Origin of the sequence: Bradyrhizobium sp. BR 1432 (assembly GCF_051547705.1) — a bacterium.
Lineage (GTDB): Bacteria > Pseudomonadota > Alphaproteobacteria > Rhizobiales > Xanthobacteraceae > Bradyrhizobium > Bradyrhizobium zhanjiangense.
Window position 1 is genome coordinate 461,373 of sequence record NZ_JBPUGF010000003.1, and the last position, 57,671, is coordinate 519,043.

The following is a 57,671-nucleotide window of genomic DNA, read 5'->3' on the forward strand; positions in this document are numbered from 1 at the left end:
GTACAGGCACAATCGGAATCTTGCGCTTCAGACCCTCAGCAAACCACTCCTGCGCTGTCTGCGTCTTCAACCTTTGAACGAACTGTCGTTCGATCAGCTCAATGTGCCGCAGACGATCGACTCCCAAGAGCAGAGCAGGGTCATTGCCCAATTTCGACAGATCGAGCATGTGGCAGAACGCCCGCCATTGTGCTGGAGTGATTGTCGAAACACCGAGCCATCCATTCTTTGTTTCGTAAATGCCGACCGGGAAGTTCGGCCAAAACCGATTGATGCCACTCCGGTGCATCAGGCCGCCCCGCTCAAACGCTTCGAACATCTGATACTCGCTCAGAGCGAGGCTCGATTCGAAGATACTGAGCGACCAGGACCGCCCTGCCCCGCCCTGCATTCGCGTAAACGCTGAAGAAGCCGCGGCGATGAAGCCCCATAAGCCAGCAAGGACGCCCGTCTGGAAATCCGGTGCGAGCAATGGAGGTCCCTCAACCGGTCCAACCAGCTTCACGAGGCCAGCGAGCGCGCGGACGGTCGAATTGGTCGCGACGAATCCCGCATAGGGCCCTTCGTGGCCGAACCAGCTTGCTTCGAGATAGATCAACCCCGGGCGCCGCTCCCGAATTGCGGCGATATCAATGGCGGGACAATCCGCAGGCTCAACATCGCGCCCATCGATCAGAATGTTGCAATTTTCGATGACTTCAGTTAGCCTTGTGATCGCGTCGAGTTCGGCGCTATCTATGACTGTGCTTGACTTGTTGTAGTTGAGAAACGCGAACCACGCGCTCTGGCCACCCGTCGTGAGTGGCGCAGCGCGACGAAGTGGATCACCGACTGGCGGCTCGACCTTTTGGACATCGGCGCCGAAATCTGCAAACAGCCGGGCGCAATAACTGGTTGCAGCTGAGCTACCAATCTCGACGACGCGCAGATGAGACAACATTCCCATTAATGGCTCCATTCTTCCAGCCATGCTGACGTTCAAAACACTTCATCTGCCAGGTCATGCCCGCCTGCCCCACCGCGTACAGCGCCGCCACGCGGGGTTTCGATTGCAGCGAAGTGGGAACCAGTAGGACCGAAGGCATAGCAGTCCGGATCCAACGCTGGGTCTTCCCGATCGAGGCGGGCATCGAGCTCAAAGACCCAGGCTTGGACTGCCCTGCGATACGCGGCGAGAGGACGTCGTTGTACGATCCGTTCCGGTCGCGCCCACCGTGATAGAGCCAACAATTATGCGCGCCTTGCAGCATTTTTCTATAAGCCAACTCCTCGCCAGCTCCGATCAATGCAACTTTCCCATCAAAGCCAAAGGTATCAGCTTAAGCAGCGAATTCGCCGCCCGTGATGTCGATGGTTGCACCGGTGATAAAGCCCATCATCGGCGAAGCCAGGAAAGCTGTGACGTGCGCTACCTCTTCAGCTGTTCCAAAACGGCCGACCGGAATGCGGTTAAGAGCGGAGCGGTTGACCGCAGCATCGGCTGGCCCAGTGAGATCACTGAGAACCCGCCCTGGAGCGATACAATCGACAGTGATGCCGTATGGAGCGAGATCTCGCGCAGCAGCGCGCGTCAATCCGACCAGTCCTGCTTTCGAAGCCGCATAATGAGGCCCTGCGATCATTGGGATGGCACGGCCCGCAAGTGAGCCTACGTTGATGATGCGCCCATAGCCTTTTGCAATCATCGATGGCGCTAAGAGGCGTATGAACGTGAAGGGACCGGTGAGATTGACATCGATGACGCGCGCCCATTCCGCGGGGGACATCTGCGAAAGCCAAGGCGCATTCTGATCGATGCGTTTCGGAGAGATGCCTGCGTTGTTCACCAGAATCGATATCTCACCCCAGCGTGCGCGGACCCGATCAACAAACCTCTCCGCCTCGTCTTGTCGCGTTACGTCGACCCTCTCAGCATAGAGTCGATCTTCCGGACGTCCGAGAAGATCAAGCGCTCGCTCCACATGTTCTCCCTTTGTCGCGACAAAGGCGACTAGATAGCCATCGCCCAAGAACCGGCGCACGATCTCCAATCCAATCCCGCGTGCCCCGCCCGTCACGAGAGCAACGTGCCTGCCGCTTTCGATTATGAGCCTTCCTGGTTTCACCATGTTCGTCGAACGCATCGAGTTATGAGCAAGCTAAACCGGCCGGAGAGTTGAGACGAAGAGCCCAGGAGAACATCGTCAGCGTTGCTGCCTGTTTTTACGATCGGCATGGCTTTCTGCTCGTTTCGATTCAGCAACGATGCCTCGAACACTCTATATCCGACACACATGGTACATGGCGCCAAGGTCTTAAACGGATTATTCTCCGGACCACGCGGCGAAGGTGTGTGTGTGTTCATATTGATCTCACTAGGAGCAGGCACGACTGTCCCGGCATTCATTCTCACGCACTGGCACGCCGAGGATAGCGATCCGAAGCTTCGCTCGAACGATGCATCGAGCCTGACGGACATCCTCCGAGACAACATGATGGAAACATCTTCGTACCTTGTCGATGATCTGCGCCAGCGCTATCCCATGTTATTCTCGAGGATGCAATTGCACAGTCGCTCTATATCGCGATCTTCATGATCGGCCGTAATGCACACTCGAATTCCTGCCTCCCCCTGTGCAACCGTCGGGAAGAATGTCACGGAGGTGTAGAAGCCGCTGTTCAGAAGCTCTTTTGCAATTGCAATCGCCCTGGCTTCCGATCCGATAGGGATCATTCTGATAGGCAGTGAATTGCCTTGCTCGGCAGTTACGACCCGGCGGTCGAAGACTTCGATCCGTTGTGCCAACCGCCATTGACGTTCACCAAGTTCTGCTGAGCGATGAATCTTGCACGAGCCAAGCGCCGCGCCAACCGCCGCCAGATTGGGGGCGACAGAAAAGGCATAAGGAATTGAGTACCGCCGAAAGAGCGCTTCCTGTTCGGTAGTTCCTAACATCAACATGCCGCCAGATGCACCGAATCCCTTGGCCAGCGAGGCGACTATGATCGTGCGTTCACCCAACACGCGCGGAAATTGAGAGCGGGCAAACCCTTCGCCCCGTGTTCCGAACAACGATATGCCGTGAGCATCATCAATATAGAGAAAGAGACCGTAGCGTTCCTGAAGCTGTCGTAGTTCTTCAATGGGCGCATTGCCTCCCATCGAGTACACACCATCACATACGTATGCGAGCACTGAATGTTCGTGACACAAGCGTTCAAGCGCGCCAATGTCGTTGTGCGCAATCGTTTCCACCTGCGTCTCATCGGCGATGATCGGTTTGTGATAGGCGAGGGATATGTGCGCGCTTCGATCGAATACAACGAGCGGCTTTTTCCCACCAGTCAATTGACCCGAAGCCAGGAGTGGCATCGCTCCAAGGTTGGCGAGCATCACGGTGGAAAAGGCGAGCACACGTGCGTCAAACATCTGCGACAGATTGGATTCAAGCTCTGCCAGAAGGTCAAAATTGAGCCGCGTGCGCGCACATGACCAATGCAATGACTGATGCGCCTCAATCGCATCAATTGCGCCGGCAACGACTACAGGATGATTGTCCAAGCCCAGGTAGGAGCAGCGCACGAAGTCGATTATTTCCGGTCGACTGTCGAGTGGACCGGTGCCCAAGACAAAGCGGCGTCCAGTGGTGGAACGCCCCTGGACCGCCATGAGACCAGCCGTGTGGGCTGCATCAAAGTATGGCCGGCTCTTATTGATCATGTAGGCCGTATTCCGGAAATGCCCGATCGGCCGGCCACCATTGGAAGGGGAGCTCCCGTGTTGCATCTCATTCTCCCATCTGCCAAGCATGCGCAATCGACCGGGCAGATCAATGGGGCACGACAAGTGCCTTCACGACGTCGGCCAGGTCCGGAAGTTCTGTATGTACCATCCTGAGGGCAACTGAGATTGCGCCCCCACATTCAGAGACTTAACCACCGGCGATGTCGCTTGGCCAACTACCAAGTCGGATAGGCTACGGCACCAAAGAGTTGAGTGACACGCTTCCATGTCGGACCGGCCCACTGTCACTATAAGCGCGAGCGAAATGCCTCCCGATTGGTGGCCTGAGCGGTGAAGTCATTCCGCCGCGGCGCTGCAGCTTGCACTTGTCCTTGAGACCATGATCCTTTTGAGGATTGCCTACCAGGGCTTGAGTGATGCAAGTTTAGGGGAGAGATTGCTGTCAAGAGGGAGCGACTGCAGCAGTTGTCGCGCTCTGGAAAAACTCCACCGCGCTCGTCGCCAACATTGCGCTGCTTGCGGAAGAAGCCATGGCACAGATAGATCTGCGCCGTACCGGACCTGCAGCGCGCCAAACATAAGTTGAAGCTGTCACGAGCGGTCAGTTTCATCGCTAGTTGTTCGGATGCTTTCGGCTCCTACCTCAACCCGCCTCATACGTCCCGTTCGCTCGTTCCCAAGAGGTCTCAGATGTAGGTGCTTGATCGCTCCCAGTTAGGCCTGCCGACGAACGGACGCGCAGGCACAGCAGCGACATTGACCAACGAGAATACCCGAAGCCGTGCGACGCCTATAAAGATGAGCGACATCAAACTTCTTTCTTGCAGCCTCACCATCGACCTTCTTGTTGGCAGGATCCTGATTCCCACCTAGTTGCCGCCGGTTGCACCCTGTGAAAGCCGCAACCTGAGCCGCCCGAACACTCTAGCCCGCGTGCGTCCACGACCCAACGCTTGAGGTTCTCCTGCGCATGTTGAGGCTATCTCCCCACAATCGTTGCTCTCGTCTGAAAGGCACCTGAACAATCACAGCTCCATCCAAATGACACATACTTCACTCGTCATCCGGAGAACTCCCGAGCGCCCACGTCGACTCCAGCATGTCTTGGTAGCTATCGAGAAAGCCTGCGAACACATCAACGATGCTCTCGGCGTCAGCACGACACATCGGTGTCGAGATCGAAGCGGCGGCGCCGTACGGGAGAATGATTTCGTTCTCCAAGAAGAAGCGCGTGAGCCGCTTCATTAGAGCGGCGCCGGCCGGCGCCGGATAGGCCGCTCGATATTCGCTCGGGGTCTGTGCCAACGGGTGAATACGGAACAGCGAGGCGGCTCCGGTTACACACAATGGTGCCCCGCGGCTTGCTATCGCCTGACCAATTCCCTCCCGAACAACGTTTCCAAGCATCTCGAGATTTGCAAAAGCCGCACGATCAAGATGCCGCATTGCGGCAAGACCTGCTGTCATGGATAGAGGGTTGGCGGAAAATGTTCCGCCCTGCGGAAGCACCGGCCGGCCCGCTGACGCATCGAATACTTTCATCACGTCCTCGCGGCCACCGATTGCCCCAATCGGCAAACCGCCGCCAATGATCTTGCCCATCGTGACGAGGTCCGGAACGAGGCCATAGCGGGCGGAGGCCCCCCGAAAACCCTGTCTCAGATTCAGGACTTCGTCAGCAATTACCAGAATGCTGTTACTACGAGCGGTTTCCTGAACCGCAGCAATGAATTCCGGCTTTGGCGCAATTAGACCGCCGCGGCTTGGCATAGGGTCTAAAAGGACGGCGGCAAGGTCGCGTGCATGCTGTGACAGCGACCGGCGCACACCTTCTACATCGTTGAACCGGAGCACAACCACTTCATCGAGAACGCTGGCTGGCGTTCCGCGATATAGAGGCGTGGGTTTGGGCGCAGCGGAGTCACCCCAGTTATCCGGCGTTGCTGCCATACTCACTTCGGCCCAGTCATAGGCGCCATGATAAGCGCCCTCAAGCTTGGCGATCTTTGAACGTCCGGAAAACGCCCGCGCGGCCTTGATCGCAAACAGCACGGCTTCGGTTCCGGTATTGACGAAGCGAACACGATCTAGTTGCGGAATTCGGCCGCAGAGTAGTTCCGCGAGTTCGATCTCGCTTTCAGTCGGATTTCCGAAGCAACTGCCGCATTGAAGCTGACGGGTTAGCGCTTCCACTACGGGCGCGAAGGAATGACCGTGGATTAGAGTCGTGAAGTTTCCATTGAGATCTAGAAACCGCCGGCCGTCGGCATCGACAACATAACTGCCCTCCCCGCGCTGAATATAGAGCGGACCTGGATCTCGCTCAATGGTCGCTCGCGACGTACCGTCAGGAAAAACCAATTGCGCACGGGAAAAGCTATCCCGAGATCTCCGCCCAGCACGCCCGAGTTCGGCCCTAGCTACACACTCCACGCTATTCTCCTCGATGTCTTTGTCATCTCCATTGAGCGTGCAGTCGCACCTTCTCGCAGGTGCCGCTTTCGAAGACCTAATACTCCACGGCTTACGTTCTCAGCGTCGGTGCTTGTCTACAGGACCATCGAACGAGTATGAGCCATCGCAGCGGTTACCCGAACCGCAAACGTAATTAAACAGTACCCAGCTGCCTCTTGCCGCACTCTGAGATTGGTCTTAACTGGGCGGCTCCCAAAATCGCGCTCCGCACGCTCATCCCATCCCAGATGCGTTCGCGTGAGTTGGACGCAAAGTCACGGGAGTTGATCTAGGTCAGTGTCGCGACGATAAACAAGGCTTCTCAATTCATCTCCGGTCATCCAAACGATCAGATCCTCTTCCACAATGTTCTCTTCTACCAGATGCAATAAAGCCCCACCGGGCTCATGATGCGTATGTCCGTATTGGGCAAGAACGCCCTTGTCGAGCATCCAACGCTCTGCAAGTCCACATACGAAGTCGGGCGCCCACATGGAAAACGACACACCGCGCAACACGGCAGCCATCATCTTGGGGACGCCCTGCCGTCGAAAATCTTTGCGCAGCCAAAAATCACCATGGTAGGCTACCCTTCCGGAAATCTTCCTCGCGCTTGGTGACGTGCAAGTACACCGATCCTGCGGGTGTGCATGCTTGGCGGGATCCGTGTAGAACGCGTTCAGCGATTCAAGATGTTCTGCAAAGTTGCTGTGCGAGAGATCATACAGCCGAGCAGCTTCCACGAGCGCGACCTCATTGCTCCTGTCGAGGCCTAGCATCCAGTATCCCTCGCCTGATTTAATTATCGAGCGATCTGGTCTGAAACATGGTTCGGTACGCTTCTTTGTTGGAAGGGCGCCGGTAATCGAGACATACTCATTAAAATCGAATCCTATCGAAAGCTTTATGCCTTTTTGAGTGGCGGCGGCGTCATACGATTGAAGGAACCGCGAGACTTGCAATGGATCGACTACAACTGTCATTGCCGCACCTTGCTCCCAGCATAATAAGCCGCTTCTTAGACTACCGGCTACTCAACTTGAGTGATGATAGCGTATCACTAATGGATCGAGATATTACCAACTCTGGAGGGAGTGGGCGTTCGAGTACGAGCGTTGGCGCAGTGCTCGGTGATACTGCGCTTCAAGAGTGACTCGCTCACGCCGGGTAGGCCTGCGCGTTTGATTTCCTTGGCTCTACGAGTATCACTCGGACCGCCGGTCCGAAACGTGCATCGAACTTTATCTATGTCGCTGCGGTGACCGGTCTTGCTCTTAGATGGCTCGTTTGGACTCTGCCTCATCGAACCATAACGATCGGTCATTATCCCGGGTAGCTCGTTCCCCTGCGCCCCGCCTCCACAGCGCACTCGCTTGATGCAGGCTTCGGCTGCATGTGCGTGACTCACATAGAGCGGACTCCTACCACCAAACAACTCACGCACACGCGACTTCTGGTTTTGCCTTGGCGAACGAGGAATAATCATTTGTACTTTCGTTCCGTCCACCACGGGAAATAATCCGGCATGTCGGTGGATACTTTATCCTTGAAGAGCGGGGGCCGCTTCTCCAGGAATGCTATTACGCCCTCCTTAGCGTCGGCGGAACGACCGCGCGTATACATACCGCGGCTGTCGATCTTGTGAGCTTCTATCGGATCGTCGGCGCCCAGCATGCGCCACATCATTTGCCGGATCAACGCGATCGATACCGGCGCGGTTTTTTCGATGATTTTGCGCGCCAGCGCGCGAGCTGTTGGCAGCAGTTGATCGGGCGGCACCACTTTGCTGACTAACCTCCCGGCAAGCGCCTCCGACGCTGGAAAGATGCGGCCCGTGTAGCACCACTCGAGCGCCTGCTCAATGCCGACGATGCGGGGCAAGAACCAACAGGAAGCTTCCTCCGGCACGATACCACGTTGGGAGAATACAAAGGCGAAGCGCGCGGCTTCAGACGCAATACGGATGTCCATCGCTAACTGCATAGTCACGCCCATGCCGATGGCCGGACCGTTCACCGCCGCGATCACCGGCTTGAGGCACTTGAAGATTTGCAGCGTGAGATGGCCTCCGCTGTCGCTGATGTTCGGATCGCTGTAATCCACCGAGCCATTGGACAGCCGTTTTACTGGCCCACGCCGTGCGTCGATGTCAAATGTGTCGGCACCACGAGAAAGATCGGCCCCGGCGCAAAACGCGCGGCCAGCACCGGTGACAATTATAGCACCGACATCGTCATCTTTGTCGGCGCGGTCAAAAGCGTCAATTAACTCGCGCTCCATGGCCGCAGTACAGGCATTGAGCTTCTCGGGCCGGCTCAAAGTGATCATGAGAATCTTCTCGGCGACTTCATACTTGATGGTCTCATATGCCACGGCGATATTCCCCCTAGGATCCGGTCACTGCCAGCCTAGTCTGCTTCACTGTATCGGCTAACGATATTTCGAATATCTCGAGGCCTCGGTTTAGTGTATCGCAATCAATAGTGAGTGCCGGCAAGAATTTCACGACTTGATCTAAGGGGCCGCATCGTTCAACCATCAATCCCTTCTCAAATGCTTTTCGTGCCGTCGTTTCTGCGATATCGGCAACTTGGCAATCGAACCCAATCGCCATCCCTCGACCTCGAACAGCAAAGGCGTTACCATACTGGGATGCAATCACTTCAAGCCTACGCCGCATTAGGTCTCCCATGCGCCGAACTCCCTCCGAGAAAGTTCGGTCGCCCCAATAGAGATCAATTGCTGCGGTTCCAGATATAAGTGCAAGGTTGTTTCCTCGAAATGTACCTGTGTGTTCTCCTGGTCGCCAAGCGTCGATCTCCTCCTTGATCAACAGCATCGACAATGGCAGACCGTACCCACTTAGCGATTTCGACAGTACGACGATATCCGGAGACAATGCTGCGAACTCAAAGCTAAAGAACTCGCCTGTACGACCACAGCCCATCTGGATATCGTCAACGATAAGCAGGGCGCCAACATTCTTTGCTAGAGCCTCGATTGATCGCAACCATCGCTTACTAGCTACATTTATGCCACCTTCTCCTTGCACGGTCTCGACGAGGATGGCAGCTGGACGGTCAACACCACTGCTCTCGTCCATCAGCATCTTTCGCAGATAATCAGCTGTGTCGACGGTCTCCCCAAGATAACCATCGTAGGGCATGAAAGTTGTGCCTGGCAAAGAAGCGCCGCTGCCAGCGCGATAAAATCGATTACCGCTCGCGGCAATCGCTCCTAGGCTCATGCCGTGGTAGCCATGGGTGAATGAAATTATATTTTGACGTCCTGTTACTTTGCGTGAGAGCTTTAAAGCAGCCTCAACAGCACTAGCCCCGGTTGGCCCAGTGAATTGAAATCGATACTGCAGATCCCGTTCCCGAAGTATGACAGAGCTGAACGTTTCCATGAACTGGAGCTTGGCAGGGGTCGCCATATCAAGCCCGTGGACCACGGCATCTGATGATAGATACTGCGTGATAGCGGCTTTAATCTGGTGATTGTTATGGCCGTAGTTTAGCGTTCCTGCACCCGAGAGGAAGTCAATAATTTGTCGACCATCCTCTGTTAACATGATAGAGCCACGCGCTCGGCTAAAGATAGCCGGAAACGAACGTGAGTATGAGCGAACATTTGATTCTAACGCTTCGACAGTCCGCATATTGCGTGACTCGCGTAGTTACTCCCTCCATGACCGTCTACTCCGCAAGTAAGTCGTTCGAGGCTCACGCCCGGCTCTAAGGTACGCCGAGTCCCGACATTGCGACCGGGATAGCGCGCGCTGCTGCCTGACAGCGTCGACCACGCGTAGCTCCCGGACCGGCGCCACTCACTTACCCAAGAATTGGGAGCAGCGAACCTACCGAAGTTGATAGTATTGTGAGTCAAAGGCTCGCACGCCCAAGCCAATGTTTCGATATGCGGCTTCCGCGGTTGAAAAGTCGATAGCAACTATCTGTGTGGAGGCGCTCCGGCTATCTTCGTAGATACGGGCGTAACGTTTCGCGATGGCGCGGTGAAAACGCTTGTAAGAGGCAGCATATGCCGATCACCGCCCCGCGGTTAATCAAAGAAACGACAGGAAGTCTGAAGGCATTTCCTGAGAGGATCAGGTCGGATCACGCCACCTACCACAAGAGCAAACACCCGCCCATTAATGCGTTCGTCCCGAGCGCTCGTGGTATGCGGCATTTGCTGCCGACGACCCACGATGCAAATCCGCACCTGAGATCGCTCTCGCTGGCGCTTTGGTGCGCATCGCGATAGGGCGCCGAGTGGCACAACATCTATCGGCTCTCCTGATCACCATCAGCACTGTTCGATTTACGAGCTAAGCCGTTGTGCGGCAATATGCGTTCGATCGTCGGCCGCTGCTCCGGCGGCATTGGCGCATGGCTCGGAAATGCACGTCTCGCTGTCCTCACTACAGGTCCTCTAAATCCGCGATTGCTCCCAACGACCAGAAACTGCGACGCTAACGAAGTCTCAATAAGATCGCGACTAGTCGCTTGGGTGCTTCAGAGCGGATCATCAGACATCTTTCCAATTGGTGGGTGGATTGTGTGAGTTCTGTGCGTCAAGTTCAGCAAAATCGATCATGGGTCCGGCCGAGTCATCCCCTCGGAGCCGCCGTCGCTCGCCTCACCCAGAAGCGCAGCGGGCGAGCGACGGCGGCGGAGAGGGGTGGCCCCATTTGCGCTAGGTTTAACTCTAGACACAAAGAATCTCGATGTGATTCAAGCTTGGGATGAGGATTTGTCCGGAGATTTTGGATCATTGGCCGGAGGTGAGTGAGCAGCTTCCGGCAGGCTTTAGCTTGGAAGCGACCGCGCAGTCGCGCGGGGCGCTCACGCGGGTGCGGGAGATCAAGAGCGCCGCGACGCTGTTGCGGCTAGCACTTGCCTATGGCGGTCTCGGCATGTCGCTGCGCGAGACCTGTGCGTGGGCCGAGGCTGGCGGGATCGCAAGCTTGTCCGATCCATCCCTGCTTGAGCGGCTGTGCAAAGCCGCGCCCTGGCTCGGCGATATCGTGGCAGTGCTGATTGCGGAGCAAGCCAAAGTGCCGGCAGACCGCTGGGACGGGTATCGCCTGCGCGCCCTCGACGGGACATCGATCTGCGAGCCGGGAGCTGACCGCACGACTTGGCGGCTGCATGTCGGCTATGACCTGGCGAGTGGTCAGGTCGATCAGCTCGAGTTGACCGACGGGCGTGGTGCCGAGCATATCCAGCGCCTGATTTACGCGCCTGGCGATGTCGTACTGGCGGATCGCTATTATGCAAGGCCGCGCGATCTGCGACCGGTGATCGATGCCGGTGCGGACTTCATCGTGCGAACCGGCTGGAACTCGTTGCGCCTGTTGCAGGCCAACGGCGAGCCCCTTGATCTGTTTGCTGCGCTCGCCGCTCAGGCTGAACAGGAAGGCGAGCTGCAAGTCCGTATCCATGAAGGTACGACAGAGAGCCCGTCGCAACAGCCGCTGATCTTGCGCCTCATTGTCCGACGCAAGGATCCGGAACAGGCGGAAGCCGAGCGCAAGCGCCTGCTCAAGGACGCCAAGAAGCGCGGCAAGCAGCCTGATCCGCGCAGTCTGGAGGCTGCGAAGTACATTCCTCGCTGCCAGCCGGCACCTTCCCGCCGGCCGATATCCTCGCCCTCTATCGCTTCCGCTGGCAGATGGAGCTGGCATTTAAGCGGTTCAAGAGCCTGGCTGGCCTCGACATGCTGCCGGCCAAAAAGCCTGAACTTGCACGGGCATGGATCTATGCCAGGCTGATCGTTGCCATCATCGCCGAACAGATCGCCGGGCAAGTCCCGGACTCTTCCCCTCTGGACGCGACGACCCCCCCCGGCAAGCCCATCGCGCTGGCGCCTCATGAAGATCGCCTTGACGACCATTTGCGCCGCCATTCGCCGACCACTGCTTTGGCAGGCTGTCCGTAATCTCTTCAGCCGAACACGCCGCCACTTCTGCGAGCCTCCGCGTCGGCGTCGAAAACAACACGACAATCTCCGCGCACGACTAACCTAGCGCAAATGAGGGATGGCCCATCCCCTTGGTGGGTCCTGAGCATCGTCAGGCCGCCCGGCGTAGTGCCTCCTTCTTGTGTTCCTTGAGCAGATCCATATTGCGATAGCGATGATCCTCGAGCCAGGCCTCGTGACGCTCGACGGTGAGCGCACGGACAAGCCGCAGGCTCGGCATTGGGGAAGATTCGCACCACATAGGTGCGCCGCCTGATCTCCTCGTTGAGGCGCTCCAGCATGTTGGTCGACTTCATATGCTTGCGGTGCGCCAGCGGCAGGCGGAAGTAGGTCAGCGTCTCTTCGATGTTCTCCTCGACCCAGCCGGTGAGCTTGGGGTACTTGCCGCCCCATTTGCCGAGCCAGGCGGCGAGATCACGCCGGACCTCAGCGAGATCGCGCCGGTCGTACATCCAGCGCAGCTCCAGCAGGCAATCGTCGTCGACCTTGCGCGGCACATAGTCGAGCGCGTTCCTGAGGAAGTGACATAGCAGCGCTGCCAGAACCCGCCCGTAAGCACTTCGGGAATGGCCTTCTTCAGCCCCGGGTTGTCGTCGGAGACGACGAACTCGACGCCATGCAGGCCACGCGCCTTCAAGGTCTCCAAGAAGTCCTTCCAGCTCGACCGGCTCTCCCGGTTGGCGAGTTCGACCGCGAGCACCTGGCGCCGGCCTTCCCAGTCGACCCCGATCGCGATCAGCACCGCCTGGCTCGAGATGATGCCATCGTCTCGGATGCGCTCGTAGCGCGCGTCCAGGATCAGATAGGGAAAGGGCTCCTTCAGCTTGCGTTCGCAGAACGCTTTCAGTGACGCATCCAGCCGCTTGTTGATGGCACTGATCGCCGAGGCCGAGAAGGCATGGCCCACCAATTCCTCGGTGACCTGTTTCACCTTCCGTGTCGAGACCCCTTGCACGTACATCTCGGCCAGCGCCGCAACCAACGCCTTCTCCGAGCGCTGGTAGCGCTCGAACAGCTCGGTCGAGAACCGTCCCTGCCGGTCCTGCCGCACCTTGAGCTCGATCTTACCGACCCGGGTGATCAGCGAGCGCGTGTAGTAGCCGGAGCGATAGCCAAGCCGCGCTTCGGAGCGCTCGCCTTTCTCCGCGCCCAGCGTCTCCGTCATCTCGGCTTCCAGCGTCTCCTGCACGGCAGCCTGGATCAGCGGTTTGAGGAACTCTTTGTCCGACGCCAAAAGCCGTTTAACGGAGAGACATCCGTCCCAATCTTCGTCACGGTCATGGTGGTCCATGCTCCTCTACGAGCGGTGATCTTCGCAACCACCGGACTTACCATGACCGCTTCAGCCGCTCGGCTTTTGCAGAACATCCCGCACACTACCGAATTGTGATCGGAGACCCACGGCTCCAAATAGCGGCTAGCGAGACGCTCGAGGTCGGGGATTAGCCGCAACACGCCGGATAATCCGCCTAGGACTAAGCTGGTCGTCATAATGAAAGGGCAGACCCGTCATCTAAAGAGCAACTTGTCAAAGCTAAACGCTGCACAAGCCGTACGATCTTCCTTGATATTCGTCGTTCCTGTTCGATTGAATACCTCGATGTCGTAAAGCGGACCAACGTGGAATGGCGCGTTCGATTGGGCCCTCCGACAGGCCCTTGTCAAGCGAAGCGCGCGCCAGATTCCGAGAGTGGCACGCCCGTTGCTATGAGGCACAAAGAGCCACCTCCAACGTGCGGTAGTTCGTTTCGGCAGTTGCTGATGACGCTTACCCGAATGATGCGACTGTATGCACTGATAGCCTCTCTGTTTCGCAGCGCCCTAGCAGCATTCATCAACACTGTTGTCGCGAGCCTCACTAAGGCCACCAAGGAGTGCTGCAGTTTTACAAACGACTGCGGTTTCGACCTTGGGCGAAAGCGGACCTTCGTACTGCCAGATTACATCCGGCGAGCCGTGTCGAATGCTTCTTCTCAGCCAACGGCTCCAGCCCCAATACACTTAGTCGCGCATGGCGTCGCGTATCCGGAAAGAGCTCTACGTACGCGATCGACACGCACCCGGATTAAGACACCACAGCGCGGAGACGCTGCTCTCGCCTTCATGCTCACTAAGCAGATTTTCGGGTGTGGGAAGTATAGGCTCGTTCAGGTTTACATCTTTATCACTTTCGCAAGTCGGGGATCACCATAACATGAAGCTCTCCGAACGTCAGTTCAGTCCCGAGGCGTCGATCGTTTTCGTTGGCAAGGATCATTGTGGCCACTGGGGTGCTCGCGACCAGAATGGCATGTTCGGCGGCCTTTTCGTTAATGGGGCCCAAGCGTTGAAGTATGCTCTGCTCGAGAGCGGAAATCATCCAAGGATGATCGTCGAGGTATCATGCCCACTCGAACTAGAACCTCCTGTCGATCGTGAATTGTCGGCAGACGCGTCTCCCGATGCGGAATTGATGCGCTCGAGTGCTGCGTTTTGCTATGCTTCCACGAAGAGCGGATAGCAGTGATGATTGCACTGGCGCAATTATCTATCCAGCTTGAATGTGATCGCTCTGGCGAGCGAACTTCGACATCTAAGGATATTGATTTGCACGAGATGCCACGTTCGCGACCTCCACGCACCAGACGGGCGTCCTCGATTTCCCCGAGACGAAGGAGAAGAGCATGACAATACAGAAGCCGGGTTCTAAAGTCCGCGTTCCCGAACATGTCGTCGAATGGATATTCGTCGAGCGATGGTCGCCGCGTGCATTCGCGGAGGATCAGATCTCGGAAGCTGTTCTGAACAGCTTGTTTGAGGCCGCTCGGTGGGCGCCGTCAGCTTTTAATTCACAGCCGTGGCGTTTTATCTATGCTTTGCGCGATCAGTCGGAATTTGACATATTTCTTACGCCCTTAATCGAGTTCAATCAAGGTTGGGCGCGACATGCATCGGCGTTGATCTATCTGCTGTCGAAGAAGGACTTTACTCCGCCGGGAAAGACAGAGCCACAACTCTCCCGCACTCATTCCTTCGACAGCGGTGCCGCGTGGGCTAATTTAGCCAATCAGGCAATGGCCGCCGGTTGGGCGACACATGGGATGAGTGGATTGGACGACGAGAAGGCACGCGCGGTGCTCAGGGTGCCGGACAGCTTCTCTGTGGAGATCGCGATCGCGGTCGGGCGCAGGGGTGATGGCGCACGCTTGCCGTTCGGCCTGTTCCAGCGCGAACACCCGAGCGGGCGATCGCCAATCGGCGAATTTGTCGCTCGAGGCTTGTTTCCCGAACGATTTAGTCGGTGAAGGCTGGCTATTTGCGAAACCACCCCCGATTATCATAGTAGCAGAGTTCATCGACAGTGACTCTGATGTCGACTCGGGACGAGGTGGTATCTGCATGTCACGCTTGATCTTCGGGGGCACCCGCCGCTTGGCCTTAGATGAACACCCAGAACCTTGGCGCATGTGACCGCGATAGCCTTTGTTGAGAACGAGGCTCTCGATGTGTTTTGCCGATCAGCGCTTCCATTTCCTGACGACGGTCTTGAGCGCATGGCCGTCATAGAGGTTGTTGGAAATGGCCTTCACATAGGTGACGAACTGGCCGCCTGCGTGCGATAGCGTGGCAAGGCAGACCGTGACTCCGAACTCGTAAGGCCGGTGCGCCTTGCCTTCTCGATGAACTGCACTTCCGGGGCGGCAGCGGATAGACCTTCGGACCCTCGCTGGCGCTGCTTTCGATCAGGCACGCGCCCCGCCAGCGCCAACGAGGGGTCGAGCGCGATCTCAGGGAGCAAGCCGACATCGCGTCAAGCTTGCGGGCGATGTCGCTGCGGACGTACCCGAGATAGGTTCTGACCTCCCTCTAAGACTTTCCTCCAGAACGAGTTAGAGTCCGACCTGAGAAGGACGAAGGAACAAGGCGAGCACGTTGCGGAACAGCAGATCATTGCGGTGCTGAAAGAGCACGAGGCCGCGGTCAAAACGGCCGATCTCGGCGGAAACACGGGATATCAGAGACAACGTTTTACAACTGGAAAGCCAAATACAGCGGCATGGACCTCTTCGAGGCCGAGCGGCTGAAGGCGCTTGAGATTAGAATGCCAGGCTGAAGAAGCTGCTGGCCGAGCAGATGCTCGATGCGGCGGCGTCGCGGGAGCTGCTCTCAAAATGTTATGGCCCGCCACCAAGCGCCGCGGTGGCCCATCTGCAGCCCGATGGGACTCTGGAGCGGCTGGCCCGCTCGATGATAAGCGGCGGACCCGAGGATGATGCACTAGCGATCCCGCCGGCCTCCTGACGCCTAGCTCCGGGCCAGGCTGCGCGAACTGCTGATAGCGATAGCGCAATGCTTGGTACTTGATCAGGGCGAACCTACCGAGCGGCGCATAGGACTGACGCAGCTGGATAACGGCTTCCTTGTCGAATAGGCTCGCGCGCCCGGTTCAGGAGCCTTGCGTTGGTCGGGAACATCACGTCCTGGGCTACACCGTAGCATCGATGATAAGGGCTGTTGCGGTTGAGATCAGACGGTTTGATCGCCTCGATCTTGTTGCGACCGCAAGACTCTCCTGCAGCAACGCTTGCAGCTTCTCGATGCGCTGCGCCAGCGCGTCAAGCCGCAGAAGAACTGGTAACAGGAGTTCTCCCAGCGCTCGCGCAAAGCCTCGTCGCAGAGATTGTAGGTGATTGAGAATGGCCAGTCCGGCCATCAGCCACGTCGGGCTGCCGGACCTATCCTCGTAGGCTGCCTCGAACTGCTCGACGAAATATCAGTCGATCATCCGCACCAGCTTCACCAGCGGATGCTCCGTGTCGATGATCGATCCGACCCGAGAAGATCGGCTTGTTCGCTGTCGCATTGTTCCTGTGGCTTCATCGTTACCTCCAGTCCAACCGAAGCAACGTGCGATTCGACCGAATCCTCAAAATCAAAATTGCAAGCTTTTGTCCCATCAACGTCCGAAAGCCTGCAATCTCCCTCTCGCCAGAAAGCTCAAGACGGGAATTTTTCACGGATGACGACTTAAATCCGTCATCGACGCAGATCTCAGTTTGTCAACCCGCCATATGCTTGGTGCGAATCTGACGCAAGCGCGAGCTTCGCGAGGTCTATCCGTAGGGAGTGGTGCCGCCCCATTCTCTCTTGCGAAAGCTTGAGAACAACCCTTGTGCCATGATAGATATCTGATCGGCAAGCCGCAATCTGGCAAGCTGAAGCGTACATCAATGTCGTAGCGCTCATCTTGTCAGCCTAACGACGGCTGCCTTGTTCTTGCGAGCTCCTCCTCCGAGAGCATCGCTGTACCGATGATGCCTTCCCTTTGTAATTGTACAACCTCGTCGTCAGAGAGCCCGAGAAGCCCGGAGAGGATCTCTGCGTTATGTTGCCCCAACGTCGGTGCCGCTGCGCGGATCGCATAGGGCTCTTTGCCTTCGCGAATTGGCATCGAGGGCTGCGGATGCAAACCAATGAAATCTCGCTCGACCGCCTGCAGAAACCCGCGCGAGCTGAGATGCCGATCCTCGAGCAGGTCAATCGGAAGACGCGCCACACCGGCCGCAACCCTGGCGTCCTGCAACTCGAACATGGCTTGATCTGCATCACGCGTGAGCGTCCAGGCTTCGATGCCCCTCTCGATCACATTCTCAATGATCCGGCGTCCCTCCGCAGATTTCAGCGATGGATCCGCAGCCCAGTCTGGCCGGCCGATAAGTGTAGCAAGCCTCTGCCACATATCCACGTCCGTCGCGGCTATTACGATCCAATTGTCCTCACCCGCACATCGGAAGCAGCCATGCGGTACAAACTGCGGATGTCGATTGCCATACCTTCTTGGGGGCATATCGTTGATTGAATGGACAGTAATCCATGGCGCCACAAACGGCATCATGCATTCGATCTGCGCAAGATCGATGAACTGTCCTTGCCCGGTAATGCGGGCGTGAGTTAGCGCAACCAGCACCGCAGCGCAGCCGTTCAACCCGCCGACGGCATCCCCGAACGCGATGTGGCTCATCACAGGTGGCTCGCCGGGGTTTCCGATCACTGTCGGCAACCCCGAGCCCTGCTCGAGCGTTGAGCCGTAGGCCCGGCAATTACGATAGACGCTGTTTGTGCCAAACGCTGACATCGACATCACAACGAGGCGAGGATTGAGAGTTTTGAGCGCGTCGTAGCCAAGCCCGAGCTTTGGCAGTACATCGACCGAATAATTGTTGACGGCAATATCAGCTCCTGCCAATAGCCGTTTCGCAAGGGCAAGGCCTTGCGGCCGCGTCAGATCGAGTGTGATGCCGCGCTTATTGCGGTTCATGACACAGAATTCGGGCTTCATTTCGTACATCTGCCCTTCGACGTAAGCAGGCCGCCGATCAACGCCGCGCCACCAATCCGGATATTGGATGGCCTCGATTTTGATGACATCGGCACCGAGGTCAGCCAATGTACGGGTACACAACGGACCCGCCCAGCCCATTGAGAAGTCGATGACGCGAATTCCCTGCAATGGCGGTGCTGCGACACCGATGCGGCCCGACGATGCGGACGCAGTTCCGGTCACATATCTTCGGATATTTGCGACAGGCTGCTGCCCGCCGAGAGCCGGAACCCTTCCGCCGCGGCGCGGCGGCGTGAACGTTAGTCGCTGCATTGAGCCAACCGTCAGACCTTCTTCTTCGCCAAACACGACGGGCACAATCGCGCCGCGCTCCTTCTTCTCCGTATCCCGACGCAGATCGGATATTTCGGGCACTGGCACAATCGGGATCTTGCGCTTCAGTCCCTCCGCAAACCACTCCTGCGCTGTCCTCCTCTTCAGCTTCGGAACGAACTGTCGTTCGATCAGCTCCACGTGTTCAAGACGATCGACGCCCAAGAACAGGGCCGGGTCATTGCCCAATTTCGACAGATCGAGCATGTGGCAGAACGCCCGCCATTGTGCCGGAGTCCCTGTGGTGACGCCGAGCCACCCCTTCTTTGTTTCATAAATGCCAGCCGGAAAAGTCGGCCAGAAGCGGTTAATGCCAATCCGGTGCATCACGTTCCCGCGCGCAAACGCTTCGAACATTAAGATACTCACTGAGAGTGAGGCTCGATTCAAAGATACTGAGCGACCACGACCGCCCTGCCCCGCCCTGCATTCGCGCAAACGCTGAAGAAGCCGCGGCGATGAAGCCCCATAGCCCAGCAAGGATACCCGTCTGGAAATCCGGTGCGAGCAACGGTGGCCCCTCAACCGATCCAACTAGCTTGATGAGGCCCGCGAGCGCGCGGACAATCGAATCCGTTGCAGAGATCCCGCATAGGGCCCTTCGTGGCTGAACCAGCTTGCTTCGAGATAGATCAACCCGGGGCACCGCTGCCGAATTGCGGCGACATCAATCGTCGGACAATCCGCAGGATCAACATCGCGCCCGTCGAGCAGAATATCGCAATGCTCGATGATTGCAGTCAGCCGAGCGATCGCGTCGGGGCCGGCGCTATCTATGACTGTGCTTGACTTGTTGTAGTTGAGGAACGCGAACCATGCGCTCTGGCCACCCGGCGTGAGTGGCGCGCTGCGGCGAATGGGATCACCTGCCGGTGGTTCGACCTTATGAACGTTGGCGCCGAAGTCCGCAAACAGCCGCGCGCAATAGCTGGTTGCGGCCGAGCTACCAATCTCGACGACCCGCAGATGCGACAACACTCCCATCGAGGGCCCCTCTTTCCAGCCATGCCGATTCCCGTGCCGCCATTCTTCACGCGATGACGTTCCCGTCGACATCATGCACGGGAGCTACTAAACACCTACACAGGGGTGCTTGCGACGATCCGCCGCGAGAGCACTGAGATCGAGAGCCGCTCAACCAGCGCTGCATCTCCATGCGGCTCGATACTGTTGTCGATGTCAAACATCGAGACCGTTGCGTTGTCATAGGGCGCCGCACCCCTTATGTGTTACTGACCGTCCCGCAATCCCAAAGGCCGAACTCTCAATGGGTTTGGCTTTTTTCACTGGAGATTGCCTACATTTCCCTATGCCGCACTATTGATTGGCCGCCGCAGACCAAGGTTCTCTCTTAGGGTCTGTCCGGAGTATTCGGACCTGAATTTACCTCGGCGGCGCAATTCGGGAACGACGAGGTCAACAAAATCCTTGAGTTCGCCCGGAGCCATTGCCGGTATTACATTGAATCCGTCGGACGCATATTCATCAAACATCTCAATCATTGTGTTGGCAACCTCGTCCGGCGTTCCGACGGGCATGAGATGGCCACGGCTGTCCGATATGAACCGGATGAGTTGTCTCCAGGTAAATTTCTCGCGTGCGGCCAGGTGCAGGAGTAGCTTTTGCCGACTTTGAATAAAATTAGTCTGCGGCAAGGTTTCGGGGACGCATGAGTCGAGATCCACTGAACGAAGATCAGTGACAAATCCTAACCAACGATCGGCCGCTCCAATTAGAACGTCGATGTGTGTATAGGATTGTAGTCTCTTAAGCTTCTCAGACGCTTCCTGCTTGGTTCTCCCAACGATTGGAACAATGCCCGGCATGACTAGCACCTGATCGTCCTCTCGCCCAAGTGCGCGCGCTTTCCCTTTTAGAGCTGCATAATATCGCCTATCGTTTTCTAGGGACCCGGCGGCAGTGAACACGACCTCGCCAACCTCTGCAGCGAACTGCATTCCGGCATCGGAGGCGCCGGCCTGAACCAGCACCGGATATCCTTGCGGAGGCCGTGCGATGTTGAGAGGGCCTCTGACTGCGAAGTACTGCCCTCTGTGATCAAGCAAATGCAGCTTCTTAGTGTCAACGAAGATACCACTGGCTTTATCGCGAACGAAAGCGTCGTCCGTCCACGTGTCCCATAGACCTTTTACAACGTCTACCGCCTCTCGCGCTCGAGCATAGCGGGCGTCATGATCTGGAAGTTCGCTGTCACCGAAATTCGGTGCTTCGAACTTATTTCCCGACGTGACAATGTTCCAGGCCGCACGTCCTTGCGACAGGTAGTCGAGTGAGGCGAACATTCGCGCAAGATGATAAGGGTGGTGGTACGTTGTCGTCGCTGTCGCGACAAGGCCAATGTTTTGTGTTTTTGATGAAAGTGCAGACACTAGCGTGATGGGCTCGAATCCATCGTTTCGGCTTACACGAGCTATGTGCGCATTATCTCGTTCTAATACACTTGGGCTGTCTGCGAGAAATACGAAGTGAAATGCCGCCCCTTCGGCAATTGCCGCCATATCAGCGTAATAGTTGATATCAACTCCGCAATTCGCCGGTACAGTTGGATCGCGCCATGCACCTTCATTGTATCCCGCTTGAACAAGGAATAATCCGAGTGCCATTTCACCATTGCGTGCCATTTCATTCCTCCATTGAATAGCAGCCCCACGCGCCGCGTTCAGCTTTTGGCCGGTCCACGTGGGAAACGCGCGCCTCAGCGCTTGAAATTTCTGCCCAGAGCTCGTTTTGACACGTTTCGTGCGAGGACAGTGTCGGTGCTCAGCCGAAAGCACAATATCCCTCGCCTTCTAACCGGCCTGTGCGCCCCAATTGACATGTTTCTGTTGGCTAGATCAATTACCAGGATTGGTAGTCTGCCCGGCGAAAGTTACTTGTTACCGTCCCATACGATGGCGCTCGGGGCGCCGCTAAATCCGTAGAACAAGAAGATAACCGATAAGTAGCAGCAGTTGAACTACCCATGCTCCACCATCGCATCGATGTGGGCGTGTCGGGTGTTCTTAAGAGTCCGCCACGTAAAACTCGTCATCTGGGACGGAAGTTCGTCACATCATATGACGCCTTGAATCTCTGTCGAGGAGAGCACTTGTGGCGAATGCAGCTGTTGGAGGTCGGCCAATTAAGCCGTGGTGCTGAGTGCCCAAGAGCGCGCATACGAGTCAAGTTGTAGCCCGGTAGTTTGAGCCGGTCCCGGTTGTCTGAACAGAATCTCCGCATCGATAAGTGGAGCCTCTGCCGGGGTTAGGCTGCCGTGCGGAGCGGCAGCGAGGTGAAGTAGGCGTGATCCGGCGTGCTGCCGTCAAGGCTCGAATGTGGACGGCGGCCATTGTACAACAAGGCTTGAGAACGCCCACGGGACCGTATGCCGTGAGGTTCTGTACCGGCATCACCCTTGGGCAGGCCGCGAGGTTTTCGTCCATGGTGTGATCGACAAGGCGGACGGCGTTGTTTTCCGCTGCACGCTGGATGGATCGGAGACGCAGCGTTTTCTGGAGATCCCATCCTGGATGTTCGACCGCGCGGCATGTGCTCGCGGTGGCAGCCTAACGGCAGAGCCCTTTGTCAGCCTGGAAGCGCTCAACGCGTTGTCGTCGCTTGTCGATTCAGCGGTCAAGAGCGCGACATCATCATTGAATGAACCGCTTTCCGGTTCATGCGGAGTCTCTCACGATCAGAATCGGGGAGAGGCTCATGGCAAGCAGGACGGCGATATCGGCGAACCCGGTTCGGCGCAACCGGCGGTTCGGCGTGCATCAGATGGACCTGTTCACGGGTGGCATAGCGCACGGCGCCGTCGGGGTACCGGAATGGCGGGAGCTGCCGAAGGAGGCGCAGGATGCGCTGGTGAACTTGATGACGCAGCTGGTGCTGGACCATGCACGGGTAAGCGCAACGCTCGCGAAGAGGCAAGACGGTCATGATCAGTGACAAGGTCCGCCCTCACCATCTCGAGCGCAAGGCGATCCTCTATGTGCGCCAGTCCTCCGCCCATCAGGTTCTGCACAATCGTGAGAGCAGCGCGTTGCAATACGCGATGCGCGACCGATTGACGGCGCTGGGGTGGTCCAAGATCGAGGTGATCGACGATGATCTTGGGCGTTCCGCTGCCGGCGGCGTCCAGCGCGCGGGCTTCGAGCGGATGGTGGCCGAGGTCTGCCTCGGCAAGGTCGGCGCAGTCTGTGCGCGGGAGGTCTCGCGCTTTGCCCGCAATAGCCGGGATTGGCAACAGCTGATCGAGATGTGTCGCGTCGTCGACACGGTGCTGGTTGACCAGGAAGCTGTCTATGCTCCGCGGCATGGCACCGACCGACTGCTTCTCGGGCTGAAGGGGAGCCTCAACGAGTATGAGCTGGACCTTTTGCGACAACGCTCGCTCTCGGCACGCTACGAGAAGGCCAGCCGTGGCGAACTGATTGCGGCTACGCCAGTCGGTTTTGTGAAGGTCGGTGATCGCTACGAGAAGGATCCGGACCGGCGTGTGCAGGACGCCATTACGCTCGTCTTCGACAAGATCGAGGAACTCGGGACCGCGCGGCAGGCGCTGCTGTGGTTCCATGAGCACGGCCTCGACCTACCGGTGAAGCAGCCGAACGGCGACACAGCCTGGCGACGGCCCAGCTACGCGACTCTCCACAGGATGGTCGAGAACCCGGTCTACGGCGGAGCCTACGCCTATGGTAGAACAGCCGTAGCGACGGGGTACGGCGTCCATGGCGCAGGCGCGAAGATCCGGCGGAAGGCGCGCGCCGAGTGGCTCGTCCTCAAGCCGGACGCCCACGAAGGGTATGTGAACTGGGAGAGGTTCGAAGCGATCCGTACAATGGTCTCCAGTAACGTGCCCACGAGCCGGCATCATGGCGCGCCCAAGCATGCGAGGCGCTGCTCACCGGGCTCATCCGCTGCCGGCGTTGTGGCCGCAAGCTGACGCTGCGCTACAGCGGTATGAAGCATCACATCCCCCGTTACAGCTGCTCGCGCGGCTGGATGGACAACGGCGAACCGCGCTGCATCGCGTTCGGTGGCTTGCGCGTCGATGATGCGATCGAAGGGGCACTGCTCGGCGTTGTCGGACCCGGCGCCGTTGCGGCGGCTACGGCCGCGGCAGCCCAAGCCACACATCAGAGGGATCAAGTTCGCGAAGCGCTCGGCCGTGATCTCGAAGCGGCCCGTTACGCCGCCGATCGCGCCTTCCGGCAATATGACACGGCGGATCCGGCAAATCGCCTGGTTGCCGCGGAGCTTGAGACGCGCTGGAATCGCTCGCTTGCCCGCGTCGCCGAGGTAGAGAGCAAGATTGCCGCGCATGATGCGACGACCGCACCGACAGCGATCGATCCAAAGATGCTCAGCGTGCTGGCCTCAGACCTCAAGTCAATCTGGTCAGGGCCGACCATCGATGCGCGGCTGAAGAAGCGCATCGTCCGTACGCTGATCCACGAGGTCGTTGCCGATATCGATGACGAAGCGTCCGAGATCGTTCTTGTCGTGCATTGGGCGGGCGGCGCTCACAGCGAGATGCGGCTGCCGAAGCGTCGACGGGGGCAGCGTAACAGCACCTCCGGTGACATCATCGCAGCCATCCGGCAACTGGTGCTGATCGCCAGCGACGACCTGATTGCGGGCCTGCTCAACCGCAACGGCCTCAAGACGGGCAACGGCAACCGTTGGACCCGTGAGCGCGTCACAACCACGCGATCTTATCATCGGATACCCGTCTTCCGGCGGGCCGAGGATAGCGTCGAGCCATGGCTCAATCTCTCCGACGCCGCCAGGCTTCTCAAGGTCGCATCCAAGACGCTGCGCTTGGCCGCAGAAGCTGGTCAGATCGAAGCCGTCCACCCTCTGCCGGATGGGCCATGGATCTTCGCGCGCGCGGCCTTGACCACGGATGCCGCCACATCCATCACCGAACGAGCGCGGCAGAACCCAAGATACCCCGCAGGATCGCATCCCGATCAACAAAGTCTCTTCTCTTCAACAACATAGACAAATGGGTGTTCTGATGCGCGGTTGTAGAAGTCGAGGTATCGGCCGATCGAGGCACGCGCTTCGCTGACGTTCTCGTAGGCCCGCAGATAAACCTCCTCGTATTTGACGCTGCGCCACAGCCGCTCGACGAACACGTTGTCCCGCCAGGCGCCCCGGCCGTCCATACTGATGGCGATGCCGTTGTCGGTGAGCACGCCGGTGAACGCCGCGCCGGTGAACTGCGAGCCTTGGTCGGTGTTGAAGATCTCCGGTTTGCCGTGACGGGCCAAGGCATCCTCCAGTGTCGCGACGCAGAATGCCGCCTCCATGGTGATCGACAGCCGCCACGACAGAACCCGGCGGGTCGCCCAGTCCAGCACCACGGCCAGATAGACGAAGCCTCGCGCCATCGGGATGTAGGTGATGTCCATCGCCCAGATCTGGTTCGGACGCGTGATCTTCATACCGCGCAGCAGATACGGATAGATCTTGTGGCCGGGCTCGGGTTGGGTGGTGCGCGGACGGCGGTAGAGCGCCTCTATCCCCATCCGCCGCATTAGCGTTTTGACATGCCGGCGGCCGATCTTGCACCCCTCGGCAGCCAGCAGGCCTCGCAGCATTCGCGAACCGGCGAAGGGAAACTTCAGATGCAGCCGGTCGAGCCGTTGCATCAGCGCGAGGTCTTTGGGCGGCACTGGACGCGGCAAATAGTAGATCTGCCTTCGAGCTGGGCCTTCCACGATGTGATCTGATTGGGGTGAACGTCGAACTGCTCCGCTAGTTGCGCCAGCGTGCGGTCACCCTTGACGGCGGCAAGCGCCACCTTCGCCTTGAAAGCCGGAGTGTGGTTCCGCCGTGCTCGTCTGCTCATCGTCTCTCCCGCCGTCAGGCAGAAACTCCACTTATCGCACTGTTCAGATTTGCGGGACCAGCTCAGTTATCCGGACGTGGCGCGCGATCCTGAGCGTGCAGATGGCTTGTCGAGTATGTCTGTGGCAAGAACACAACCGTGGCAAGTGGTAGGGTGCGAAGCCCGCCCTGGCCGTCGTCGAACCATCAATGATCAGGTCGCTGCGGTAATCGAGCGGACAGAGCGGGCTCCGCAGCTCAGGTTGCCGAGCAGTTCGACGTCTACCCCGATCAGATTAGGGCGTGGAAGGCGCGGCTGGAGAGTGGCGCTTCCGGAGTTTTTTGGCTTGGCAGCGCTGCTGCCGGCCACGCTTGGCGGCCTGCACCGGCGCGCTCGCCAGCAACGGCATCGCCATCAGCATGAACGCCAGGCGGCAAGGGCGCCTGATGGGACAACGTGTTCGTCGAGCGGCTGTGGCGCAGCGTCAAATACAAGGAAATGTACCTGCGGGCCTATGACAGCGTCAGCGAGGCGCGCAGCTCGATCGGTCGCTATCTCGACTTCTCTAACAGCAGGCGTCCCCATTCGAGTCTTGACGGCAGCACGCCGGATCAAGCCTACTTCATCCCGCCGCCACTCCTCATGGCAGCCTAGGCGCTTCAACGATGATCCGCCGTCAGCCCTTCCGGCTATTGCCCGGCTGACCTGCCGGCGCGCCTGCCAGCGCAGTCTCGCCCGCCAGCCACACCATGCAACGGCACATGATCTCACAGTCTGAAACATCCTGATGCATCTCGTCTTCAATACTAGCAAGCGTCACGATACGCGCCCTTTCCCGAGAGCGCTGTCCAAAACGAGGCGACTCTTGCCGATCCCCATCGTGCGGATTGGGGGGCACGTCACGACGTTGCGGTCCTCAGCTTTCGGTAGCGACGTGCCGCATCGGGCTACGCTGCTCCACTAATTAACATTACGCCGACGCAAATCAACAGGACGCCAACAAGTCTTGCAGGTGGTATTGCTTCGCCGAGTAGAATGAAACTGAATGCGATTGCAATTACATACCCGATTTATAGCATTGGATACGCAACACTCGCCTCATTAGTTGAGAGCACAGCCAGCCAAAATAGCATGCCGATTGCATAACAAGCCACCCCGCCCCACAGATAGACATTGCTCAAAAACGCCCAAAGAAGCGCTGTTGGCTCGCCGATCGACGGGAAGGCAGCAGGCGTCAGCATGGCCTTACGCCAAGCAATTTGGGCTAATGCATTCAAGCTTACTCTAAAAAAAGACTAATCCGAACGATGAAGCAGTCAAGTTGCGGTCATTAACGTGTCTGCAGATAGTTCCGATCTTCTAACAGAAGGTTGTTGCAGCGTCTCGGAAATAGCTCAAGAAGAGACGGGCGTCAGCGGGTAGCGCGACACACCATTTCATCAGCACCTACTTGATGTAACAGACTGCGGCGACGCAAGTCCGGCAAAAGAATGGCTGGAGGTTGGAGCGCGCGCAACTGAGTACAAGTCTTAAATCTTTTCTCCGATATCGACGAGCATGACCCTCCAAGTTCGGCATGGTGCGGGTGCAGCTCCATCTGGTTAGGATTGTCGGCTGGGCGATGGCGGATCATTTGCGCGGTCTCAGGGCGTCGATGAGCCGCAAGGGCGACTGCTATGACAATGCTCCCATGGAGAGCTTCTTTCACACGCTCAAGACGGAGCTTGCTGATTCCGCTCGATGTCGCCCACCATTCCAGAATGATCTCGCCCACCGTTCCGATTTGATGTCGCCCACCATTCCAAGATGATCTCGCCCACCATTCCGGGATGATGTCGCCCGGGGTGACGAGGCCTCTTCTGGCTCCGCTACGGTCCCGCCTTTCGGCTTTGCGAGGGGGACCTGGATGCCGACGGAGAGGTTTGCGATGCGCCATGTGCGCGATGTGATCAGATTGAAGTCGGCCGGGATGCCGACCTGCGAGATTGCGCGGCGGGTGGGGACAGCCCTTCGACGGTGCGATTGACGATTCGCCGATTCGGAGCGGCGGGGCTGACCTGGCCATTGCCCGACGACATCACCGACGCTGTGCTGGAAGCCCGGTTGTTCGCCAGCGCGGGAGCCGGTCTCGGCACCCGGCGGGGCCATCGCCGGCAGGCCGAGCCGGACTGGGCGGCGGTGCACCGCGAGCTCCGGCGCAAGCACGTGACGCTGTCGATCCTGTGGGAGGAATACATCGCGGGCGAACCCGGCGGGTATCGCAATTCGCGGTTCTGCGAGCTCTACCGCGCCTGGGAAGGCCGGCTGTCGGTGACGATGCGCCAGTCGCATGCAGCCGGCGACAAGCTATTCGTCGATTATGCGGGCGACGGCGTGCCGGTGGTGATCGACCGGTTCACCGGCGAGAGGCGCACCCGCAGATCTTCGTCGCGGTGCTCGGCGCATCGAGCTTCACCTACGCGCAGGCGACCTGGACGCAGGGGCTCGCCGACTGGATCGATGGCCACGTCGGCGCCTTCGAGGCGATCGGCGGCGTGCCGGCACTGTTGGTGCCGGACAACACCAAGGTCGCCGTGATCAAGGCCTGCCTGTACGATCCGCAGATCAACCGCAGCTACGCCGACATGGCGGCACATTACGGCACCGCCATTCTGCCGGCCAGGCCACGGCGGCCACGGCGGCCACGGGACAAGGCGAAGGTCGAGCAGGCGGTCCTCATGGTCGAGCGCTGGCTGCTCGGACGGCTACGCCATCGGACCTTCCACAGCCTCGTCGAGGTCAACGCGGCGATCGCCGAGTTAATGACCCGGCTCAACGAGCGACCGATCCGGCGGCTCGGCGTGACCCGCCGCAAGCTGCTGGAGGAGATCGACCGGCCGGCACTCAGGGTCTTGCCGGAGAGCCCGTACGTGTTCGCCGAGTGGCGGATCTGCCGAGTCAGTATCGACTACCACGTCGAGGTCGAGGCGCATTACTACAGCGTCCCGCATCGCTTCGCCCGCGCCGAGGTCGAGGTCCGCTTCACCGCCCGCACCGTCGAGATATTCCACAAAGGTGAGCGGATCGCCGCGCATCAGCGCATGAGCGGCAACCACAAACATACGACCGTGCCGGAACACATGGCGTCCAGTCATCGGCGCTACGCCGGCTGGACCATCGAGCGCATCCGCAAGGGCGCGGCCATGATCGGGCCGGCCACTGCGGCGCTGTGCGAGCTGATCCTCGATGAGCGTACACACCCGGAACAGGGCTTCCGCGCCTGTCTCGGCATCATCCGGCTCGCCAGATCCTACGGGCAAGAGCGGCTCGATGCCGCCGCCATGCGGGCGATCGACATCGGCGCGCGCACCTACGGCTCGGTCAAATCGATCCTCGCCAACAATCTCGATCGGTGGCATTCACTCGAGCGTCCCGCGGACGATGCGCCGATCCTCCATCCCAACATCCGCGGGCCACGCTACTACAATTAGGAGATCATGCCTTGCTCACGCATCCGACCCTCGATCAACTTCACGCGCTCGGCCTTCACGGCATGGCCAAGGCCTTCGCCGACATCGAAGCCGGCGGCGAGGCGAGCCAGCCTCGGCCACGCCGAATGGCTCGCGCTCCTGCTCGAACGCGAAGCGTTGCTGCGACGCGACAAGCGGCTCTCGAAGCGGCTGCAATACGCCAAGCTGCGTCAGCAGGCCTCCGTCGAGGACATCGACTATCGCACCCCGCGTGGCCTCGACCGCAGCCTGCTGACGATGCTGGTCGAAGGGCAATGGATCGACGACCACGCCAACCTTTTGATCTGCGGACCCTCCGGCGTTGGCAAGAGCTGGCTCGCCTCGGCGCTCGGCAACAAGGCCTGCCGCGACAATCGCTCCGTGCTTTATCAGCGCGTCCCGCGACTGTTCAGCGATCTGGCATTGGCGCGCGGCGACGGCCGCCACCCGCGCCTGCTGCGCGCGCTCGGCCGTGTCGATCTCCTCATCCTCGGCGACTGGGGCCTCGAGCCGCTCGACGCCCGCGGCCCGCCACGACCTCCTCGAGATCCTCGAGGACCGCTACGGCCGCCGCTCCACCATCGTCACCAGCCAGCTTCCCGTCGATCAGTGGCACGCGCTAATCGGCCTACGCCGACGCCGTCCTCAACTGTCTGGTCCACAATGCCCACCGGATCGATCTCAACGGCGAGAGCCTCCGACGAACCCGCAAGCCCGGCCGAAAGGCCTGAGCCAGTGGCGCTGTGGACATGCCGCTGCGCTTGGACAACGCGAAGGGCGTTGCCCACATGCCCACAGCAGGAGCAGCAAAAAAACAAGTCCTTCGAGTCGCGATTCAAGATTGACCACGCGGCTTCGCCGATGCCAGAAACCAGACAGCCAGAACGCCTCGCGCCCCGGGCGACATCAAATCGGAATGGTGGGCGAGATCATCTCGGAATACTGGAGGGTTCAAATAGGTCCCGCGTCGCAAGATCTCGCCGCAAGTCCAGCGCGGGACCTATTTGAAGCTGGATTGAACGAAGCCGCGTCTTGTGAGCGAGGACCTATGGGAGGCTCGATCTAGGCGCCGGTAGGCGCGATTGACCCGATGTCGGGCCCGCGAGCGAGTGTGGCCGCAGATTGCCGCTGATGTTGGCGGCAGAGGATGCCGCCGTCGATAACGTCGAACGGCGCGTCAAAGCCCAAGCGGCTGACTATCGCCCGTTCGCCGCGCGTTCTGAGCGTGCTTGATCGTTCCGACGGAGAACGTCGGCATGGCGATGCCTGCAGTGGGAGCGAACAAGTCGAGGTAGTCGGTCATGATGTATCGCAGCGAGGTGCTGCGCGTCGCGGCGTTTGCGCACGCGGCACAGGCCCAATCTCGACCATGCGGCCTCCGCAGATGGGGCACAAGTCGAGGCGGTGACCAATGAGGATGGCGCAGCGCTCACGATAGTCGACAGCTTCGGCAGGCGGAGGTGGTTGCGGCGCCTTTAGCGCCGCTCGGATGCGCGCGAGTTTGGCGACGCGGCAGGCGTTCGCCAGGAAGCCAAAATGACGGATGCGGCGAAACCCCTTCGGCAATACGTGGAGCAGAAAGCGACGGATGAACTCGTCAGTCTCGAGCGTCATCACTTTGGATTTGTTGCCGGCGCGATAATCCTTCCACCGGAAGCGGACGTGGCCCTGCTCACAGGTGATGAGCCGGCCGTTGGCGATCGCAACGCGATGGGTGTAGCGGCCGAGATACGCCAGAACCTGTTCTGGTCCGCCGAAGGGACGCTTGGCGTAGACGACCCACTCGACCTTGCGGAGGGCGTTTAGATGGCGGGCGAATGCAGCCGCTTCGCTCAGGTGGTCGAGGTGGCTGAAGAACTGGAGCTTGGTGCTATCGAACGCCGCCTGGAGGCGCTCCAGGAATAGCCGACGATACAATCGTGACAGGACGCGAACGGGAAGGAAGAAGCCGGGGCGGCAGCCAACCCAGCTTCCATCAGGGGCAATCCCGCCGCCCGGCACGAGGCAATGGGCATGCGGATGATGCGTCAGGGTCTGCCCCCAGGTGTGGAGAATGGCGATCATCCCAGTCTCGGCACCGAGATGCTTCGGGTCGGCGCTGATGAGACGGATCGTCTCGGCCGCCGTCTTGAGCAGGATGTCGTAGACCACCGCCTTGTTCTGCAGCGCGATAGCGGCTACTGGCGCCGGCGACGGTGAAGACAACATGGAAATAGGGGACCGGCAGCAGATCGGCTTGGCGCTCGGCGAGCCATTGGGCGCGCGCGAGGCCTTGGCACTTTGGACAGTGCCGATCGCGACAGCTGTTGTACGCGGCGCGAACCAGGCCGCAGTCGTCGCACCGCTCGACATGGCCGCCGAGCGTCGCTGTGCGGCACGCCTCGATGGCTGCCATCACACGGCGCTGGTCGGATGTGAGCCGAGAGCCCTGCGCGGTACGGAACGCAGCGCCGTGGCGGCGGAAGATGTCCGCCACCTCGAGCACGGGGCGCATATGCGCGACTTAGTGGGGTGGGATCACCGTGATGGAGAGCCCATCGAATGGGCTGGTCGTGCGAGCGAGCAGATTGGTCGCAACCTGCGCGTAGCGGGCGGTCGACCGAGGTCGGCATGTCCGAGCAAGACCTGAATGATGCGGATGTCGATCCCGCTTTCCAGGAGATGGGTCGCAAAGGAGTGCCGGAGCGTGTGGACAGTGATCGGCTTGGCAATCCGAGCGCGTCGGCGGGCGGCGCGGCAGGCCGCCTGGACGCAGCGGACGCTGACATGTTCGCTTGGGTCTTGGCCTGGAAATAGCCACAGCCCCGGCCGTGTTCGCGTCCAGTACGCACGCAGAATATCCAGCAGCCGAGGAGAAAGCATCGCGTAACGATCTCTGCCGCCCTTGCCGTTCTCGATGTGGATCAACATTCGCTTGCTGTCGATCGAGCTCACCTTCAGGCGTACGACCTCGCTAACCCGTAAGCCAGCCGCATAACCCGTCGCCAGCACGACGCGGTTGCGCACCCCTGTTACCGCGTCCAGAAAGCGCTCGATCTCTTCGGCACTAAGCACGAGGGGGAGCTTGTCGGGCTTCTGGCCACCGATGATCCGCTCGAATGCCTCCGTCTGCCCGAGTGTGACGCCGTAGAAGAACCGCAGCGCGCAGGCCACCTGATTGATGTGGGACCACGAACGCTTTTGGCCGATGAGGTGCAGTTGGTAGGCCCGGACCTGCTCGAAACTCAACCGGTCCGGGACGTAGCCGAAATGGCGGCTAAACTTTGCGATCGCATAGATATAGGATTGCTGAGTGGACGGCGACAGATTGCGGACCGTCATGTCCTCGATCATACGCTGCCGAAGAGGGCTCATCGTAGCCATCTGGGTCTCCTGTCTTGAGAGGGGTGGTGCGAAGACCAACATCCTCTCAGACAGGTCACCTCAGTACAGCAGGCTTGCCCCCACTCCCGCGTAGCGGGTTCGTTCAATCCTGGGCGAGATCAAATCGGTACACCCGGGCGAGATCATCGGAATCCGCACGGAGCTCGTCCACCACAGGCACTATGCAACACGAGCAGAAGCCACACGGGATCTCTTTGCCTATATCGAGGCCTTCTACAATCGAACTCGTCGTCACTCCGCCATCGGCTTTATCAGCCCGATCGAGATGGAGCTAAAAGCAGCTTAACCCTGTCCATTTTTTCGGGGGAAGATCACTTGATGGCTACAGCGGCTGATCGACTCTCTAGTGGCATAATGCGAGTAGATTTGGGAATCTGTCACGGACCGGTTGGCCGCCGATCCGATCCTGGACTTAGGCCGAATTGGGACTTCCTCCGAGCCAAGGCACCGCAGGGACACCAGGGATTCATAATTGGCGACTCCATCTCTGGTGCCACTGTCGCCTTGCTTCGGGCAGGCTTCCTCCGCCAGGGCGTGCGGGCTTTAGCAAAAACTGCCTGTAAGCACTCGGAAACTCTCCGTCGTTGACCGGGGTTTCAAAGGTAGCGGCGGTGACATAGTCCGCCTGTCCAGCTCCAAGGCAGGCCAATACACCACTTTCGTCAAGATGACGTGGGCCGTCCGGTTCGACGAGTACCCACGCTTGGCCAGATCGGCGCAGTTCTCAAGGCCGAGTGCTTGCACCGCGACGGCACTACTACCGGGATTTAATCCCCCGACCATACCTGTTTCCACGGCCTTGCCATGGGGATATACCCCGACTAGCCATGGTAAACCGAGCGCTCGCGAGCACATACAGCGGACCCGGCGAGCGGCCCGTGAGATCGACCATCGGGGTACCGACTTCAAGCCCGGCCGCACCAGCTTGGGTTCTGGCTGTGGCCAGATCGTCGTGGAACGGTTGCGAAAGAACCACCACCGGGCAGGCGCGTGACAGCAGATAGGCGCGCAGATCTTTTATCTGACGGTAGGGCTTGAGAAGGCCAGCATCGATTATTGATGCAGTGAGCAACTGGGCCGACACCGCCAGCGCCAGTAGGGTGGCGCGGCCAAGTTCTTTTTGCGCAACCGGACTTTAGAAAAGCCATGACCGCGAGCATCCAAAACAAAGCGGCTCTCGAACCGCCGGTCCAGTAATTGTAAGCGGAGCCGAGTGCAAGCAGGTGCGGCAGAACCAAAAAGGTTAGCCCTAGAGCGATGCTGGTAAGAGCTTGGGTGCGCAGAATCAATCAGGCACGATAGAATATCGCGCCAAGGCATGTGAAGGCGGGAACCAGGAACAGAGTCGAAGGCTCGATGCTGATTGGCTCGGTCCCCACGAGCACAATCGCTATTGTCGCGATCAAGCTTGCAGCAAGGACTAGCGACGAGATCAATTTGGGCGTTGACGCCATGGGCATACTGAGCAGAAGGGCTGTTGCCGCTAACACAGAGATCGCGAGTTGCGATTGACTGGTCGCGAACCAGTCGATCCGAAAAATGTGGGACAATTCGTGCCCACTACCCAGCAGCGTTTCTACCTCAGCGCTGTTGAGCATACGGGTGACAAGCCCGGTGATGCCGCCGTCAATCAAGTAGGCGGTAACCACCAATAGAGCGAGAGCGACTATCGCCGCGCCAAGCATGGGCAGCCAGCGACTTTTGGCGAAAGACGACGACATCGAGCATAACGAGGAGGGCAATGGCGGCCGCGGTGGTCGGCTTGGCCATGAAGCAGCACCAGCCGCCGACCCCGAGCAGGATCCATCCCAGCACTTGGCGGATGCGTCCCGGCCGATCGGCTAACAACAAGCCGATCATCACGATAAAGAGTGATTGAACGTTCAGTGTGTTGTAGCTCGGAGTGAGCCGCCACTGAAGGGCTGCTAATGCCAGGCTGGCGATTCCTGCCGATCGCACGGTCGCCGACCAGAGAATCACAAGTCGCGGGCATGTCCGAACCGGGCGATCAGCCTGCCGCCTGCGGTCGCCAGGTATGTTGCGGCATCCGCCTATCGATGCCCTCCAGCGAGGGCATCGGGAGATGCCCATAAGAGTGACGATGACGTAGCCACCTTCGAAGAGGTGGAAGTCGTCGATCCGCGTCATCCGCTTTATGGCCGGCGCTATCGATTGATCTCGATCGGTAAGGAGACGACCACGCGTGGAGCGTGCAAGGAGCTCTTTGCGCGTGTACATTACCGATTCGGTCTCACGCTTCTTCTGCCGCTCGGGGTGACGAATCTTGAGCGGAACGGCTTGCCGTGCGCCGCGCCGACCAAGCTGAGCCTCGACGCGCTGCAGGACTTAATTGCGTTGGCCGAGAGAGCGGGGGCGCATGCCCATCGAACCTCGAGAGGTCTGGCGCGGTTTGCCGGAAACGCTCCGGCAAGCGATCGCAGAAGATCTCGGCCAAGTCCTGCGGGAGATGAGCGATGGGCTCGGAACTCGTCAAGCCGGATCACCTGGACCGCAAAGCAGTGGTGTATGTGCGGCAATCGACGCCACACCAAGTGATCAACAATCAAGAAAGCCTCAAGCTTCAGTACGCCCTCTCACAGCGCGCTCGCGAGCTCGGATGGCGCGAGATCGACATCGATGTGATTGATAGCGATCTTGGGCAAAGCGGCGCTGCGGCAGCCCACCGGAAAGGATTTAAGGATCTGGTCGCACGCGTCACTCTTGGCGAGGTCGGTCTTATTCTATCGATGGACGTGACGCGCCTGGCGCGCAATTGTTCGGATTGGTACCCGCTGCTTGATGTCTGCGGGCACCGCCGTTGTTTGATCGCCGACCGTGACGGCATCTACGATCCCGGAACACCCAATGGCCGCCTGCTGCTCGGCCTGAAGGCAGAAGCCATCCCAAATACCGGGAGAGCGTCCCCAAAAAGCTCCGCGTCGTGGAACGGACTGGAGGATCGTGGTGAGGGAAAAGTACCCGGCCTACATCGATTGGGAGACCTTCGAGAAGATCCAGGCAATGCTGCGCGACAATCGAGCGGAGTATCAAGAGCCGTGGCATCCCGCGGGATGGGGCAGCCCTGCTTCACGGTATCACCTATTGTGGCGAATGCGGACACAAGATGGCCGTGCGTTACAAGGGCGGCAGTCAATATGTCTGCAATTATTTGAAAATCCAGCGCGGTGCGCCGGAGTGTCAGAACCTGCGTGCTGCACCGATCGACGCACAGGTTGCGGCGGCATTCTTGGAAGCGGTGGCGCCGGCGGAAATCGATGCGTTGTCCAAAGCGCGCAAAACCCATCTGCAATCCGAAAGAGCCCTGCGTTACGCTGAGGAGCAGCAGGTCGAGAGGCTTCGCTATCAAGCAGCCCTCGCCGAGCGCCAGTTCAATCGCGCCGATCCCGACAACCGGCTGGTGACCGGCGAGCTCGAGCGGCGGTGGGAAGCCGCTCTGTCGGAGCTGCGCCGAGCTGAGGAAGCGTTGACCCAGCGAAAGATGCCCAAGGCCAATGAACCCTTGGGCGTTCCTCACGATGTGCGTGCCAAGGTGGTCGCGCTCGGAAATCGTCTTCCGGCGCTGTGGGAGAATCCGGCGACCCGCAGGGATCATCGTAAGGCGCTCTTGCGCTGTCTGATCGAAAAGGTCGTGATGCGTCGTTGCGCCCGCGACAAGGCCGAGGTGCGCATCGTGTGGCGCGGTGGCGCAACTACTGAGCTTCTGGTCACACTACCGGTTAATGCCGTGGCCGCCTTGCCGCGGCACCGAGAGATGGTGGAGCGCATATGCACGCTGAACTCGTGAGGGCATGCATGACGATGAGATCGCGCGCATTCTGACGCAGGAAGGGCATCACTCGCCATGGGAGGCGGATAAAGTCCTGCCGATCACGGTCCAGCGCATTCGTCTTAAACGCCGCCTCAAGGTGCAACATCGGCAAACACGATGGCCGGCGGTCGCAGACCATTTGACAGTAACCCAATTGGCAACCCGCCTCGGGATTCCCACCAAGTGGATCTATGTTCAGCTCAAGCGAGGGAGCGTCCTGACCCTCCGCGAGCCTTCAGGCCGCTTTCTCTTTCCCGACAACGCAACCTCCTTGCAAGCCATTCGCAGCTTGAGACATCACCGTGTCGCGAAGATCGATCTGAGGGAGGATCACCATGAAAAGTACGGGCATCAACAAAGGCCCTCGAGCAGGTAGCCAAGCTGGGCCGGGGTGTTGGTCACCACGTCATCAGCCGACGACGGCCACAGGAACCGGCCTCGCTCCAGCCCGCTTGGCATTAGCGACGTGCCCAATCGATAGTGAGTCGGCCCCGGGAGTTGCACCGGGCCGCTCTCCGATCCGTAGGTGACGCTCTCACGTCATACGGCTCTCAACAAGTACCGAAGCAGAACTCAACCGTAAGCGTAGCACCGAGGCCCTTCAGATTGTTTGTGCGCAATCTTGGGAGCACCGCTAGAAGAGTCATCTTCGGCAAGGGTGCTCACAATGGACGACCGTTCGGACGACATAAGACGACCTTTGTCGTCGCGTATCGAAGTGTATGCCGGCGTGGGTCGAAAGCGCTGGCCGGATGATTTGAAGGCGGAGATTGTCGCGGAGAGCTTTCGGCCGGGTGCAGTTGTTGCGGATGTCGCGCGCCGCCACGGTTGCCGGCCACAGCAGGTGCATGACTGGCGACGCCGGGCGCGTTTAGGTCAATTGGTGCTGCCAGCTTCGACGGATACATTATCGTTCGTGCCTTTGGTGTCGGAATCGTCGCTACCGGCGGCTGCGGAGCCCTCCGGATCGCCGGAAGCAGCAACTGTTACGGTTGAGTTTCTGGGTGCACGGGTGGAGTGCGCGGAACGCCCGGCCTTGCTGTGTTGAGTGATGTGTTTTTGGCGCTCCGACGAACATGTTCATGCTGACGCCATCCGCGAGCTTCATGATTTACGTTGCGACCCAGCCTGTGGACTTCAGGAAGGGGGCGGATGGCTTGGCGCTCTTGGCGAAGGAGACGCTGGGCTATGATCCGATGAAGGGCGTGGCGGTGGTATTCCGTGCGAAGCGCGCCGATCGGGTGAAGATTGTCGTCTGGGATGGCAGCGGCCTTGTGCTGTATTGGAAGCGGCTCGATGGCAGCAGCTTCAAATGGCCCCCCATTGTAGCGGGCGTCATGCGGATGAACGCCGTGCAGCTTTCGGCGCTTCTGGCCGGCATGGATTGGACACGCATGCATGCGCCTCGGATCCCGCAGCCGAAAGCACTTGCGTAAAGATACAGATCTTCGCTGCATCGGGGCGCGAAGCATGGCAAACTCGGAGCAATGAGTGATTTGCCTGATGTGCTGCCGAGCGATCCAGCCGAGCTGCGTGTCTTTGCCGCGGCTCTGCTGGATCGCTGCGCCAGGCTCGAACGGTTGCTCAAGCTTGCAAAAGATGGGCAGTTCGGTTGATCGTCGGAAAAGCTTGACGCTGATCAGCTACAGCTTGTTCTGGAGGATATCGATCAGGCCGTTGCGGCTCTCGAAGCAGCCGAGGAGCGCGCCGATCCCAAAACATGCGAGAGGAGAACTGCCGAGCGCAGGACCAATCGTGGCAAGCTGCCGGAGCATTTGCCACGCATCGTCGAAACCCTGATGCCCGCTGAAACCTGCTGCCCGTCCTGCAAAGGTGATCTCGTTGAGATTGGTCGCGATGAGAGCCAGAGGCTCGACGTCGTTCCGGTGCAATACCGCGTGATCGTGACCCGCCGGCCCAAGCTGGCCTGCCGCGCCTGTCATGGCGTCGTCCTCCAGCACGCCGCGCCCGAGCGATTGATCAAGGGTGGACTGCCCACCGAGCGTCTCGTCGCGCATGTAATTGACGCCAAGTATCATTGGCATTTGCCGCTCTATCGTCAGGCGCAGATGCTGGCGACGCACGGAATAGCGCTGGACCGTTCCACACTCGCCTTCTGGGTCGGCTATGCCGCCCAGGAATTGAAGCCCTTGTGGCATCGTCTGCGCCAGCTTCTGCTCGCCTCTCCGAAGCTCTGTGTGGATGAGACCCCCGCACCGGTGTTAGATCCGGGGCGCGGCAGGACCAAAACCGGCTACTTCTGGGCGCTGTCACGCGATGACAGGCCCTGGGCCGGACCTGACCCACCTGGCGTGGTTTACGCTTATGCCGGGCCGTGGGGCCGTCCATGGCTTGAGGCTGCTTGAGGGCTACCGCGGCATCATCCATTGCGACGGCTATCAGGCCTACAAGACCATGAGCCGAGAGACGCGTGCGGACGCCCTGTCCGGGACGCTCGCCTTCTGCTGGTCGCATCTACGGCGCCAATTTGTGAAGATCGAGCGCGAGGCTTCGCCGGCGCCAGCTCCGGTTGCCCGCGAGCGCTCGCGCGCATTGCCCAGCTCTACGCGGTCGAGAAGGCACTGCGCGGCCACTCTGCTCCCGAGCGCTGCGCCGGCCGGCAAGCGCATGCCCGGCCTTTGGCTACAGCCTTGAAGCAGTGGTTTGAGGCAACGCTTGATCATCTTGCACAGAAGAGCGACACGGCGAAAGCTTTGCGTTATGCGCTACGCCATTGGGATGGCCTGACGCTCTACCTTGATGACGGGCGCGTCGAGATGGATACGAATGCGGTCGAGCGTGCGATGCGACCGATCAAGCTCAACGCCAAGAACGCCTTGTTCGCTGGTTGCGACGAGGGTGCTAGAATTGGGCGTTGCTGGCTTCGCTCATTGAGACGTGCAAACTCAATGGCGTCAGTGCCGAGCACTGGCTTGCCGACGTTCTCGCGAAACTCGTCAATGGCTGGCCTGCGGCACGACTGGACGAACTGCTTCCCTGGGCATCGACCTACACGATGCATGCACAGGATCCGAGGCTGGCGGCATGAGCCTCAACACGACCGCGGTCCGGATCAAGGTGACTCTTAAGGACGTGAAATCGGAGGTGATGCGATGCCTCGTCGTACCGATCACCCTGCGTCTTGATCGGCTGCATCTGACGCTTCAGGCGGCGTTTGGCTGGACGGATAGCCATCTCTTCGAGTTCTTCGCTGGCGAAGGACGCTGGGGCATCCCCGATCCCGATAACGATTTTGGCCACCAGCCCATTGATGCCCGCAAGGCGCGGCTCTGCGATATCGTTCACGAGACCGGCGCCAAGACGATCCATTATCTCCATGACTTCGGCGACAGCTGGGACCATGTGATCAAGCTCGAAAAATGGTTCGACAACACGCCGACGGACGGTCTTCCGCTTTTGCTCGATGCCGCCGGTCGTTGTCCTCCGGAAGATGTCGGCGGTGCGCCAGGCTATGCCGAATACCTCGAAGCCATTGGCGATCCTACTCATCCAGAGCATGAACATATGCGCCTCTGGGGTCCGGAGCGGTTCGATCCCAATGGCGTCGATCGGCAGGCGCTCGACGCCGCCGTCAACCAATTGTCGGAAAAGTGGAAGCCTCGCCGGCACAAAGCGGCAAGCTGAGACCGTCGGGCAGCGTGGTTCCATGGCGTAAGCGCGTCGATATTGCTGCTTGGTTAGCCGCTGGCGGTAAGCTGAAGCGTGAGAGTGCGGCAGGCGAGCGGATCATCGCCGACCTCCTGCGCTGCAATGCCGTTCGCTTCGAGCAGGAGATACGGCAGTGACCTGAGAGCTGCTTGGCCCTCCGCCGGCGTCATCCCGGAGGCCGCACGTCGGGGAGAAAGAGCTGACGTGGTACTGTGGGGGGCGTGTGCTCGCGCGGGACAAGCTCTGTCCTTTCGCGCGAGAGCTGCGACCCCTCCTGAGCCTTGTGGGTGACAAAGTTGCCTTCCCGCGTGACGGGCCGTGATTCGTTGGCGTTGAGGAGCTTCTATTTGATCTGAGCCCCGCAATCTCCTCCCAAAGTTGTTAGAACCTGTCACCTCGGAGCGGGATAGACATGAAGCGAGCCAATTTTCGAAAGAGACGAGGTATTCGGTCCCGATCGCCTGACTTATTTGCCGAGTGGCCCCCTTTGACTGACGATCATGGACCAATAAGGGCGAAAGTCATGATCGACGTTGGCCTCGATGTTTTGCTGAACTCCGTTGCGATATGCGCGATGGAGGAGAGCGAAGGCTTACTCGGGAGGGAAAAATTTGGCGGATGTGTCGATTCTGCGGCAGCTCAGACCATGGCTGGTCAAGTTGGCCGGATAGCCCAAGAGGCAGCGCCGCCCTCAGAATGTCTGTCCCGCAGCCAACTTGCGCATCTCTCCAGAATTGATAGGAGCACTTCCTCCCCTTTTGCAGTATTCATCCATTGAGCGACGAACGGTACATCTCTAATACGCCGCAAGTTGTAGTGGCAGCAACCTAGAAACGATGGTCCGAGACGACTAGCGATCATGAGAGCTCAAGAGTCAGGTATCGTACCGGAGAGCATCACATTCAAGACGCCTCCCCGCTAATCCTCGTTAAATGGCTGATGCAATTTATGCATCTTGCCCATGCGGTGAACATCATGTCCTCGCTTTGTGATAGGCATTGCGGAATGAACATCGGAGGGCGGCCGTTCAACCACCCTCCTTTTGAGTTGGTTCAGGAGAGTAAAATTGTTGGCTTGATCCAGCAGCGCGCTTCCGGCTATCTCAACATCTGCCGACGACAGTCCGATCAGGATCTTAAAGGCCGGGACTTCCATGGCGCCCGTACCGACATTAATTGGCGCCTTCGAACTCACAGACGGCGATCGGCGCACCGGCCGCTACCTCACAGGTCTGCAAGAAGTTATCGACGCCGAACTGAGGACACAATCTGGCCACTGAGTATTTTAACAAGGGACGTGTCACTTCACCATGCCACAGTTGCCGCCGAGATCGGTGAGGATTCCGGGCTATAGCTCTTTCCGCGAACATATCCAGGTGGATGTGGCAAGCTGATCCCCAGTGAGGGAGAACGCCTGCGTCCTCCTCACACCCATGAGCCAACTTCCATGCGGCAGTGCTGGCTCGCTCCCAATTAGTGGCCGTGCGATGTAGACCAAGGGAAGATGCTTACAACCTTACGGTTCAGTGAAGATGCCCGGCGGACTTCATCTGAAACGCCGAAGCACTGCGGTTACATTTCCGATGGGATTGAAGATGTTGGGGTTCGCGCCAACCTATGTCGCGTTTTCTTCCGAAGGAATACGAAGCAAACTGAGGTAGATATCAGCCGTCTCGGGCTGTCGTTTGCTTGCGAGAACGTTTATCGCGCCCCAAGCGGTGCCGCTAATCCCCCAACGCTGATCGAATGCGTGTTCCGAATAGTCTTCCGCTGGCATGACGTGATCGACGACACAACTCGGCGCGAGCCGAGCAAGCCAACATTCGGAATCGGCACATTGGTGGGCAAGAGCTGGAGTTTTCTGCCGACCACCGACAAAACGATCTCTGCGTCCGAAAAGGCGCGTTACTTCTACTGAGGCCCGGTAGCGATGAGTATACAGAGCGCACGTCAACTCATGTATCTGTCGTATCTTATGATTGGGATCGGTGGTTGGGCCCTCAGAATCGGCATTCTAATTGGCCTTTTTCAATCCAGTATGAGTGCAGCGGGCCTTGGAGTTGCGCTAATTTTTGCTCCTACCATGCTTGGCAGCCTCTTCTTGTCACCCCTTGTCGACAGAGGCAATTCGCTGACGATCATGATGATCGTTAGTGTCATTCGCATTTGCGCGCTCCTTTTCATCTTTTGTTCGATCGATATCGATTCCATTTCGACCTACGCCTCCATCGCCGCCTTGAGCTTGGTCCAACCCGCCTACTTGTCGGCCCAAGTCTGTTTCTTCCGGCACATCACACCAGAAGGCAGCATGATCTCGGTATTACGCAATATTACCAATATCGACTGGCTCACATATCTATTGGGAATATTTGGAGGCACCATGTTAGGTGGTCAATTGCTTCTCCCCGGAGTTCTGATGCTTAACATAGCGGCGGCGTTTCTTTCGTTGATCGTACTCTTTACTATCAAGCAACATTCCCGGAAGTCCTTGGACACTATCGGAACGCTTCCTTCCGGAACCATCCTTGATCTGAAGCCGCTCTATCCCGCCCTATTTGCAGTTTTTCTTCTCAATCTTGGCGCGGGGATCATCAACGTTTATCCTGCAATACGTGCCACGACTGGAGGAGAGCTTGATAGACGTGTTCTTTTGACCATTATCATGACGAATGGCGCGTTCGCCCTTTTGGGGGCATTATCCGTTAAGCCGATCTTCGAGTGGTTGGGCGCCTTGCCAACCCTAGCCGGCGCAGCGGCGCTAATGGCGGCATCCTTGGTAGCCATGTCACTCGATGCTGGCCTGTCTTTGGTGGTCGCTTCCAGCAGTGCGATGCTCGGGCTGGGCCAGGTATTTGCGGTTTCCGCTCACACTCACATGGTTTCGTCAGTGGCACCCGATCGGGCCAGCCGCCTTTCCGGCCTGTTTCAATGTTGCACCTGCGGCGGCGTCGCAGGTAATGGCATCCTTTTCTCGATTCTGGGTGATGAGCTCTCTTTCCGGCTGATTGTGCTGATGTGTGCCGGTAGCGCATTTCTTGCCTTCGGCATCGTCACCTTCGCCATAGCGCGATCCATACAGTCCCAAATATCGCATACGATCGAGCGATAAGATCCGAGATCAATCACATGCCGCGGGATCAGATATTTCTTTAGAATCGTCAAGTTTGCCAATGCACAAAAGAGCCTGCGGTTCTCACTCGCGACCTCCAGGAAGGGACGCGCGCGTCCCAAGCGGTGATGGAAGCGCTTGTACTTTCGCTTCGACCAGATAGCCAACGTTTGGTTGATGTAGCGCGCCAAAGGATAGAGCCTGAACGCGTATATTGCCCGTAATAAGCGATCCACCCCCTAAACCATCGAGTTTAGCTCGCGGGCAATATCGTCCAAAGTCACCTCGGTTCGCTTGCGAAGTTTCAAGGCTCGGATCGTCGCGCGCATCGCATTCCGCGCTGGTTTGCTGACGGCCGGAGTGAACGCGCAGAACATCCTCTGCGAACGCGGCCTCAGGACCGATCGCGGCCGGAAACAATAGCCGCGAAAGTCAAACATGACCATCTCGCTCTTACCCCGGCGTCGATCATCCTTGCAGAAGACGATCCTCGTTTTTGTAGGATGCAATTCCAGACGGCACTCCGCCAGCGGTCCGCGCCATCCAGAGATCAAATGCATAATGCATGAAGAGGTGCCGAGGACCGGGCTCATGGCTCCCTGAACGCAAAGATAACTTCCGCTTTGAACGCGTCATCACCGCTTGGCGCGACGGAGCTGTTGTTGATTTGAGACTCGAAAGGTAATATCATTACGTTATCTGATTCGATCGACGCGAGCGCAGAAAGCCGAGCAGCTGAGGGCGGCGTTACGCTTGCTCGCGAAGAGGATCGGCATGGCGGAGGCGGCCTTGGCGCTGTCGCGCGAAAGCGGCGTGTCGCTGCGGCAAGCCTATCGCTATCTCGAAGTGGTTAAAAGGAAAGAGCCGCTCCTTTCCGCGCCGCAGCCGTCTCCTGAACATGCCGGCCGATCTCGCCCAAGAATTCTGGGCGCATGCGGCGGCTTCCGGGCTTTCGGCAAGCGAGGTGATGCGCCGAGCGGTGGCCGCTTATCTCGCGTCTGCCCGCGAAGATGGCTGAGTGCGACATTCGACCCGAATTTGCGTTCGATCGCCTCATTGCCGTCAAATTTTAGACAGGTTTACGAAATTCTCGTTCCAGATCAGGCGCGCATCGGCGCCGATGTGACGGGGGGGAATCAAAACCGCCGCGATTTACTCCAGAGTGTCATCGGACAAACAGAAGGGGGAGAACATAATCGCCAATCAGACGAGCGCGCGAGCAGAACTGCGAGGTGCCGGCGGAATGGGTCCTCGAAGACGACGGCTATAGCGGCGCTAGCTTGTTGCGCCCTGGGCTTGAACGACTGCGCGATCTCGCCGCAGAGGCGCGGATCCAAGCCGTGCTCGTTGACGCTCCCGACCGGCTGAGCCGGCGTTATGCGACGACGCTTTCATTCGTGACAAGGAGAGTGGGGAGCCTACCCTCATCGCTGCCACAGCTTGTGCACACAGATTTCAGATCATCTCGATCATCCCTTCTGTGTGCTTCTGTAGCACACTATCATCGGCATGCGGGCGCTCGGCCGCCATCGACATGGTCTTCGACGAGGCGCAGGAGGGGATTCAGCGACGCACAGACCCGAACCCAGGGCGTCCGCCATCGTGGACAGCGCGATCGGCACGCCTTCCAGGGCGCCGCGCTGAGCCTGGCGGTTCAAGGACCGATGCTGGCCAAACTTCTCGAACATGACCATGGCCAACAGGCTCGGGCCGGCCCGTCCCCCGGCCACGTCACGCGCCGGCGCGCCTGACTGACCTCCTCGCAGTCGCGGCAGGAGAACTTCTCCCGCACCGTCTCGATCATCTTTCACTGGCGCAGTGCCATCTCATGTGTCCGGGTCATGCTCTCGCCAAGCTCGCGCAGACGGCTGCCGCCGCAGCATTCGCAAGCTGTCGGCGGATCGATCACCCCCATCCCATGAGAGATGCTCGAGACGGTCTGGCGTTCACCGCGCTTGCGCTTAAATTCGCGCACGGCCCTTGTCTCGGCCACGGCACGCTCTGCCGCCAGGTCGTATTCAGTGGCGTCGGCTGCCAATTCCTCGAACGTTAACGCCAACTCCTCGATCAGGCGCGACGCGCGCTCCGGCCGCTGGCCCTTCAAGCGCTTGTTCGCGGCACTCAGCATGCTGGACAAGGTGATCGTGCCTGCCACACAGGACTCTTCGAGCGATTTAGCAGTGGCAAGTTTGTCGGGATTGACTTCTCGAACCTTCATCATCTACGCGGAGACGCAGCGTAGTAAACGTCGGGACACGGATGCAAAGCCGCCCCGTTGTGCCGGACGACCGTGCGCCTACGATCTCCATTTGATAGGGACGGGCGGCATTTTTCGCGTCCAATACTCGCGTATTGCCTGATCCAATCGGCCCCTCGGTTAGCAAGTTTGCGAACCTCGCGCGTCTCGTGAAATTCAGCAAGCCGACTCGCAGGCGGACTTCGACTCGCCCTTGCTGAATGCATGCTCAGTGTGAATCCGGGCTGCAGGTAGATTTTTTCAGCGTCCTTGCGAGCTCCTCCTCCGATAGCATCGCTGTACCGATAATACCCTCCCTTAGCAACTGTGCGTGTTCCAGCCGATCGATCACCGATTCCGGGCCATCGTGATCACCCATTCCAGAGCATCGTGATCACGGTTTCCAGCCGATCGTGATCGGGGACAACCGGGAGGCGCACACCGCTGACAGTCTGCAACCGGGGTAGCTCGGTCTTTTGCCCAACAGCAGAGGATCGAGATGCCGACAGAGAGACTGTCCATGCGCCGCATTCGCGAAGTTCCACGTCTGCACTATAGCGTCGGCATGTCGCAACGCGCCGTTGCCCGCAGCCTCGGTCTGGCCCAGGGCACGGTCAGCAAGTACGTGAACCGAGCCCGCCGCGCCAGCCTGACCTGGCCGTTGTCGCCGGAGCTGGATGACGACGTCCGGCTCGAGAACCGCCTGTTTCCACCGCCTTCCGATCGGCCCAGCGACCAGCGTCCGCATCCGGATTGGGCGCTTGTCCATCGCGAGCTGCGGCGCCCGAACGTCACGCTGATGCTGTTGTGGGAGGAGTATTGCGACGCAAACTCCGACAGCTTCAGCTACGCGTGGTTCTGCGAACGCTACAGGGAATGGACCGGCCGTCTCAAGCCAACCCTGCGCCAGGTTCATGTCGCCGGCGAGAAGCTGTTCGTCGACTATTCCGGCCACACGATGGAGGTGGTTGATGGGCTCAGCGGCGAGGTGCGCAGCGTGCAGATCTTCGTCGCCGTGCTCGGCGCCTCGAACTACACCTACGCCGAGGCCAGCCTCACACAGAGCCTGCCGGACTGGATCGCCTCGCACGTCCGGGCCTTTTTGCTTTTTCGGCGGCACGGCCCGGCAGACGGTAAGCGACAATCTGAAGGCCGGCATCACCCGGGCCTGCTTTCACGAGCCGATGGTCAATGCCGATCTCGCCCGCCATTACCGCACCGCCATCGTGCCGGCACGGCCGTATCGGCCGCGCGACAAAGCCAAGGTCGAAGTCGGGGTCCAAATCGTCGGGCGATGGATCCTGGCGCGCCTGCGCAACGGCCGCTTCTTCTCGCTCGCCGCCCTCAACGAGGCGATCCACGCGCTCCTTGTCGAGCTGAACCATCGACCGCTGCGCAGCTGGGGACGAAGTCGGCGCGACCTGTTCGAGGAGCTCGATCGCCCGGCGCTGACCCCATTGCCGGATGAGCCGTACGAGTATGCCGAGTGGAAGCGCTGCAGGGTCAACCTCGATTATCACGTCGAGATCGCCAAGCATGACTACAGCGTTCCTCACAACCTCGTGCATCAGGAGGTCGAGACTTCGCATCACCCAAAAGACCGTCGAGATTTTCCTCCGCGGCAAGCGAGTGGCGTCGCATCTGCGCAGCACCTTGCCGCATCGCCCGACGACGATTCCCGAGCATATGCCGAGCTCACATCGCCGCTATCGCGGCTGGACCCATGAGCGCATTCGTTCCGAAGCCGCCAAGGTCGGTCCCGATATCGAGACGCTGATCGACGTCATCCTGCGGTCGCGGCGGCATCCGGAACAGGGCTTCCGCTTCGGCGATCGGCATTCTCGGACTGGTCAAGCGATACGGCCGTGAACGCGTCGACGCCGCCTGCGCCCGTGCCCTTCTGCTCAACGCCCGTTCCTACAAATCGGTCGCCGCCATCCTCAAGAACGGCACCGACAGAACCGCTCCTCCCACCGAGGAGGCGCCCATCCTCTTCCACGCCAACATCCGTGGCCGCAGCTACTACAACTGATCAGGAGATCATCGTGCTCATTCACCCCACTGTCGATCGCTTGCGCGCCCTCGGGCGACCTTCCGCAGATCTTAGCGATGGATCTGCGGCCCAGTCTGGCCGACCAATGAGGATGGCAAGCCGCGGCTATACGATCCAGTTGTCCTCACCCCCACACCGGAAGCAGCCATGTGGAACAAATTGTGGATGTCGATTTCCGTACCGCGTTGGGGCATACCGCAGCATGCATTCAATCTGCGCGAGATCAATGGACTGTCCTTGTCCGGTGGTGCGGGCGAATCAGGGCAACGAGCACGGCAGCGCAGCCGTTCAACCCGCCGACTGCATCCCCAAACGCGATGTGGCTCATAACAGGTGGATCGCCAGGGTTCCCGATCACGCTCGGCAGCCCGGACCCCTGCTCGAGAGTCGAGCCGTAGGCCCGGCAATTGCGATAGAGGCTGTTCGTGCCAAACGCCGACATCGACATCACGACGAGGCGAGGATTGAGAGTTCTGAGCACGTCGTAGCCAAGCCCGAGCTTCGGCAGTACATCGACCGAATAATTGCTGACGGCAATATCGGCTCCTGCCAATAGCCGTTTCGCAAGAGAAAGTCCTTGCGGCCGCGTCAGGTCGAGTGTGATGCCGCGCTTATTGCGGTTCATGACACAGAATTCGGGCTTCATTTCGTACATCTGCTCTTCGACGTAAGCAGGCCGCCGATCAACGCCGCGCCACCAATCCGGATATTGGATGGCCTCGATTTTGATGACATCGGCACCGAGGTCAGCCAATGTACGGTACACAACGGTCCCGCCCAGCCCATTGAGAAGTCGATGACGCGAATTCCCCCGCCCGATCTATACACTTTTACGGTTGTGTGGGCACGGACGGCTCGCGTCGGCCAGGCGGGCCGGTTTGCGAAAATCGCCCGGTGCGTCAGGATTTGCTGGACGACGTGGTATGGAAAGAGATCGCGCGTTTGCTCGAAGATCGAAGCCTCATTGAAGACGAGCTTGAGCGACGGCTCAAGGCGGCGCGCAACGTCGATCCCACACAGCGCCGAGAGGAAACCCTTCGCCGCGATCTTGCGCGCTTCAGGAAAAGCATCGAGCGTCTGCTCACGGCTTACCAGGAAAGTCTCCTCTCTCTTGAAGAGCTGCGCAATCGCATGCACGAGCTCCGCCGTCGCGAACAGGCTTGTCTGTTGGAGCTGCAAATAATCGAAGATCAATGGAAGGAGCACGAAGTTTGTCTCCGCCTCGCCGAATCCGTGACCAGCTTCCTCGACCGCCTGCGCTCGCCCGTCGGTATCCTCGATATAGCAGAGCGGTAACGCGTGTTGCGCCTTCTTGAAGGAAGTTCTCGTCGCGACGACAAGATCGTCATCCGCCGCTCAATTCCCCTGCCGCCCACCCCTCCGGGTGGAAAGGCGCCCGATACCACCGCCAGCTCCGCGAACTCTCCTCCGCCACAAAGTTATCTTTTGCATTCAGGGAGTCACCACGCCCCCTTGTAGGGTACCGCGGCTTGCTTGATTATCCTTCCATCCTTTTGCACGATCGGCGCTGGCTGCCATCTTTCAATGTTGAGCAGCGCCATGCGCACGTCACATGTTTCCGCACGGCCCGCAGCAGAAGCTCGTGGTCGATATTGTCGAACAGTCCCTTGATGTTGAACTCCAGAACCCAATCGTACTTCCAGCACCGCTGTCGCGTTACACCTACGGCGTCGAGAGCGGATTTACCGGGTCTGTAGCCGTAAGAATCCGCCAGAAAGATTGCGTCGAGAGCCGGCTCAATATATTTGACAGCCGTCTGTGCCAACGCGGTCTGCCGCAGTGGGCATCCCGAGGATCCTTTGGCCCCCACTCTTCTTTGGAATGGAGGCGGCGCGAACAGGCGGCGGGAAGTAAGCGCCTACGCTCATTCGTTTCTAGGTCTTGTAGAGATTGCTCTTCAAGTGCGAACTCGAACTGCTCAATCGTCACGCCGTCGACCCCGGCTGCGCCACTATTGGATCGCATCTGCAGATATGTTTCGTGCACCTCTCTCTTGCCGATGTTGAACGGCTTGCTCGGCTGATTTACTGTCGAGCGCAATGGGCGAAGCGTCACCGGTCTTCCGACTGGGAGACTATGTCTGCATTAATGTTTCACATCTATGACTTGTCCGCGAAGTCAAAGCTTCTGTGCCGGAGCGGCCAATCTGAAAGCGCTCATGCTCTGCAGCACAGCATGCCAGATCACTTTCCTAGATCCGCTCGGCGTCCCGGAGGACCAAACGACGACTCAGCGAACGCGGCGCAGCGCCTGTTGCACTTGCAACGACATCGGGGCGGCGCCTTTTGTGATGTCAATGCGACCTGTCGTAGGCACACCCGAACTCCCGTGGCCATTGGAACGTCGATACTCGGCGAAACGCCTCAACGTCGCCGCCCGCATCATCGATGATGCGCCGCCTGCCGATCAACTTGATGTCTATCCGGTCCTAAGCCGATTGTACTATCGCGCACGCGATGAAGCCGCCATCGATACCGAGGCCCATCTTCGGCTGCAACTGCCCTGGCAAACTCAGCCTCCGATTTGATCCGGGTCGCCGCGAAAGCTCTTCGCCAAGTCTCAGCAGAAGACGCGACAGGCCATGTCGCGGAGCCGTCGCCGCAACCAGACGCGGCTCGGACATGCTTTCCAAAATAATCCCATCCTTCTCCTGCTCGGACCAACGACGCCCCTGTTCCTATCTCAACGACTTCAAGTCGATTCAGCGCAGTGATCGCATGGCTATCCATACGTACAATTCTCAATCACCAGAAGAACTTACCGCAACGTGTGTCTGCTCCGGAGGCTTACCCAACGACATTCACCAAAACAAGTTAACGAGATCGCGGTAATGGCAGATCACATCGTAAGCAAAGGTTCGAAGTTGGACGAGAGATGCCAGTGTCATTTTCATGTCGGTTTTTATGTCTGCTTGGTGACCCACCATGTCGTGAACACAGCATTGCGGTGTTCGGCTCATGCTGGGACACATATGAGGTGTTTCCGCTCGTTGAGCATTCCACAATTGGCACGCCGGTTGCTTGGATGCCGGTTGCTTGGATAAGGAGCAAACAGGGCTGAGACCAAAACCTTTGCGAGACAATGATCACGGAGCAAGGAGGCAGACTATGAAACTCGATTTCGGATACAAAGCCTTTTGGCAGGCGGCCCAAAAGAACTATCCCGATCAAATAAGGTCGGGAGGCTCTTGATATGCCCATCGAAATAAGCAGCGTCCTGAATGCTGACCATTCTGACCGCTTTGCAAAGCCATCGGTACGAGGATGGAGGTGGTCCATTGATCCAAAAATGTTTCCGGACCGCTCCACGAAGCTTGGAGCACTCGCGCTGACGTACAAAGGGCTGATGCTTGTAAAGACACCGTTTGATCTGGCGCTATACTCTAGACTCATTTGGGAGCTTCAGCCGAGGACAATTCTAGAACTCGGCTCTCTCCAAGGTGGTAGCGGACTTTGGTTTGCGGATCACATGTCAGTGCTCTGCGAGCATCCAGGTGAAGTCCACTCCTTCGATCTGCACACCAAATGTATTCACGACAGCGCAAACCACCCATCTCTTACGTTTCATCGGGTTGATCTATCGGACATTTCTACGCTGGATGCACACTTGCTGATGAGGCTACCTCATCCCTGGCTTGCGATCGATGACGCGCACGTACAGGTATTTTCGGTATTCTCTTATCTGAACCAGTTTTTAACATCAGGGGATTACTACGTAATTGAAGATCATCCCATGAGCGCGGATAGAGAGATTATCGATGGCTTGCAGTTGGTTGAGCAAGCAGGTTTTCTAATCGATACGTATTATACTGATGCGTTTGGAAAGAATGTTACTTGTGCTCCGAATGCGTGGCTTCGCAAGTTTTAGACGTGATCGAAAGAGATTCCAGCTTGAGGCCGTCGCGCGAGCCGATGATCGTCATTGGCCGCCGACTGCAATCTATTCGTCGAATTTGCCATCTGAGGTCTTTCGGTTCAGAGAGTTATGAGCCATTCCACTCACTGCGCGCTACTGGGCGGGATCGAGGCTGAGATGCAGATGACTGATTCGGTCTCGGTAATCACAGGAAAGTTTCGCGTACACTGAATGGCGGACGATGACGAGGACGCACTGCGGACAGCTCTCTGTATGTGGAAAGGAATGCGGTTGACGCACGCGTTCCTAGATGCCCTGCGGCAGCCGACCGAAGTCGGGAACAGAATGGATATGCGGGCGCAAGGGTATGCGCTCCTACGGAAAGGAGCCAGCGCTCGGACCTGCAATTGTTGTGTGCGGGTCAATACAGCTTGACGCTTTGCAGCACGAGCTTCCACTGCCTGCGCCGAGCCATTTCCTTTTAAAGATGAACGGCTCGCGGCGATCTTCGTGAATGGCGGAGTTCTTGCTTGCTCAGTCGGCGCAACGAAACCCAGCAACATCCGCGGCGCCTCGGCGCTTCGTACAAACCGCAATATCGGAGAATATTCCATGAATGAAACGATTCGTAGCGATTTGGTCAAACGCGGGCGCGCATAGGTGCTGAAATCAGGAACATCAAGCTGTCGGCGATTTGCCGGACCAAATCATCGCCGCGATTAATGCGCTGCTACTTGAACATAAGGTCATCTTCTTCTGCGATCAGGGCCACCTCGATGACGCGGAACATGAGCGCTTCGCTCTTCCGTTTCGGGAACCTTGTGTCGCTTCCGTCTTGGAGGCCGCCAAGGGAACGATGTCGATGCTTGAGCTTGATTCCGCACGCGGAGGTATCCGGGCTGACATGTGGCACATCGATGTGGCTTGCGTGGATGCCTATCCCAAGATTTTGGTTCTGCGAGACGTTACGATCCCAGAAGTTGGTGGCGATACCGTTTGGTCAAACACCGCGGCCGCGTATCTCGACCTGCCGTCACCGCTTCAGCGACTTGCCGACGATCTTTGGGCTGTTCACAGCAACGCATACGACTTCGCCGTAACTGCTCCGCCCCACCCAGGCGAATAAGGAGCTTTATGGCGAAATTCTTATCAAAAACATGTTCGAGACCGAACACGCCGTCGTACGTGCTCCACCCCGAGACCGGGGAACGCACGCTGGTGCTCGGCGACTACGTGAACTCGCTTCATTCGCCGGAAAACACCGTGCGTTGGAACTGGACACAGGGCGAAGTCGCTATGTGGGACAATCGCGCCACGATGCATTACGCGATCAAGGATTACGGCGAGAAGCGTCGCGTGGTTCGCCGTGCGGCCATCGCTGGCGAGGTGCCCGTCAGCGTCGACGGCCGGCGTAGTGTAATGCATGTCAAAGTCAGCAAGCAGGCGTCCTCGAATGTCTAGCACGTTTGCAAACTTTGCCGATCGATGTAGACTCATGGACTCCAGTTTGCGTTTGCATTCGCTGCAGGTAGACCGCCGTGCGATCAGGCGACGGGGCTTGATCTCGTGGCCGGTCTCCCACGAAACCTAACCCATCTCCTTACCAAAGAGTCGTTCCTCATGCTCAGAAACCTTGCGCGGATCTCATAAGCTGTACCCGCGCTAGCATCTTCGCCGTCGGTGATCTTCTCTCGAAGAAGTAGACGTGTAAGGGGGCTTTTAACTCCGTCTCGATCGGGGTGATATATTCCCACGAGGAATGGAGCCTTGTTCGGTTATAGAAGCCCTTGATGAAGTCGAAGATATCGCGCTGGGCCTCGGCGCGGGTATTGTAGTTGCGATGATGAACGAGCTCTGTCTTCAAGGTATGGAAGAAGCTCTCCATCCGGGCGTTGTCGGGCGATCTTGATCAGATAGTGCGAGAGCGTTTTCTGTCTTGCTTTTGGTTTGTCGTTGACGAGGCGATCGAGCACGCCGATTTCAGTCGCAGTCAACGCGAGGGTTGGCGGCGCGTCTGGGGCGTGCGCGGCGGCAATCAGGGTGAGACTCCCTCTCATCCTGATTGTCGCGCTATAGGGGCGGAACGGTTGAGCATCGTCATCCAGAAGACCCGCCAACTCAGGATGCAGAAGAGCGAGATCAGATTGGTCAGACGCTGGGCGGTCCTGAGCTTCGACTCCTCAGCTTTGCAGCCCGATTTGAGGATCTTGTGGAACACCTCGATCTTCCATCTCAAAGCATTCCATTCGAGTTTCTCAATGCCGTCGGTGCGGGAACCAACAGGCAGGTCGGTGATCAGCTTCCAATCGATCTTCTTTCTGTTTTTCGGCGTCCCGCGCTCTTCGGCATGGATCTCCGTCAGGGTCAGAGCGGGATAGCGCTTCTGCTTTCCGATCGGGGGCAGGACGCGAATCTTGCGATACCTGATCTCAAGAATGGCCTGGTCGGGATCGGCGTTGCTGTCTCTGACTTCGATGCGATGGAGCCCTTTAACGGCAACCTCGTCCATTGCGTCGGCGATCGTGTGATCCCCGTCTCCAGCCAAGCGGTCGAAGCAGGTCCTGATCAGGAAATGAGTTCCGATCTCCTGTGCTGCGCAGAAAAGATCGTAGATGTCACTCTCGCGATCACCAATATGGATGCATCGTCCCGGATGATCCAAGAGTTGCGTAGACTGCTTGAGATTTTCCAACCACCGGACGCTTTCCTTTTTCTCGATCGGAATCCGCGTCGGATTGATCTTCTTTTTAAGCGCTGCCTTCCCCTTGAATTTCTTCCGGGTCCAGAACTTAACGGCCGCCAACCTGATGCCAATCGCTTCTGACTTCTCGCGTTGATAGCTAACTCGGTTGTATCGTGCAGCACAAGAACGACACCTTCAGTGGCGGTGGCACGATCACGTGTCGATTGGAAATGGCCGGCCAGAATGTCCGCTTCGCTGACCCGGTCATTAGAGAAGAAGCGGTCGGCTGCCTTGGTATTCGCCCAATCCTGGCAGACGAGCGGAACGCTTTGTCCCATGGCGCTTCCAATCTGCGTGAGCAGTTTGCGGAATTTGTCGCCGAGCCACGCGTCCCTAAACTCGCATCCACTACTCTCTCGATCAATCCAACATTCACCTTCCAAGGACCGCAAACAGCCCTTTGCCGATCGATTCCTTATTGTCAGCCCCATAGAGCACCCCTCGCGAATCAGGTGCTCAGCAAGGAATCACAAGTGATTCTTTCGATTTAAGATTTCGCCGATCAGCGGATCAGCTCCAGTGTCAAAGTTATGGGTAATTGAAAGCCTCACCGGACGGTTACTGTTCGACGACATTGACGCAAGCGCAAATCGTGGGGAGATGAGCCGAACGGCTGGAGGTTGGGAAAGCCACGCTCAATGGGCGCTTCCGGGTTGTTCATTCGGGCCTGGTTGGGGAGAGCGGCGGAGGCACATCCTGCTCGCCACGCCACGGTCGATATCTTGGGAGGCCGGCAGAGTCGGCTCGTCAAAGCGCTCGGCCATCCTCGCCGAAGATGTGACAGCGCGTTGGGTCGAGATGCACAGGGATGACGCAACCGGGGGCAATGTTTTGTTGGCCGCCGAGCGATATAGTGAGCGCCTGGCCGTCGGCCATGGTGGTGTAGAGGAGCGTTTCACCGCCGAGCTGTTCCACGAGTTCGACGCGGACGTCAGCGAGGCGGGTTCCGCCAACACCGGCGAATAGGTGCTCGGGGCGGACGCCGACCGTGAGGGGCGAGCCTTCGCTCCCGCCAACGGGGCGGGACAGGTGGATCGCCTCATCGGCCACGTTGATCGTTGCCGCACTTCCAGTCGGGTTGCGGAGTGTCGCGTTCAGGAAGTTCATCTTAGGACTGCCGATGAAGCCGGCGACGAAACGGTTGGCCGGATTGTTGTAGAGATCAAGAGGCGTGCCGACCTGTTCCACAAGGCCGGCATGCAGGACGACGATCTTGTCGGCCATGGTCATGGCTTCGACCTGATCGTGGGTCACGTAGATCATGGTACTGCCTAGGCCATGGTGGAGGTTCGCGATTTCGAGACGCATTTGGACGCGAAGTTCGGCGTCGAGGTTCGACAGTGGCTCGTCGAACAAGAAGATGCGCGGCTCGCGCACGATGGCGCGGCCGATCGCAACGCGCTGGCGCTGGCCGCCTGAGAGTTGCTTGGGCTTGCGGTCTAGGAGCGGGCGGATTTGCAGGATATCGGCGGCCTGCTCAACGCGCTCTTTGACTTCGGCGTTCTTGAAACCTGCCGTTTCCAAGCCGAAGGCGAGGTTCTTGTAGACCGTCATATGGGGATAAAGCGCATAGGACTGGAACACCATGGCAATGCCCCGTTTGGCGGCGGGCACGTCGTTCAAGCGCTCCCCGTCGATCACGAGCGCTCCGCCAGTGATGTGCTCAAGTCCGGCGATCATGCGCAGAAGTGTAGACTTGCCGCAGCCCGAGGGACCGACAAAGACCACGAATTCTCCAGGTTGGATAACAAGGTCAACGCCACGAATAACGTCGAACGCGCCGTAGCGTTTCACGACGTTCTGAAGAACAACGCTCGCCGCCATTATTCATCCTTCTAATATCTGTCTATTCGTTATCTGTTGCTGACTTAGTCCGGACACGAACGGGCTGCCGTCCGCGCCCGTGCTGTCCTGATGGTTTTCGTTCGCACGCCCGATATTGTTTTTAGTTGGCCGTCAAGTCACGTGCGCACCTCCTATATCGCCACCGCGACTAGGGCACGGCCGATTTCAGCTTGGACGCGGTTGAGTTCGGCGTCACGAAGCGGAGCATCTCTATTCCTTCCCCTAGTCGAAATTGATCAGCGCTTCATTCCGGTCGTGGCGATGCCTTCGATCAGCAGCCTCTGAAAGAACAGGAAAAAGAAGAAGATTGGGACTAGGGACAGGATGGACATGGCGAACAGGCCGCTCCAGTCGGAATTGCTGGTGGAATCCACGAGGAAGCTGAGGCCGAGCTGGACGGTGTAGGCCTGCATGTCGTTGAGATAGATCAGCGGACCGAAGAAGTCATCCCAGGTCCACAGGAAGGAGAATATTGCGGCTGTGGCGAGCGCGGACCGCGACAGCGGCAACATGATCGCCCAATAGATTCGCCAAGGGCTGCAACCGTCCATCATAGCCGCTTCGTCGAGCTCGCGCGGAATGCCGCGGAAGAACTGCACCATCAGGAATATCAAGAAGGCGTCGACTGCCAGGAACTTCGGCACGACTAGCGGCAGGATCCTGTCTACCCAGCCGAGATTGAGGAACAGGACATATCGCGGGATCAGCAGGACATGATAGGGCAGCATCAGCGTGCCCAGCATGATTGCGAACCAGAAGTTCCGGCCCCAAAACCGCAGGCGCGCGAAGGCGTAGGCCGCAAGCGAGCACGAGACGACGTTGCCGACGACGGTGAACAGAGAAATGACGAGCGAATTCCAGAAGAACTGGCCGAAACTCACGCGCAGACCGAACCAGCCGCGCGGATAAGCCTCGATGCTTAGCTGGCTTGGGATTAGCGAAGCCGAGCCGAAGATCTCCGATTCCGGCTTCAACGAGCCGAACAACATCCACAGGATCGGATAGAGCATTAGGATCGATGCGCCGATGAGCAGCGCATGGACTGCTGCCGACGACAGAACTCTACGGCGTCCTTCGCCCACGATGTCGAATTCTGGGGCAGCGTTTGCGACATTAGTCATCGTAATGTACCCAATACCGCGCTGAGAGGAAGGAGAAGGCCGTGAAGATGGCCACGATCACCACTAGGATCCAGGCAAGGGCCGAGGCGTAGCCCATGCGGAAGAAGCCGAAGGCCTCCTGGTAGAGATAGAGCGTGTAGAATAGTGTCGAGTCGATCGGCCCGCCGGTGCCGCCCGAGATAATGTAGGCCGGGGTGAACGCCTTGAAGGCTTCGATCGTCTGCACTACCGCATTAAAGAAGACGACGGGCGTCAAGAGCGGTAGCGTGATCTTCCACAACTGCCGCCACTTCGACGCTCCATCCAGGCTCGCCGCTTCGTACATGTCCTGCGGAATCTGCCTCAAGCCCGCGAGGAAGATGATCATGGGTGAGCCGAACTGCCACATCGACAGGATGATAAGCGTATAGATCGAGTAGTCTGGGTTCGAGATCCAGCTGGGTCCTTCAATCCCGAAATAGGCTAGGACGCTATTGACGAGGCCGTCGCCGGCAAAGAGCTGCCGCCACAGGACGGCGATCGCCACGCTCGTGCCGAGGAGCGAAGGCAGATAGAAGATGGAGCGGTAGAGCGGCAGGCCGCGAATGCCCTTGTTGAGCAGTATGGCGACGGCGAGTGCGA

General features: G+C 58.7%; 41 protein-coding genes and 16 pseudogenes (2 of these 57 cut by a window edge). 28 read left to right on the plus strand and 29 right to left on the minus strand.

All coding sequences use genetic code 11. The annotated features are described in order from the left end of the window. From ACSKB8_RS02380 to ectB, 7 genes are all read right to left on the minus strand, one after another. Positions 1 to 940: the 5' portion of a CoA transferase gene (locus ACSKB8_RS02380; RefSeq protein WP_438102253.1), read on the minus strand. Its footprint begins 1,520 nt before the window's first position; only the first 940 of its 2,460 coding nucleotides appear in the window; it begins with the start codon at positions 938 to 940; its stop codon lies beyond the left edge, outside the window. A 379-nt stretch (positions 941 to 1,319) separates the two neighbouring features. Beyond that, positions 1,320 to 2,123 (minus strand): SDR family NAD(P)-dependent oxidoreductase, encoded by an 804-nt coding sequence (locus ACSKB8_RS02385; protein ID WP_438102255.1) that lies wholly within the window; start codon positions 2,121 to 2,123, stop codon positions 1,320 to 1,322. Positions 2,124 to 2,515: 392 nt separating this feature from the next. Beyond that, on the minus strand, positions 2,516 to 3,766 hold the full coding sequence (locus ACSKB8_RS02390; protein WP_438102257.1) for an aminotransferase class I/II-fold pyridoxal phosphate-dependent enzyme: 1,251 nt from the start codon (positions 3,764 to 3,766) through the stop codon (positions 2,516 to 2,518). Positions 3,767 to 4,777: 1,011 nt separating this feature from the next. Then, positions 4,778 to 6,157 (minus strand): aspartate aminotransferase family protein, encoded by a 1,380-nt coding sequence (locus ACSKB8_RS02395; RefSeq protein ID WP_438102259.1) that lies wholly within the window; start codon positions 6,155 to 6,157, stop codon positions 4,778 to 4,780. A 296-nt stretch (positions 6,158 to 6,453) separates the two neighbouring features. Further along, on the minus strand, positions 6,454 to 7,161 hold the full coding sequence (locus tag ACSKB8_RS02400) for a hypothetical protein (protein ID WP_438102261.1): 708 nt from the start codon (positions 7,159 to 7,161) through the stop codon (positions 6,454 to 6,456). Positions 7,162 to 7,660: 499 nt separating this feature from the next. Further along, the gene (locus ACSKB8_RS02405; protein ID WP_438102262.1) at positions 7,661 to 8,551 is read right to left on the minus strand and encodes a crotonase/enoyl-CoA hydratase family protein; all 891 of its coding nucleotides are present in this window, start codon (positions 8,549 to 8,551) and stop codon (positions 7,661 to 7,663) included. A 13-nt stretch (positions 8,552 to 8,564) separates the two neighbouring features. After that, the gene (ectB, locus tag ACSKB8_RS02410; protein WP_438102264.1) at positions 8,565 to 9,839 is read right to left on the minus strand and encodes a diaminobutyrate--2-oxoglutarate transaminase; all 1,275 of its coding nucleotides are present in this window, start codon (positions 9,837 to 9,839) and stop codon (positions 8,565 to 8,567) included. 1,125 nt (positions 9,840 to 10,964) lie between these two features. Between ectB and ACSKB8_RS02415 the strand changes: the two genes are divergently transcribed. Both ACSKB8_RS02415 and ACSKB8_RS02420 read left to right on the plus strand, forming a co-directional pair. Beyond that, positions 10,965 to 11,954 (plus strand): transposase, encoded by a 990-nt coding sequence (locus ACSKB8_RS02415; protein WP_438102266.1) that lies wholly within the window; start codon positions 10,965 to 10,967, stop codon positions 11,952 to 11,954. Next, positions 11,855 to 12,121: a hypothetical protein gene (locus ACSKB8_RS02420; protein WP_438102268.1), complete on the plus strand. Its 267-nt coding sequence runs from the start codon at positions 11,855 to 11,857 to the stop codon at positions 12,119 to 12,121. The genes ACSKB8_RS02415 and ACSKB8_RS02420 overlap by 100 nt, the downstream gene beginning before the upstream one ends. A gap of 133 nt (positions 12,122 to 12,254) precedes the next feature. Here the strand turns inward: ACSKB8_RS02420 and ACSKB8_RS02425 are convergent. Further along, positions 12,255 to 13,444: pseudogene (locus ACSKB8_RS02425) on the minus strand (IS256 family transposase). 913 nt (positions 13,445 to 14,357) lie between these two features. Between ACSKB8_RS02425 and ACSKB8_RS02430 the strand changes: the two are divergent. The 3 genes and pseudogenes from ACSKB8_RS02430 to ACSKB8_RS02440 form a co-directional block, all read left to right on the plus strand. Continuing rightward, positions 14,358 to 14,663 (plus strand): hypothetical protein, encoded by a 306-nt coding sequence (locus ACSKB8_RS02430; RefSeq protein WP_438102270.1) that lies wholly within the window; start codon positions 14,358 to 14,360, stop codon positions 14,661 to 14,663. A gap of 163 nt (positions 14,664 to 14,826) precedes the next feature. Then, entirely contained in the window at positions 14,827 to 15,447 is a 621-nt protein-coding gene (locus ACSKB8_RS02435; protein WP_438102272.1) for a nitroreductase family protein, read from the plus strand. 597 nt (positions 15,448 to 16,044) lie between these two features. Then, a pseudogene (locus ACSKB8_RS02440) lies at positions 16,045 to 16,421 on the plus strand (transposase); the annotation flags it as partial. Between the two features lie 972 nt (positions 16,422 to 17,393). On the opposite strand, the gene ACSKB8_RS02445 reads toward ACSKB8_RS02440, so the two are convergent. From ACSKB8_RS02445 to ACSKB8_RS02460, 4 genes are all read right to left on the minus strand, one after another. Then, a complete protein-coding gene (locus ACSKB8_RS02445) occupies positions 17,394 to 19,214 on the minus strand; it encodes a CoA transferase (protein ID WP_438102274.1) in 1,821 nt (606 codons plus the stop codon). Beyond that, the gene (locus tag ACSKB8_RS02450) at positions 19,165 to 19,503 is read right to left on the minus strand and encodes a CoA transferase (protein WP_438102275.1); all 339 of its coding nucleotides are present in this window, start codon (positions 19,501 to 19,503) and stop codon (positions 19,165 to 19,167) included. The genes ACSKB8_RS02445 and ACSKB8_RS02450 overlap by 50 nt, the downstream gene beginning before the upstream one ends. Then, complete coding sequence (locus tag ACSKB8_RS02455; protein WP_438110354.1) at positions 19,392 to 19,835, minus strand: CoA transferase; 444 nt, start codon at positions 19,833 to 19,835, stop codon at positions 19,392 to 19,394. Before ACSKB8_RS02455 ends, ACSKB8_RS02450 begins: the two co-directional genes overlap by 112 nt. Positions 19,836 to 20,164: 329 nt before the next feature. Next, the gene (locus ACSKB8_RS02460) at positions 20,165 to 21,499 is read right to left on the minus strand and encodes an LLM class flavin-dependent oxidoreductase (protein ID WP_438102277.1); all 1,335 of its coding nucleotides are present in this window, start codon (positions 21,497 to 21,499) and stop codon (positions 20,165 to 20,167) included. A 1,072-nt stretch (positions 21,500 to 22,571) separates the two neighbouring features. Here ACSKB8_RS02460 and ACSKB8_RS02465 point away from each other — a divergent pair. The 3 genes from ACSKB8_RS02465 to ACSKB8_RS02475 all read left to right on the plus strand — a co-directional run bounded on the left by ACSKB8_RS02465 (position 22,572) and on the right by ACSKB8_RS02475 (position 24,866). After that, the gene (locus ACSKB8_RS02465; protein ID WP_438102279.1) at positions 22,572 to 22,808 is read left to right on the plus strand and encodes a hypothetical protein; all 237 of its coding nucleotides are present in this window, start codon (positions 22,572 to 22,574) and stop codon (positions 22,806 to 22,808) included. Beyond that, positions 22,798 to 23,805: a recombinase family protein gene (locus ACSKB8_RS02470; RefSeq protein ID WP_438102281.1), complete on the plus strand. Its 1,008-nt coding sequence runs from the start codon at positions 22,798 to 22,800 to the stop codon at positions 23,803 to 23,805. The genes ACSKB8_RS02465 and ACSKB8_RS02470 overlap by 11 nt, the downstream gene beginning before the upstream one ends. 416 nt (positions 23,806 to 24,221) lie before the next feature. Beyond that, complete coding sequence (locus tag ACSKB8_RS02475; protein WP_438102282.1) at positions 24,222 to 24,866, plus strand: recombinase; 645 nt, start codon at positions 24,222 to 24,224, stop codon at positions 24,864 to 24,866. A gap of 8 nt (positions 24,867 to 24,874) precedes the next feature. On the opposite strand, the pseudogene ACSKB8_RS02480 reads toward ACSKB8_RS02475, so the two are convergent. Beyond that, a pseudogene (locus ACSKB8_RS02480) lies at positions 24,875 to 25,719 on the minus strand (IS3 family transposase); the annotation flags it as partial. Between the two features lie 429 nt (positions 25,720 to 26,148). Here ACSKB8_RS02480 and ACSKB8_RS02485 point away from each other — a divergent pair. After that, positions 26,149 to 26,352 (plus strand): annotated as a pseudogene (locus ACSKB8_RS02485) (integrase core domain-containing protein); the annotation flags it as partial. A 416-nt stretch (positions 26,353 to 26,768) separates the two neighbouring features. Here ACSKB8_RS02485 and ACSKB8_RS02490 read toward each other — a convergent pair. Then, positions 26,769 to 26,939 (minus strand): hypothetical protein, encoded by a 171-nt coding sequence (locus tag ACSKB8_RS02490; RefSeq protein WP_438102284.1) that lies wholly within the window; start codon positions 26,937 to 26,939, stop codon positions 26,769 to 26,771. A 686-nt stretch (positions 26,940 to 27,625) separates the two neighbouring features. Between ACSKB8_RS02490 and istA (ACSKB8_RS02495) the strand changes: the two are divergent. Then, positions 27,626 to 29,168 (plus strand): annotated as a pseudogene (gene istA, locus ACSKB8_RS02495) (IS21 family transposase). 11 nt (positions 29,169 to 29,179) lie between these two features. After that, positions 29,180 to 29,917 (plus strand): annotated as a pseudogene (istB, locus tag ACSKB8_RS02500) (IS21-like element helper ATPase IstB). A 446-nt stretch (positions 29,918 to 30,363) separates the two neighbouring features. Here istB and ACSKB8_RS02505 read toward each other — a convergent pair. The 3 genes and pseudogenes from ACSKB8_RS02505 to ACSKB8_RS02515 form a co-directional block, all read right to left on the minus strand. Beyond that, positions 30,364 to 30,489 (minus strand): hypothetical protein, encoded by a 126-nt coding sequence (locus ACSKB8_RS02505; RefSeq protein ID WP_438102285.1) that lies wholly within the window; start codon positions 30,487 to 30,489, stop codon positions 30,364 to 30,366. Continuing rightward, positions 30,486 to 31,680 (minus strand): annotated as a pseudogene (locus tag ACSKB8_RS02510) (IS91 family transposase). The gene ACSKB8_RS02505 and the pseudogene ACSKB8_RS02510 overlap by 4 nt, the downstream one beginning before the upstream one ends. A gap of 9 nt (positions 31,681 to 31,689) precedes the next feature. Beyond that, positions 31,690 to 32,549: pseudogene (locus ACSKB8_RS02515) on the minus strand (tyrosine-type recombinase/integrase). Positions 32,550 to 32,700: 151 nt separating this feature from the next. On the opposite strand from ACSKB8_RS02515, the pseudogene ACSKB8_RS02520 reads away from it, so the two are divergent. After that, positions 32,701 to 32,856 (plus strand): annotated as a pseudogene (locus tag ACSKB8_RS02520) (IS3 family transposase); the annotation flags it as partial. Positions 32,857 to 33,859: 1,003 nt separating this feature from the next. Here ACSKB8_RS02520 and ACSKB8_RS02525 read toward each other — a convergent pair. Beyond that, on the minus strand, positions 33,860 to 34,204 hold the full coding sequence (locus tag ACSKB8_RS02525; protein ID WP_438102287.1) for a hypothetical protein: 345 nt from the start codon (positions 34,202 to 34,204) through the stop codon (positions 33,860 to 33,862). After that, complete coding sequence (locus ACSKB8_RS02530; RefSeq protein WP_438102289.1) at positions 34,197 to 34,808, minus strand: hypothetical protein; 612 nt, start codon at positions 34,806 to 34,808, stop codon at positions 34,197 to 34,199. Before ACSKB8_RS02530 ends, ACSKB8_RS02525 begins: the two co-directional genes overlap by 8 nt. 236 nt (positions 34,809 to 35,044) lie before the next feature. On the opposite strand from ACSKB8_RS02530, the gene ACSKB8_RS02535 reads away from it, so the two are divergent. The 8 genes and pseudogenes from ACSKB8_RS02535 (at position 35,045) to ACSKB8_RS02570 (ending at position 40,846) form a co-directional block, all read left to right on the plus strand. Then, positions 35,045 to 35,743 (plus strand): recombinase family protein, encoded by a 699-nt coding sequence (locus ACSKB8_RS02535; RefSeq protein ID WP_438102290.1) that lies wholly within the window; start codon positions 35,045 to 35,047, stop codon positions 35,741 to 35,743. Continuing rightward, positions 35,695 to 36,375: a hypothetical protein gene (locus ACSKB8_RS02540; protein WP_438102291.1), complete on the plus strand. Its 681-nt coding sequence runs from the start codon at positions 35,695 to 35,697 to the stop codon at positions 36,373 to 36,375. Before ACSKB8_RS02535 ends, ACSKB8_RS02540 begins: the two co-directional genes overlap by 49 nt. A 4-nt stretch (positions 36,376 to 36,379) precedes the next feature. Further along, positions 36,380 to 36,775, plus strand: a complete 396-nt coding sequence (locus ACSKB8_RS02545; protein ID WP_438102293.1) for a hypothetical protein — start codon at positions 36,380 to 36,382, stop codon at positions 36,773 to 36,775. 291 nt (positions 36,776 to 37,066) lie between these two features. Continuing rightward, positions 37,067 to 37,447 carry an IS66-like element accessory protein TnpA gene (tnpA, locus tag ACSKB8_RS02550; RefSeq protein ID WP_438102295.1) on the plus strand — a complete coding sequence of 127 codons (381 nt, stop codon included), beginning with the start codon at positions 37,067 to 37,069 and terminating at the stop codon, positions 37,445 to 37,447. A gap of 28 nt (positions 37,448 to 37,475) precedes the next feature. After that, complete coding sequence (gene tnpB, locus ACSKB8_RS02555; RefSeq protein WP_438102296.1) at positions 37,476 to 37,835, plus strand: IS66 family insertion sequence element accessory protein TnpB; 360 nt, start codon at positions 37,476 to 37,478, stop codon at positions 37,833 to 37,835. Between the two features lie 51 nt (positions 37,836 to 37,886). After that, a pseudogene (gene tnpC, locus ACSKB8_RS02560) lies at positions 37,887 to 39,448 on the plus strand (IS66 family transposase). Continuing rightward, entirely contained in the window at positions 39,445 to 40,044 is a 600-nt protein-coding gene (locus ACSKB8_RS02565) for a plasmid pRiA4b ORF-3 family protein (RefSeq protein ID WP_438102298.1), read from the plus strand. The pseudogene tnpC and the gene ACSKB8_RS02565 overlap by 4 nt, the downstream one beginning before the upstream one ends. 547 nt (positions 40,045 to 40,591) lie before the next feature. Beyond that, positions 40,592 to 40,846 (plus strand): hypothetical protein, encoded by a 255-nt coding sequence (locus tag ACSKB8_RS02570; protein WP_438102300.1) that lies wholly within the window; start codon positions 40,592 to 40,594, stop codon positions 40,844 to 40,846. 140 nt (positions 40,847 to 40,986) lie between these two features. On the opposite strand, the gene ACSKB8_RS02575 is transcribed toward ACSKB8_RS02570, so the two are convergent. Next, complete coding sequence (locus ACSKB8_RS02575; protein WP_438102302.1) at positions 40,987 to 41,223, minus strand: hypothetical protein; 237 nt, start codon at positions 41,221 to 41,223, stop codon at positions 40,987 to 40,989. 348 nt (positions 41,224 to 41,571) lie between these two features. Here ACSKB8_RS02575 and ACSKB8_RS02580 point away from each other — a divergent pair, with 348 nt between their 5' ends. The 4 genes and pseudogenes from ACSKB8_RS02580 to ACSKB8_RS02595 all read left to right on the plus strand — a co-directional run. Next, a complete protein-coding gene (locus ACSKB8_RS02580) occupies positions 41,572 to 41,985 on the plus strand; it encodes a hypothetical protein (protein WP_438102304.1) in 414 nt (137 codons plus the stop codon). Between the two features lie 39 nt (positions 41,986 to 42,024). Beyond that, complete coding sequence (locus ACSKB8_RS02585; RefSeq protein ID WP_438102306.1) at positions 42,025 to 43,176, plus strand: hypothetical protein; 1,152 nt, start codon at positions 42,025 to 42,027, stop codon at positions 43,174 to 43,176. An 898-nt stretch (positions 43,177 to 44,074) separates the two neighbouring features. Continuing rightward, positions 44,075 to 44,194 carry a ribbon-helix-helix protein, CopG family gene (locus ACSKB8_RS02590; protein WP_438102307.1) on the plus strand — a complete coding sequence of 40 codons (120 nt, stop codon included), beginning with the start codon at positions 44,075 to 44,077 and terminating at the stop codon, positions 44,192 to 44,194. 214 nt (positions 44,195 to 44,408) lie between these two features. Further along, positions 44,409 to 44,516: pseudogene (locus ACSKB8_RS02595) on the plus strand (hypothetical protein); the annotation flags it as partial. 133 nt (positions 44,517 to 44,649) lie between these two features. Here the strand turns inward: ACSKB8_RS02595 and ACSKB8_RS02600 are convergent. Then, positions 44,650 to 45,277 (minus strand): annotated as a pseudogene (locus ACSKB8_RS02600) (IS66 family transposase); the annotation flags it as partial. Between the two features lie 634 nt (positions 45,278 to 45,911). Here ACSKB8_RS02600 and istA (ACSKB8_RS02605) point away from each other — a divergent pair. Beyond that, positions 45,912 to 47,444, plus strand: a pseudogene (gene istA, locus ACSKB8_RS02605) (IS21 family transposase). Positions 47,445 to 47,688: 244 nt separating this feature from the next. Here istA (ACSKB8_RS02605) and ACSKB8_RS02610 read toward each other — a convergent pair. After that, the gene (locus ACSKB8_RS02610; protein WP_438102309.1) at positions 47,689 to 48,231 is read right to left on the minus strand and encodes a CoA transferase; all 543 of its coding nucleotides are present in this window, start codon (positions 48,229 to 48,231) and stop codon (positions 47,689 to 47,691) included. Positions 48,232 to 48,359: 128 nt separating this feature from the next. Here ACSKB8_RS02610 and ACSKB8_RS02615 point away from each other — a divergent pair, with 128 nt between their 5' ends. Continuing rightward, on the plus strand, positions 48,360 to 48,761 hold the full coding sequence (locus ACSKB8_RS02615) for a hypothetical protein (protein WP_438102310.1): 402 nt from the start codon (positions 48,360 to 48,362) through the stop codon (positions 48,759 to 48,761). A 202-nt stretch (positions 48,762 to 48,963) separates the two neighbouring features. Here ACSKB8_RS02615 and ACSKB8_RS02620 read toward each other — a convergent pair whose 3' ends face one another. Further along, positions 48,964 to 49,296, minus strand: a complete 333-nt coding sequence (locus ACSKB8_RS02620) for a reverse transcriptase domain-containing protein (RefSeq protein WP_438102312.1) — start codon at positions 49,294 to 49,296, stop codon at positions 48,964 to 48,966. 1,382 nt (positions 49,297 to 50,678) lie between these two features. Here ACSKB8_RS02620 and ACSKB8_RS02625 point away from each other — a divergent pair. Both ACSKB8_RS02625 and ACSKB8_RS02630 read left to right on the plus strand, forming a co-directional pair. Then, positions 50,679 to 51,353: a CmcI family methyltransferase gene (locus ACSKB8_RS02625; RefSeq protein WP_438102313.1), complete on the plus strand. Its 675-nt coding sequence runs from the start codon at positions 50,679 to 50,681 to the stop codon at positions 51,351 to 51,353. A 644-nt stretch (positions 51,354 to 51,997) separates the two neighbouring features. Continuing rightward, positions 51,998 to 52,802: pseudogene (locus ACSKB8_RS02630) on the plus strand (TauD/TfdA dioxygenase family protein). Between the two features lie 253 nt (positions 52,803 to 53,055). Here the strand turns inward: ACSKB8_RS02630 and ACSKB8_RS02635 are convergent. The 6 genes and pseudogenes from ACSKB8_RS02635 to ACSKB8_RS02660 form a co-directional block, all read right to left on the minus strand. Further along, positions 53,056 to 53,238, minus strand: a pseudogene (locus ACSKB8_RS02635) (IS3 family transposase); the annotation flags it as partial. 156 nt (positions 53,239 to 53,394) lie between these two features. After that, complete coding sequence (locus ACSKB8_RS02640) at positions 53,395 to 54,144, minus strand: IS4 family transposase (RefSeq protein WP_438102315.1); 750 nt, start codon at positions 54,142 to 54,144, stop codon at positions 53,395 to 53,397. A 197-nt stretch (positions 54,145 to 54,341) separates the two neighbouring features. Further along, a pseudogene (locus ACSKB8_RS02645) lies at positions 54,342 to 54,515 on the minus strand (IS4 family transposase); the annotation flags it as partial. A gap of 316 nt (positions 54,516 to 54,831) precedes the next feature. After that, positions 54,832 to 55,908 (minus strand): ABC transporter ATP-binding protein, encoded by a 1,077-nt coding sequence (locus tag ACSKB8_RS02650; RefSeq protein WP_438102317.1) that lies wholly within the window; start codon positions 55,906 to 55,908, stop codon positions 54,832 to 54,834. 257 nt (positions 55,909 to 56,165) lie between these two features. Then, positions 56,166 to 57,050, minus strand: a complete 885-nt coding sequence (locus ACSKB8_RS02655; RefSeq protein ID WP_438102319.1) for a carbohydrate ABC transporter permease — start codon at positions 57,048 to 57,050, stop codon at positions 56,166 to 56,168. Beyond that, positions 57,043 to 57,671: the 3' portion of a carbohydrate ABC transporter permease gene (locus tag ACSKB8_RS02660; RefSeq protein ID WP_438102321.1), read on the minus strand. Its footprint extends 268 nt past the window's final position; only the last 629 of its 897 coding nucleotides appear in the window; its start codon lies beyond the right edge, outside the window; the stop codon is at positions 57,043 to 57,045. Before ACSKB8_RS02660 ends, ACSKB8_RS02655 begins: the two co-directional genes overlap by 8 nt.

Bases quoted from the DNA above. Each gene is read 5' to 3' on its own strand.
- ACSKB8_RS02385 (WP_438102255.1), bottom strand. From the start codon at position 2,123: ATGCGTTCGACGAACATGGTGAAACCAGGAAGGCTCATAATCGAAAGC.
- ACSKB8_RS02390 (WP_438102257.1), bottom strand. From the start codon at position 3,766: ATGCAACACGGGAGCTCCCCTTCCAATGGTGGCCGGCCGATCGGGCAT.
- ACSKB8_RS02400 (WP_438102261.1), bottom strand. From the start codon at position 7,161: ATGACAGTTGTAGTCGATCCATTGCAAGTCTCGCGGTTCCTTCAATCG.
- ectB (WP_438102264.1), bottom strand. From the start codon at position 9,839: ATGCGGACTGTCGAAGCGTTAGAATCAAATGTTCGCTCATACTCACGT.
- ACSKB8_RS02420 (WP_438102268.1), top strand. From the start codon at position 11,855: ATGGAGCTGGCATTTAAGCGGTTCAAGAGCCTGGCTGGCCTCGACATG.
- ACSKB8_RS02430 (WP_438102270.1), top strand. From the start codon at position 14,358: ATGAAGCTCTCCGAACGTCAGTTCAGTCCCGAGGCGTCGATCGTTTTC.
- ACSKB8_RS02435 (WP_438102272.1), top strand. From the start codon at position 14,827: ATGACAATACAGAAGCCGGGTTCTAAAGTCCGCGTTCCCGAACATGTC.
- ACSKB8_RS02445 (WP_438102274.1), bottom strand. From the start codon at position 19,214: ATGTTCGAAGCGTTTGCGCGCGGGAACGTGATGCACCGGATTGGCATT.
- ACSKB8_RS02460 (WP_438102277.1), bottom strand. From the start codon at position 21,499: ATGGCACGCAATGGTGAAATGGCACTCGGATTATTCCTTGTTCAAGCG.
- ACSKB8_RS02465 (WP_438102279.1), top strand. From the start codon at position 22,572: ATGGCAAGCAGGACGGCGATATCGGCGAACCCGGTTCGGCGCAACCGG.
- ACSKB8_RS02470 (WP_438102281.1), top strand. From the start codon at position 22,798: ATGATCAGTGACAAGGTCCGCCCTCACCATCTCGAGCGCAAGGCGATC.
- ACSKB8_RS02475 (WP_438102282.1), top strand. From the start codon at position 24,222: ATGCTCAGCGTGCTGGCCTCAGACCTCAAGTCAATCTGGTCAGGGCCG.
- ACSKB8_RS02490 (WP_438102284.1), bottom strand. From the start codon at position 26,939: ATGCTGACGCCTGCTGCCTTCCCGTCGATCGGCGAGCCAACAGCGCTT.
- ACSKB8_RS02505 (WP_438102285.1), bottom strand. From the start codon at position 30,489: ATGACCGACTACCTCGACTTGTTCGCTCCCACTGCAGGCATCGCCATG.
- ACSKB8_RS02530 (WP_438102289.1), bottom strand. From the start codon at position 34,808: ATGTACACGCGCAAAGAGCTCCTTGCACGCTCCACGCGTGGTCGTCTC.
- ACSKB8_RS02535 (WP_438102290.1), top strand. From the start codon at position 35,045: ATGGGCTCGGAACTCGTCAAGCCGGATCACCTGGACCGCAAAGCAGTG.
- ACSKB8_RS02540 (WP_438102291.1), top strand. From the start codon at position 35,695: ATGGCCGTGCGTTACAAGGGCGGCAGTCAATATGTCTGCAATTATTTG.
- ACSKB8_RS02545 (WP_438102293.1), top strand. From the start codon at position 36,380: ATGCATGACGATGAGATCGCGCGCATTCTGACGCAGGAAGGGCATCAC.
- tnpA (WP_438102295.1), top strand. From the start codon at position 37,067: ATGGACGACCGTTCGGACGACATAAGACGACCTTTGTCGTCGCGTATC.
- tnpB (WP_438102296.1), top strand. From the start codon at position 37,476: ATGTTCATGCTGACGCCATCCGCGAGCTTCATGATTTACGTTGCGACC.
- ACSKB8_RS02565 (WP_438102298.1), top strand. From the start codon at position 39,445: ATGAGCCTCAACACGACCGCGGTCCGGATCAAGGTGACTCTTAAGGAC.
- ACSKB8_RS02570 (WP_438102300.1), top strand. From the start codon at position 40,592: ATGATCGACGTTGGCCTCGATGTTTTGCTGAACTCCGTTGCGATATGC.
- ACSKB8_RS02575 (WP_438102302.1), bottom strand. From the start codon at position 41,223: ATGGAAGTCCCGGCCTTTAAGATCCTGATCGGACTGTCGTCGGCAGAT.
- ACSKB8_RS02580 (WP_438102304.1), top strand. From the start codon at position 41,572: ATGCTTACAACCTTACGGTTCAGTGAAGATGCCCGGCGGACTTCATCT.
- ACSKB8_RS02585 (WP_438102306.1), top strand. From the start codon at position 42,025: ATGTATCTGTCGTATCTTATGATTGGGATCGGTGGTTGGGCCCTCAGA.
- ACSKB8_RS02590 (WP_438102307.1), top strand. From the start codon at position 44,075: ATGCCGGCCGATCTCGCCCAAGAATTCTGGGCGCATGCGGCGGCTTCC.
- ACSKB8_RS02625 (WP_438102313.1), top strand. From the start codon at position 50,679: ATGCCCATCGAAATAAGCAGCGTCCTGAATGCTGACCATTCTGACCGC.
- ACSKB8_RS02650 (WP_438102317.1), bottom strand. From the start codon at position 55,908: ATGGCGGCGAGCGTTGTTCTTCAGAACGTCGTGAAACGCTACGGCGCG.
- ACSKB8_RS02655 (WP_438102319.1), bottom strand. From the start codon at position 57,050: ATGACTAATGTCGCAAACGCTGCCCCAGAATTCGACATCGTGGGCGAA.